Here is a 56,807-nt window from a genome sequence, read left to right as displayed (position 1 = left end):
GCCGGTGCCCAGTAGCGTCACCGTCAATGCTCCATCCGTGGCCGTCGACGGAATCACCCCTTCGGCAAACGCAGATGATGCGACGACCGAGGCGAGCACTACCGCAATACCGACTTTCCTCCAGCCCATCAGAACTGCTCTCCGCGCTCGATGCGATAGCCGCCGGTCTTGTCGATCATCGCGACGAGACGGATGATGCAGCCGTCGCCGCGGTCCCAGTTCCAGGGGAAGAAGGCGAAGGTGCAGCGCTTGCCGGTGACGGCATCCAGATCGCCGCCGACATTCTCAATGCCGAGGATGCCGTTCTTAAACAGGATCTGGTGGACGGGCTCCCACTCGGGAAAATCCTTTTTCCAGTCACCGCCGTTGGTATGTTCGCGCCATTCCGCTTCCAGGTGCGGAAGCAGAGGGCCGTTGCGCTGCGGGCCGATCGCGGTTGCAAGCGGGTGATCGTTTGCCTGCGTGTCATGGCCTACGACCTTGACGCCCTTTTCAACCATCCATTCGCCGGCGGATTTCACGAAGCCGGGGCAATAGGCGAAGTAGTCGCCGTCCTCGTAATCCTTGTGCCAGCCGGTGTTGATGATCAGCACGTCACCCTTGCGGATCGACTTGCCGCAGGCGGCCTCGAGGTCGTCGCCGGTGATGAACTCCCACTTCTTCTTGGGCATGCCGACGACGATGCCGGTGCCGAAGAAATGCGGCAGCGGCACTTCGTCGATGAAGGGCGTGCCCTGCACCACATGCGCCGGAGCGTCGATATGCGTCGTCGCATGCATCGTCGTGGTGATGCGCTGCGACAGCACGCCCGACTTGGCCATGTAGTGGATGCGTTCGATCTTGGTGTCCTGGAAATAGGGCCAGTTCGGGTTCTGGAAGCCGAAGCGGTGGCTCAGATTGTAGAATTCCAGCCCCATGCTGTTGTCGAGGTTGCCCTCGAATTCGATACCGCGAATTTTGACCATCAGAAATCCTCCTCCGTTCGCCCCGATGCGGCGGCACGAAATTGGGGGATGCCAAGAGTCCCCCTCTACTTCGCCCGCATATCGATACAAGTGAACCGCATTGCGGTCAAGGGGAATCTTGTCAGGCAGTCCGTCTGTATCGTATGGTGGTCCATGTCGATCTGTGATGCTCCTTGGCAAACATGGAACGTCACGGCTTTTGATTTCTCCGGAAGGACTGCGCATGACTGTCGAGGACATCGACGCTGACAAGGCAGGGGCTCGCCAGGGTGTGCAGGTGATCGCCCGCGCTGCCGCGGTTTTGAGAACGCTCAAGGAGGCGCCGGGCGGAATGAGCCTTGGGCAGATCGCCGAGAGGGTGGAGCTTCCGCGCTCCACCGTTCAACGCATCGTCCAGGCACTCCAGGAAGAACGCCTGTTGATCATCTCCGGCACGGCAGGGGGCGTGCGTCTCGGCCCGCAGTTGCATGCCCTCGCAGGAGCCGCCCGATACAACATCGTCGAGCAGCTGCGTCCTCTTCTACAAGAATTGATGGAGGAGACGGGCGAAACGGTCGATTTGTCTGTGCTCCGCGGCGGGCGAATGATCTTCCTGGATCAGGTACAGGGGACACATCGGCTGCGTGCCGTGTCGTCCGTCGGCGAGGTGTTCCCACTCACCTCGACAGCCAATGGTCGCTCGTGCCTAGCACTCTTGTCGGATGCGGAGGCGCGTAAGATGGCCGAGAACGAATGGGAACGCCTCGGTCAAAAACCAAGCTGGCCAAAGCTTCTAAAAGTGCTGAACGTCGCACGTGCAACCGGCTTCGCTGAGGACCTTGACGACCACACCGAAGGTATCAGCGCGCTCGGTTTCGCCTTCTCCGATGTCGTCGGTGACTTGCATTCCGTGTCCGTGCCGATCCCCAGCCCACGCTTCGGACAGCAGAAGGCTACAGTAATGGCAGCGCTGCAACGTCTGCGCGCGGACTTGTTGCGGGTGCTTGGAAGCTGATCTGTAGCCTGCGGAGTTTGGCCGTATTTCCGTTAGCGGTCTGTCGGCACTTAGTGATGGTGCAGTATCGGGTTTCAGAAAATCGAACGATGCAGTGACTCGAAGCGGGCTTTCAGTTTGACTGGAGCCAGGAGGCGGTCGAACTCCACGGACTGTCGTGGTCGTGAAAGTCGCCCAGATGCAGCTAGCCTAAAGCCGGATACCGATCGCGCACACCTATCTCGACAAAACGCAGAGGATGGTCCTCGGTCGCATGACAGGCCTTCACCATTTTCTGGCGGGATCTACCGGCCCGGCATCTACGACAACATGAAAATAGCGGTGTAGGTTGTCGTTGAGCGGCTGGGAGTAATCGGCCCTTTCCGCAGCTCGGATCAGTTACCTCGTCGAGTCGGTGGTCCGCATGGCGGCCGCCCGCATGGGCGCGTGTATTCCGCCATCACCCTGTTTCTATGGCCAGTCAACCTCCTTTATCGACCAAACATTGGCCAATATACTCACAGTAAGGAAAGCAATGAAGAATATTATCTCACACCTCCTTGATACAGGGGCGCGGAAATATCGAATGAGCTGGGCATAACCGTTAAAGGGCTTCTCTTTTCTTCCAGTGCGGCTCATATCCTCCCCCTTGGCTCCGGCGACTGTACCGCGATGTGGTGATTTTCCATTTCTTTCGCCACGATACGGTTATCACGCCATTGAGCTATTGAGAACCCAAAGAAGTCAGAACAGGTCCCCGCAGAGTGCGCGGGCGATGTCACGTTGTCTGCAGCTTAACGGTTGAGGGATAGTTCGGCTGACATGAACTCGTCGACTATCAGCTACAAGAACCACCGCTTTCCACCGCAGATCATCGCCCGTGCGGTCTGGCTGTATTACCGGTTCCCTTTGAGCCTGCGGCTGGTTGAGGAAATGCTGTTGGAGCGCGGCATTGTCGTATCTTACGAAACGATCCGGCGATGGGGCCGCAAATTCGGGGCGGCTTATACCAAGCAGTTGCGCAGAAAGAAGCCGTCGCGAAAGGATATCTGGCATTTGGACGAGGTTGTGATTTCCATCGGTGGCCGAAAACATTGGCTTTGGCGTGCCGTTGACCAGGACGGTTACGTTCTCGACGAGATCGTCCAGGCCCGCCGCGATACCAAAGCTGCCAAACGATTGCTGGTTAGACTGCTGAAGAAACAAGGCCTGACGCCGAAGCGCATCGTCACCGACAAACTACGTTCATACGGAGCGGCAAGACGGGACGTGATGCCCGCTGTCGAACATCGATCGCACAAAGGCCTGAACAATCGTGCGGAGAATTCTCACGTGCCACTACGAAAACGAGAACGGATGATGCAGGGATTTCGATCTGTCGGCGCATTGCAACGTTTTATCTCAGTCTTTTCAGCAGTCCGAAATCTTTTCGTCGCGCCGCACCAGAAACGCTCAGCCCTCGCCACCCACATTCATCGGATCCGCGCAATGGCGCAGTGGAAAGCCGTGACCGGCGCAACTGCTTGAGTTCACAGGCAATCGCCTTGTTCGGACGTTGATGAAACAACGTGACATCGCCCGGCGCGGTCCTGCTCGAAGCCAACGACGAATGGCAGCTCCTGAGCCGATACATGCAGGTCGAGGCAATGGCCGAGCTGAACCCACCGACAATCGAGGAGAAAAACACACTTCAGATTACACCCAGAGCCGCCTGATCATGACGGCCCGGAGCCACACCCGAAATTACGCCATCTTGACGGACGCTATCTGAGCATTTCCAGTAAAATCCGCTCGTAGTCCCCGCGCTGAAGCCGTGACATACCGCAGGGTCGAGTGACAGAAGCAACCGCCTTGCCGGCCTCATCCAAGACCCACAGTCTAAAGCTCGTAGTTCCCCAATCAATGGCGACTAGTGCTGCATTGCTCATCCCTTAACGCCCCACTAGTTCAGGCGACAGATAAGCAGGTAGCGAGATCACGATAGAAGGAACAAAGATGATCAGCAGCATGAGTGCACAAAACGCCGTAAAGAACACAATCGTCCATTTCAGCGATCGCGACAGCGGGATTTCGGCGATCACGCACGCCAACATCAAGCTGATGCCATAAGGTGGAGTGATCTTGCCAATTGCCAAAGACATGATGATGAGGACCCCAAGATGCAGAGGGTCGACGCCGACACCAGGCGCGATCTGCGCGAGTACGGGCACAAATATCAACATCGCCGGCGCGGGATCCATGAAGGTTCCAAGGACCAGGAACAAGACCACCGCGAACATCAGGAATGCTACGGGGCTTCCTGCGTAGACCTGGATGAGCTGCCCGGATGCATCCAAGACGCCGTAAAACGACATCAGCCACCCAAACAGAGTTGCGGTGCCCACGCAGATCATGACAACCGAGGTGAGAAGCGCTGTTTCGATGGCGACGTCAAGAAGCAGGCGAAGATTGACGGCTCGATAAAAGAACAATCCCACCAAAACAACATAGATTGAAGCGATCGCGGCGGATTCGGTGGCGGTCATCACGCCCGAAAGAATACCACCAATTATGACCCCTATGACACTTATTGGAACGAGGCCGCGCGCCAGGATCCGTAGTTTTTCTCCGCGGCCGAAACCGGAAGGCGATCCGAGGTCAATTCCGTGTTTATGAGCGTAATAGCAGCATAGCGCTAGCTGTGATAGTCCAACAAGGATGCCCGGGATATAGCCTGCAATAAACAGCGCGCCGATAGAAACATTGGCCGCTGCGCCGTAAATGACCATCAGGATGCTTGGCGGAATGATGGAGCCGATCGACGATGACGCTGCCGTCAACGCAGCGCTGAAACCGCGATCATAACCCTTCTTGTTCATCGCTGGAATGAGAATTGCACCAATTCCGGCGACATCAGCGGTCGATGACCCCGAAACCCCGCCCATCAGCATTGAGGATACCACGTTGATATGCGCAAGGCCGCCCTTGACACGCCCCACAAGCAAGTCGGAAATTTTGACGATATCTTCTGTGATGCCCACGCGGTTCATCATCAGGGCCGCGAACAAGAAGCCCGGAATCGACAATAGAAGGAAACTGTTGATGCCAGAGAAAAGCTTGAGAGGAACCTGGATGAGATCGAGGCTCGGATCGATAGCAATAACAGCGACCGATGCAAACAGTAGCGAAAAAGCTAGAGGAACACCAAGAGTGAAAAGGACGGTAAAACCCGCCAAAAGAATGATCAGAGCCAGATCGCCGCTCATGGTGTGGCCTCTTCAAAGCGACTTTGCAATTCTTCATCGTCTGCAGCCAGAAGACGATCGAGTGCGAAAAACATGATCAACAGCCCGCCGATCAGAATTGAAACGTAGATGTAGATCATCGGTGTACCGGTCGCCGGAGAAGACTTTTGCAACCCCAGACTTACGAAGCCGATTGAGGCCCATGCGATCAGCAAGCCACCGATGAGATTCGAAACGGCCACGAGAAAGCGATGAAGGCGCCGAGGGCGTCCCCGGAGGAGATTGGCGAGAAGATCGACTTCGAAATGTTGGCGTCGACGGACGGCTATGGCACTGCCAATCATGCACGTCCACAAAAAACAAAAGGGAATGAGGTACTGCGCCCAAGGCCAGGATATGCCGAAGAAGTAGCGGTTGACGACCTCGATACCCAGTATCGAAATCAGGATCAGACATAGGATCCCGACTACAACTTCAAGGACTTTCTCAAGCTTGTCGGATAACTTTTTCAATGGAGCCTCCAGGGAGGTGAACCAGCCATCTCCAGATGGCTGGTCACATACGATCAGTTGGCAGCTGCCGCGATCTTGTCGGCCAGATCGCTGACCCCTGTCTCGTCAGCAAATGCCTTGATGATTGCAGAAGATGCGGCAAGCATCGGCGCCTTGTCAGGTGTGGTGTAGGTCACCCCGAAGTCGGCGGCGAGTTTTGCTTTGTTCTCCTCGTCAAGCTTGCCTTCGAGTTCAACGTCCCAATCTGCGACTTCCCTGGCGGCATCGCGGATCGCAGATTGCTGCTCCTGCGAAAGTTTGGCCAGATTGGCGGCATTGCCGACGAGAGGACGTACAGTGATTGCGTGCTCGGTCAGGGCGATATTCTTGGCAATCTCTGCCCATCTGGCCGTAGTAAATGTCGTGAACTCATTCTCGGCACCATCGACCACCCCGGTCTGCATGGCCGTGTAAACCTCGGGGAAGGCAACGACGGATCCGGTCGCACCCAGCGCATTCCACCAGTCAAGGAGCACTTTGACTTCTGCTGTGCGCATCTTCAGTCCCTTGAGGTCCTCCATAGATCGGATCGCTGTCTTCGTGGTGATCATGTTGCGCTGGGCTCCGCCCAGATAGCCAAGCACCTCGATGCCGGCTGCGGACTTGTATTCCTCTGCCATCCGCGCACCGATCTCGCCGCGTGTTACCTTCATCATGTGTTCTTTGCTTGCGAAGATGTAGGGGACTTCCAGCAGGCCGAAACCCTTGGAATATTCTCCCATTACGCCGGGCGTGCTGATGGTGAAGTCTACCGCACCTGTCTTAACCCCGTCGAGCAGTTCGGGATTGGAGCCAAGACTGCCATTGTCAAACACCTTAACTTCGATTGCTCCGCCAGTCTTTTCTGCGACACGTTTGGCAAACTCGATTGCGGACTGGCTGTGCGGGTGTCCGGACGGTGTTGCTACCCCGAATTTTAGCGAAACGTCTGCGGCAAGCGCCGAGGTCGCCAAGCTAAGCGTTGCCATGCTGGCGAGTAGCCATCTGGATAAAGTTCTTGTGTGCATCTTGTGCCTCCTACCTTCATTAAAGCTGTGTGAGCAGCGCTACACCTTGGCTGCAAAAGCGCGAAGAAATCCGCGGTCTGGCTCAACTCCGAGACCTGGTCCCTTGGGAATCCGTATAAATCCTTCAGCAGTGGAGACCTGTTTTTGGATGTTGAGCGGTTCGACGAGGAGCTCATCGCGGAAACGGTTCTCCGTCGTGTCGAACTCAAGCAGCGGTTCGCGAGGGAACAGGCCGCCCGGCAACGGGGGCATTGCCGCCAGCAATTGCAGGTTGGTCGCAACCGCTATCGCAGATCCCCAGACATGATTGATGACGGGCGTAAAATGTGCGTGGCATAATGCGAGTACGCGTAAGTATTCTGTGATCCCGCCAAGGGCGCACACTTCAGGCTGAGCAATATCAAGCCCGCGACTTTCCAACAGAGCCCGCCAGCCCCAACGGTTGAATTCTGCCTCACCGCCCGAGATATTGACCTTCAATCCGGCGCGAAGCTCGCGGTAGCCATCCAGATCCTCGGGGGCAACCGGTTCTTCGAACCAGAAAGCACCAAGCTCATCCAATGCCCGCCCGACATAGAAGGCATCATGGGTGTTGTAGGCGTGATTGGCGTCTGCCATGAAGTCGAAGTCATCGCCCACACCTTTGCGCACCGCTTCAGCCAGCTTGACGTCATCTTTCGCGCCAAGGCCGATCTTCATCTTGGTTGCAGAAAATCCCATCGCCTTGATCCGCTGAGCTTCATCGGCAAAGCGGGTGACATGCTCGGCGACACTTTCGCGCTTGAGCATCATCCCATAGCCATAAGCCCGGACCTTTTCGCGATGAGCACCGCCGATCAGCTTGTGGATCGGCAGGTTTGCGACCTTGCCGGCAATGTCCCACAGCGCGATGTCGACACCGGACAGGGACTGCAGGGGCATGCCTTTCTGACCGTGATCGCGTAGCAGATTGTAGACCTTATGCCAGATCACATCACGGTCGAGAGGATCCATGCCCGTCACAAGCGGCTGAATCACTGTCTGCACGATCGTTCTGTTGGCAAGAGCGACAGCTCCAGGGCCAAAGCACTCACCCCAGCCGGTAATCCCCTCATCCGTCTCCACCTCGACGATGTGAGCGGTTCGCTTAGAATAGTATTGCTGCGAGTAACCCAGTTCCTCTGGCATGTCGCACTGCAATACGTGGCTCGTGATACGTGTGATCTTCATATTGTTATTCACCCAAGGCTGCGGGAAACGCGTTTGACGACGAGGTAATCATTCAGTGCGAGATGCGAGCAATCGTGCCCAATACCTGACTGCCCAATGCCGCCATGCGGGAGATAAATGTCGTATTTGACGCCATTGATATGGATTTCGCCGTAACGCAGTCCCCGCGCCATTTTTTCGGCAAGAGCCAGGTCGCGGGAAAAGATGTAGGAAGACAAACCACCCTCCTCGCCCTCGTTTGCCCAATCGAGAACGGAGCTTCTATCATCGAATGGGATGAGACTGACGACTGGTCCGAAGATCTCCTCGCGGTAAATCTCCATGTCTTTTGTCACGCCCGACAATACAGTCGGCGCAATGAAATGGCCGGAGGGCAGATGGGAGGGTCGATCGCCACCCGCCAGTAGGTTCGCGCCTCTCCCCACAGCGTCATCGATCAGGCTTTTGACGCGTTTCCAAGCGCGCGCATCGATCAGCGGACCGGTCAACACAGGCAGGTTTCTGTCGAATCCAACGACCGCCCCCTTTGCACGCGCAACTACCTTTTCGGTGAACGCATCGAGGACATCGGCCTCGACGAAAACCCTGTTGGGAGCGACGCAGATCTGGCCGGCATTGTTAAACTTGATCAACGTTACAATATCGGCGGCAAGATCCAGATCGGCATCGTTGAAGACCAGCACTGGGGCATTGCCCCCCAGTTCCATCGAGTAGCGCTTGATCGATGTGGCACCGACCTTCATCAGATGTTTGCCGGTATTGGTCGAACCGATCAGTGTTATGAGGGATGGGACGGGGGACGCGGCGAGCGCATCCGATGGCACATAACCTTCGGTGGTGAGAATGTTGACGACGCCCCTGGGAAGTCCGATTTTTTCGCACAGTGCCCCGACCGCATAGGCGGAAACTGGCGTTGCAGCAGACGGACGAATGATGATTGGACAGCCGGCGGCCATTGCGGGCGCGATCTTGTAAGCCAGGTTCAGAAGCGGAAAATTCCAGGCGAGATAGGCTACGGCGACCCCAACCGGTTCGTAGACGAGTTTGTGTTCATGACTGCCGTCGCGATCGATTATGGTCTCATCATGCTTGCGCGCGATTTCTTCCGCATAAAATTGCAAGGAACGCTCGAGTAGGTCAAAATCTTCCTGTGTACCGCCCCAGGGCTTTCCCATTTCATGATGGACGCACGCCCTGAGGAACTCCTCATGCGCAATGATTTCCTCGCGCAGTTTGTGCATCCAGTCCTGCCGTTGAGCGATCGGCGTTGCTGCCCATCCGGCTGCCGCCGACTTCGCCGCCTTAAGCGCACGGTCAACATCCTGCAAACCCGCTGCAGCCACCGTCGCGACAACTTTATCTGTTGCTGGATTGACAACATCGACTTGGCCTTCTCCGTCTACGAGCATCCCGTCGATGTACATTTTGGTTGGGAATTTCATAGCTTCCTCAATCAAACAGAGTTGCAATGTTGGATTTGATCCGGTCGCCGATGTAGAGGGCAAGGGCCTGAATCGTGGAGGTCGGATTGACAGCGCCGGCAGTCACGAAAATCGAACCGTCGACGACGAACAGGTTCTTTACATCGTGACTGCGGCCCCAGGCGTTAACGACCGACCGCCGGGGATCGTTGCCCATGCGGCACGTGCCCATCTGATGCCAGCCCGCGCGCCACCAGACCTGATCCTCGCCCTTCTGCAGGATACGTTTCGCGCCCGCGGCCAGGAGAACCTCTGTGGCCCGTTCCTGTCCGTGCCTGAGCATCGCGCGCGTGTTTTCGCCCAGCTTGTAAGTGATTTTTGGCGCCGGAATGCCATCGCTGTCGGTGAGATTGGTATCGAGTGTTACGCAATTGTGCTCTTCTGGAAGATCTTCGGTCACAACGGTGAGGCCGGCGAGGTAAGGGTAGACCTCGTCCATGATATGACGGTGCTCGGCGCCCCACGGGATCGGCCGGTCGATACCGTAGCCCCCCAGCGCATAGGTCATAGGTGTAGTGGACCGTCCGGCATGCAGGCCGTAGCCGCGGCTGAAACCGCGAGATGAATCGGTTTCATAGAACTCCTGACTGAGGATCGAGCAGGCCATAGGTCCCTCATGTCCCCTCATCGGCTGATTGAAGACGCCCGCGACTCCGGTCAGCGGGTGAAACATCAGGTTCTTGCCAACGAGGCCCGACCGGTTTGCAAGCCCATCCGGAAAGAGCCTTGATTTCGAGTTTAGAAGCAGTCTCGGCGTCCCTACGCCGTTGCAGGCGAGAATCACCAACTCAGCGTTCTGCCGGTGAACGTTGCCGTCCGCGTCGTGATAAAGAACGCCTGTGGCAAAGCCTGTCTCGTCGTCGACCAGTATCTCTCGTACCCGCGAATTCGTGCGTAGCTCAACGCCGGAATTCTCAAGTATCGGCCAGTAGGTGAAATTTGTTCCCCCCTTGGCACCGGCTGCGCAGCCCAGATCGCATGTCCCTGCGTTGACGCATTTCTGGCGCCCGTCATCATCGCGGCTGAGAATGGCAACGTCCGATGGCCACCAATGCCAGCCCAGTTCATTGAACCCACGCGCCAGCGTCTGACCGAGTATGCCCAGTGGAATTGGCGGATGCGGTGGCGAGTATCCGGGATAGGCAGGGTTTCCTGCAAGCCCGGATACGCCCGTGTTGCGGTCGTTCAGATCGTAGAAGGGAGCAAGTGTGTGATAGTTAATCGGCCAGTCCTCAGCCACGCCATCGAGCGTCCTGGCACGGAAATCCGAGGGTCGCATGCGCGGCCAATGTCCGAGGAAATTGATCGTGGAGCCGCCCACGCCGTTCCAGTTGACAGGTGTGATGCAGCTGTCGGCGGAATTGATCGGATAATCCTGCCGCAGCCGTCGAACATTGGGATCGCAGGAAAACTCACCATAACGAGCGAGTTCGTAGTCTTCGCGCCGCGAAGGAAAGTCCTTGTCCCGCAGGTGGTCACCCTGTTCCAGGCAAAGAATGCGCATGCGGGTTTCGAGAAGGGACCAGGCAATTGCCGCGCCGGAAGCGCCCGCGCCAATGATCAGCACATCGACAGGTTCACTGCTCATTCCTGACCTCCCGTCGGATCGCGAAACACCGGTCCACGGGCAAGCACTGGCGCTGTCAGTTCGGCCATCAGTTCTGGCCGCTCCCGGGCAACGATATAGCCGGCGGGATGAACCGGGTGCGCAGCGACGCCCACCTTTGCCCGCATGTCGGCGCGGCTGTAATAGCCCTTGTAGGTCTCTGCCAGCAGCTGCGCGAACGGGCCAGGAAGCTTCGCTTCAAGGTCTCCGACCAGGGCGGGGTCAATTGCCTCGGCGGATAGACCCGCCAGTCCAAGCAGGGTTGTAATTGATGCATCGAGATCATCGTCGCGCGTACAAACTGATTCCAGGTAGTCGGCGACGCCGATCTCCCCTGCCCCCGGAATGCCCCTGGCCACATTTGCCGGGATGAGCTGATCGATAATGGCACGCAAAACAGGCGCTTGTTCCTGATTCCAAGACATATTCAGCGACCTCCCACATTGTTGCGGGACACGGCATCAATAGCGACGGCAAGAAGCAGGATTGCACCAGATACCATCAGCTTGTCGGCGGCACTTGCCCCTGTCAGATCTAGGCCATTACCCAGAGAGCCGATCACCAGGGCGCCGAGGATTGCGTTCCAGACCGACCCCCGCCCGCCAAAGAGTGAGGTTCCACCGATAACAGCTGCGCCAATTGCCTCCAGCAGAAGGGAACCACCTGCAAAAGCGGTATAGGATACCGAAGCGTATCGTGAGGCACCGAAGATACCGCCAATTGCCGCCATAAGACCGACAATCGCAAAGGCCGAAACCCGGATTCGCTTGACCTTCATACCAACCCGACGTGCGCTCTCCGCGTTTCCGCCGACCGCGAATAGGGATCGGCCGTATGGCGTCGAAGTTGTAACCCACCCCAGCAGGCCGGTGATTGCGACGAGAAGAACCAGCAGCAAGGGTATGGAGCGATAGGCATTGAGCGTGAGAATGGCTGCCAGAACGATCACGCCGAAGGCGGCTATTTGGCCCCAAACTGAATAGGGCGTATCCATTTCGAGGCCAAGAGCCTTCCGTCGCGCGTGTTTGCGCAAGACCGCATAGGCAAAAAGCCCAACAACAGCCAATCCCAGCACCAGCCCCCAAAAGTCCGGGATCAGCACGCTTGCGAAGCTGCGGACAAATGGATCGCTGACATTTAGGTTTCCTGTCGGGAGAATCTTCTGCATCAATCCCTGATAGCCAAGCAGGCCGGCAAGCGTGACCACAAAGGACGGTATGCCGACATAGGCAATCAGCATGCCTTGAGCCGCGCCCATTATGGTGCCGACAATCATCACGATGATGCAGGCGAGCCAGCCCGGAACACCGCCAAGCACAAGCACACCCAAAAGTGCCGCACAAACACCTGCAGTCGCGGCTGCGGAGAGGTCGATCTCGCCGAGCAGCAGCACGATGGTGATACCGACCGCTAGAGTGGCGATGACAGCCGATTGCATGAAGAGATTGTAGATGTTGCGCGGGCTCAAGAAGATTGCGCTAAAAGTTTCGGCTTGGCCACTTAAAGTATCGTATAAAGGAAGTGCGAACCCGAAATAGCTCCAGATAGCAAGAAGGGCCAAGAGAACGGGTACGAACGCTCCGAACTGCGTTTCACGAAGAGCGCGGAATCTGTCTAGCAGGGACATTTTTTTCTCAAGCTGCATGGTCTGCCTTCCCGTCCAGGCCGCGGGTCATGGTGACCACAACCTCATCCGGATTTGTTTCGCAGGTCTTGTAGGTCGCGATGTTCCTGCCATGGCGCAGCACCGTGATCCTGTCCGACACTTCAAAAATGTCGCGCATGTTGTGAGAGATGTAGACGACCGCGTGATTGGTCTCGCGAAGGCGCTTGACCAGTTCGAGGACCTGTCTGGTCTGAGCAACACCAAGCGCAGCGGTCGGTTCATCTAGCATCACCACCGTGCTTTGATGCCCCACCGCCCGGGCGATGGCGATTGCCTGTCGTTGACCGCCTGACAACCCCCCGACCTTAGCGCGAACCGATTGAAGTGTTCGAACTTCCAGCCGGTCGATCGCTCGCTTGGCCTTGACTTCCATTTCCAGTTCATCGAGGGGACGTAGCAGGCGTGGCAGAAACCTCCAACCGGGTTTTACCGGCTCTGCCCCTAGCGAAAGGTTCGCAGCAACATCGAGATTCTCGCATAGAGCCAGATCCTGGTACACGATCTGGATCCCGAGCTCGGCCGCCTGGTTCGGTGACGCAATGTTCACGGTCTGACCACCAAGGAGGAATTGACCCTCATCGACACTCTGCGCTCCGGCGAGTACCTTCATCAGAGTCGACTTGCCAGCACCATTGTCGCCAACCAGTGCCATGACCTCACCGCGGGCAACCTCGAAATCGACGCCGCGCAGAGCGTGCACGCCACCGAAGTGCTTGTGGATACCGCGCACCTCGAGATGCGCTGGCGGGGCCGATTGCCCCGCCTTTTGTCCCTTCCCTGTCATTGAATTGCCGCCTATTTGCAGAAGTCGGTCTTCGCCGCTTCGTCCTGGCAGACCATTTCTTTGGTGACAGACGGATCGTTCTCGACAACGTAAGCCACACCTTCGGCACCGACGGCGGAGTAGCTATCCACCGGCACGAACGCAACATCCGCGCCAACACCGTTTTTTACGACCTCGGTCGCCAGATCGTCATAGGCTTCGCCCTTGAGGAGACGTACCGACACCTTGGCAGCCGCAGCCGCCATTTCATGCAAGGGACGCCAGCCACATTGCGTTTGCTTGCCCAAAAGCATCAGCTGCATTGCCTGAACGGTGCAATCGAGACCGGAAACAGGGACCTTGCCGGCCATGTCCTGCTCCTCCATGGACGCAATGGCCGCACCAGCATTTCCATCGTTGGACGAAACAACCCCCTGCACATTGTTGCCGAGTTGGGTCAGCGCCTGGTCCATCGACCGGCGGGCGATTGCCGGATCCCAACCGGGCGTCCAGTTCTCGTAACCAAGTTTGCGGGCGCCGGAAGTGAAGAGTGGCTCAAGGACCGACATCTGACCGGCAGCGATCACCGCTGCATTCGGGTCGGTTGGCGAGCCTTTCAACATGACCAGCGTGTCGCCGTCCTTGGTGTTATCGACGACGTGCTGAGCTTGCGCTGCGCCGGTTGCATGCATGTCCGCCTGAACCCAGAACTTGGTGTTCTTCGAGTTGATCATGCGGTCATAGGCAATGGTCGGCACATTCTCCTCCGCTGCCTTGTCCGCAATGATGGCCGAGCTTTCACCGTCGATCGGAATGACCACAAGCACCTTTGCGCCCTGCGTCAAGGCCTGTTCGGCCTGGCGCTGTTGGGTCGCAGTGTCGTTATTGGCGTTGAAGACCTCAACCTTCACGTCAGGCGCGATCTCCGACATCGTACGGACAAACGCCGCAGCGTCCTGTTGCTCCCAACGCGGGTTCACGTTTTCAGGCAAGAGTAGCGCGACCGTGTCCGCTGCCATGGCAGCGCCAGAGACCGAAGCCCCCAACATCAGCGCGGTTGCCGCAAGAGTGTTTTTTCCGGTGAATTTGAGCATTGGTTCCTCCCTGTTTGCTCAGAAATGCAGACATAGCTTTCCCATCGCGCTGAACGCGGAATGGTCGATAGATTGTGTGATTTGAAGCTGCTCAGACCGCGGGTCGATCAGCCGCGGAGGGCCTTTAGCCGCTCGTGCCAGACATTCTCATGAACTCTCCATCATCCTCTCGGGCAAAGTTTTCCCTCGCCCATGCCCCGCATGCGCGAAACATTGCCAAATGCATGTGCCTATACTCGAACTTTTGGCCCTACGAGGCTCCCAATCGCTCGTTCAAGCGTTGACGCGCATCAACCAGCAACCTTTTCATCAACATCGCCGCATCCTCCGAGCGGCGAGAGGCAATTGCGTCTGCAACTTCCCTGTGAAACGGCAGCGAGTCCGCATTCTCGCGCGCATCGCTGTTGGTCAACCGGATCGACTGCAGCAGAGCCGAAAAGATCACGCCCTCCATCGCCTGCAGAATCTCATTTCCGGATGCCCGCAGGATAGCGCGATGAAACAGCGCGTCGCACACAACGAAGTCCTGCAACGATCCCTTTTCCTCCTCCATGGCAGCCTGTGCACGTAGGATTTCGTCGACGCTTTCTTCGGAACCCTGCAAGGCAGCCCATCTCGCCGCCTCTGGCTCAAGCACGACGCGCATGTCCATCAACTGGCGCAGGAACTCGGGCCGGACAGGAGACGACAGGTGCCAGGCCAGCACGTCATCATCTAGGAGCCCCCAGGATTGCCTGCCCCTAACCCGCGTACCTATGCCCCTGCGCACCTCCAGGAGATTCTTCCCCACAAGTATCTTGACCGCATCGCGAATGACCGAGCGACTAACCTGATATTTTTCGGCAAGCGAAGTTTCGTCTTCGATCAGGTCGCCAGGACGATAGGCCGAGGACACAATGCGGCGGCCAATCTCCTTTGCAACCTGATCCGCAAGACTGTGCGTAAGGCCGGAAGATTGTTTGAGATCATAAAACAACATTTCGTTCATAGGATGACTTAAAACATATGATGTTTAACGAGTCAAGCATGGGGTTTGGGATGGGTGTTCCCCGATCCGGAGCGAAGTGGAAGATTGTAGCAGGGGAGGCACCGCCTGGAAGGAGGCGATCATCGCGGACATGAGTCCAGAGCCTTGCCTGCTTCGTTGCGCCCTTGGCTGTCAATCGGCTTGGGATGTTGACCTTATGGCGCCCAATCTTCCCCCCCTGCAGGTGATCTTAGCTTTGCCAGCGGTTGTTGAAGCGCAAAGACGGCGATGTCACGTTGTTTCATCAACGTCCGAACAAGGCGATTGCCTGTGAACTCAAGCAGTTGCGCCGGTCACGGCTTTCCACTGCGCCATTGCGCGGATCCGATGAATGTGGGTGGCGAGGGCTGAGCGTTTCTGGTGCGGCGCGACGAAAAGATTTCGGACTGCTGAAAAGACTGAGATAAAACGTTGCAATGCGCCGACAGATCGAAATCCCTGCATCATCCGTTCTCGTTTTCGTAGTGGCACGTGAGAATTCTCCGCACGATTGTTCAGGCCTTTGTGCGATCGATGTTCGACAGCGGGCATCACGTCCCGTCTTGCCGCTCCGTATGAACGTAGTTTGTCGGTGACGATGCGCTTCGGCGTCAGGCCTTGTTTCTTCAGCAGTCTAACCAGCAATCGTTTGGCAGCTTTGGTATCGCGGCGGGCCTGGACGATCTCGTCGAGAACGTAACCGTCCTGGTCAACGGCACGCCAAAGCCAATGTTTTCGGCCACCGATGGAAATCACAACCTCGTCCAAATGCCAGATATCCTTTCGCGACGGCTTCTTTCTGCGCAACTGCTTGGTATAAGCCGCCCCGAATTTGCGGCCCCATCGCCGGATCGTTTCGTAAGATACGACAATGCCGCGCTCCAACAGCATTTCCTCAACCAGCCGCAGGCTCAAAGGGAACCGGTAATACAGCCAGACCGCACGGGCGATGATCTGCGGTGGAAAGCGGTGGTTCTTGTAGCTGATAGTCGACGAGTTCATGTCAGCCGAACTATCCCTCAACCGTTAAGCTGCAGACAACGTGACATCGCCCGTCTGGGAGATTGCGGATGGGATTGATTGCGATGAGTGAGCGCGATCTGCAGCGGATCGAGGTTTTGTCGAAAGTGATCGTCGGCCGTCTGACGTTGGTTTCGGCGGCGCATGCGCTTGAGCTGAGCACGCGCCAGGTGCGTCGGCTGCTGGAGCGGATACGGGTTGGCGGCGCGGTTTCGATCCGGCACAAGGCGGTTGGGCGACCATCGAACAACCGGATCAGCGACGGGGTTCGCGATTACGCGGTGACGCTCGTTCGTGAACGCTATGCAGACTTCGGGCCGACCCTGGCGGCAGAGAAGCTGGCTGAGCGCGATGGATTGCAGGTGTCGCGCGAGACGCTGCGCCAATGGATGGCGGATGCCGGACTTTGGCTGTCGCGCAAGCAGCGCCGGACGTTTCATCAGCCCCGGTTGCGGCGCGAGGCCTATGGCGAACTGGTGCAGATCGACGGGTCGGAACATCGCTGGTTTGAGGATCGTTGTGAGCCATGTTCACTGCTGGTGTTTGTCGATGACGCGACGGGCAAGTTGATGCAGTTGCGCTTCGTGCGCTCGGAAAGTGCGTTCAGCTATTTCGAGGCGCTGGAACTCTATCTGAAGGCGCATGGTGCTCCGGTCGCCTTCTATTCCGACAAGCATTCGGTGTTCCGGGTGGCGAAGAAGGATGCCAAGGGCGGTCAGGGCATGACCCAGTTCGGACGGGCGCTTTGCGAGCTAAACATCGAGATTCTTTGCGCAAACTCGAGCCAGGCCAAGGGTCGTGTCGAGCGGATGAACCGGACGCTGCAGGACCGGTTGGTCAAGGAACTGCGCTTGGCGGGCATCTGCGGCATGGATGACGGCAACGCTTTCCTGCCTCGGTTCATGGAACGCTATAACCGCCAGTTTGCCATTGCCCCTGCCCGATCTGATGATCTGCATCGGCCGCTGAATCTTGCCCCGGATCGGCTGTGCGACGTCCTGTGCAAACGTGAGCAGCGTTACGTCGGAGCCCAACTGACGTTCTCCTACGAGCGCCAGCGCATCATGCTCGAGGAGACCGAGGTGACGCGCGGACTGGTCGGGCGCTATGTCGAGACCTACGCCTATGCCGACGGCCGGCTCGATGTGCGCTGGAAGGGACATTCCTTGCCCTATAAGACGTTCGACAAGGACCAGCGGGTGACGCATGCGGCGATCACCGAGAACAAGCGGCTTTCCGATGTGTTGGCCTATATCAAGGAGCGGCAGGATCAGTTGCCGTCGCCGAAGGTCAAGACCAATAGCGAGAAGAATGGCTACACGCCGCGGGGTCGCAAGCCCGGCAAGCGGACGGATTTCATGAACGATCCGGCGATCATCGCTCGACGGCGGCAAGCGCTCTCCAACCTTGATGCCGCTGAATGATCCGCTGGTCGGGCTGTCAAAGCTAAAGCCGATGACCGCCCCTCACCCGCCCCGATCTCACCTTGCAACCCAGACCAGCCGGTCAGATCGGGGCTGGTCGGCATGCCGTGCCGCAGATCAAAGTGACATTTCGACTTTGCACAACTACGGACATTTCAACATTGCCGCCACAATAGTTGTAGACGCAAAGTTAGAATGTTTCCTTTCGTTTCCTTGACCTTGAACCGACTGTTGGTCGGATGGGCCCTGGGCGTTTCACGAGTCAATCGGAAAAACCGAAAGGGGCATCGGTGCGGCGGTAGTTATCGGCGAGGATCTGGCGTCCGATAGGCGGTTCGGAACGGGCCCTGCATGCCGTGCGATGGCAAAGTCTGCAGGTGATACCGATGGGGGTCGGCGCCTCCGGCTTCGGCCCCTGGCGGGCATAGACTAGACGCTCGGCATGCTGTGCTTCGCAGACTAGCGCCACTGCACGCTCGATGGTCGCCGTTCCGAAACTGCCGCCTCCGGCATTGACTGTGCGGGCGATTGAAAAGAACTTCAGACCGTCCGGCAGCTCCAGCCATTGCGTGACGATCTTACGGGGCTGAGTAAAGACCTGATGCACAGTCCAAAGCGGGCAGCCGCCGCCATGGCGGGCGAAGGGGAAGTTGGCACTATTCAGCCGCTTCGACACGTTTCCTGCTGTATCGACCCGGATAAAGAAGAAGGGAACCCGTTCTTGTCCAGGTCTTTGGAGGGTCGTCAGGCGATGGGCGGTCTGTTCGAAGCTCGTGCCGAACTGTCGCGCGAGCGCTTCGATATCGTAATGCCTAGCCTCGACCGCGCGCGCGAATGCGGCATAGGGCATTAGGATGGCAGCCGCGCTATAGCCAGCTAGTGCACGATGGGCCAGGAGACGGGCGTTGTCGCCCTTCAAATTTCCTTCTTCGGTCGCAGCAACGATCTCGGCCTCGAATTCGAGATAGGCGATTTGCTGCGCCATCTGGAAGTTTTGACTTACAAGGTCGAGGGTATCATCAAAAAGCAATTCTTTGCGGTGCAAGTCGAGCCGGCGCTGCGACCCCGTCATCACCTCGCTCGGCAACCGCCGAACGCGGAGGCCATGCCTCTGTTTGAGGTAGTTTGCCAGATCCCCGGTTTCGGCAACCCGAGCAGCGAGCTTTTCGGATGCGGCATCGAGAAGTGGGAAGCAGTTGCGGCGAGCAGACAGAAAGCTGCGGATTTCAGTGACAGCATCATTGAGAGGCAAGCCGCCGTCCACGCCTTTTTCCTGGCGGCGGTCGGCGAGCGCGAACTGCTCTTCGCGAAAAGCCGTGTGTAGCCGCAATAGCGCTTCGGCAAAGGCCGGAAAGCTGTGCGCGACGTCGGCAATTTCCAGAGGTTCGAAATCAATATCGCTGAGGACCGGATCTCGGATGACCGCCTGCATCCGGGCGCTCAAGTCATTGCCGGAATTGTCCGAGAATTCCGAAAAGTCGACTTTGTAAGCTTTTGCCAGCTTGAGAAGCGTTTCAGCAGTAACAGGCCGCTGGTTGCGTTCCATGAGGGCTATATAGGACGGAGAGATTTCGAGGTCCAACGCCATGTTAGCTTGGGTCAGACCGAGGTCGCGTCGCAGCCGGCGCAATCGCGGTCCAAGGTAAACGCCGGATTTCTCCACTGCTCTCCTCCCACATTCGGGACCAATCGGGCCAGAGTTCGATAAGACCCGCCACCCCTTAAAGTCCTTACAACATTACAATTCAACTTTGTAAAGTTTGACAGTTTGACATTGTGGCCTCTCGCATTTGTCCGCTGCTTTGGTACCCCTTTCGCATTGCAACAACGGTTTTGGAGGAACAATGTCGTACCAGACTTTGATTGAGGATGCCGGCCGCCTGATTGGCGCCAATCCAAAATGGACCGGAATGACGGCTGAATCCGTCGCGCGCATGCGGCTGCAGAACCGGTTCCGAACTGGGCTTGACATCGCACGTTACACTGCCGGCATCATGCGCGCCGATATGGCTGCCTACGATGCCGATCCCAGCCAGTACACACAGTCGCTGGGCTGCTGGCATGGCTTCATCGCGCAGCAGAAGGTCATCTCTATCAAGAAGCATTTCGGCTCCACCAAGGGCCGCTATCTCTATCTCTCAGGCTGGATGGTCGCGGCGCTGCGCTCCGAATTCGGTCCGCTGCCGGACCAGTCGATGCACGAGAAGACATCGGTTCCGGCGCTGATCGAAGAACTCTATACCTTCCTGCGCCAGGCGGATGCGCGAGAACTCGGTATGTTGTTCCGCGACCTCGAAAAGGCGCGCGAAGCGGGCGACGCCGTAAAGGAAAAGCAACTTCAGCAAGCGGTCGACAATTATCAGACGCATGTCGTCCCGGTCATCGCCGACATCGATGCGGGCTTCGGCAATGCCGAGGCGACCTATCTTCTCGCCAAGAAGATGATCGAGGCGGGCGCCTGCGCGCTGCAGATCGAAAATCAGGTATCCGACGAGAAGCAGTGCGGCCACCAGGACGGCAAAGTCACGGTCCCGCACGAGGATTTCGTCGCCAAGATCCGCGCGCTCCGCTACGCTTTCCTCGAAATGGGCGTCGATGACGGCATCATCGTCGCTCGCACCGACTCGCTTGGTGCCGGTCTGACAAAGCAGATCGCTTTCAGTGCAAAGGAAGGCGATATCGGCGACCTCTACAATTCCTATCTGGATTGCGAAGATGTCACGGATACGACCAGCCTCAACGGCGATGTCGTCATCAACCGGAACGGCAAGCTCGTCCGCCCGAAGCGCCTGCGCTCCAACCTTTACCAGTTCCGGCCCGGCACCGGCGCGGACCGCTGCGTGCTCGACTGCATCAACGCGCTCGAGAACGGCGCCGATCTCTTATGGATCGAAACTGAGAAGCCGCATATCGAGCAGATCGCCGGCATGGTCGATCGGGTTCGCGAGGTCATTCCGAACGCCAAACTGGTCTACAACAATTCGCCGTCCTTCAACTGGACGCTGAATTTCCGCCAGCAGGTTTTCGATGCCTGGAAAAGAGTAGGCAAGGATGTTTCCGCCTATGACCGCGCAAAGCTGATGAGCGCCGAATATGACGCATCGGAGCTCGCCGCCGAAGCCGACGAGAAGATTCGCACTTTCCAGCAGGATGCCGCCAAGCGTGCGGGTATCTTCCACCACCTAATCACGCTGCCGACCTACCACACGGCCGCACTGTCGACCGACAATCTCGCCAAGGAGTATTTTGGCGAGCAGGGCATGCTCGGCTATGTCGCCGGCGTCCAGCGCAAGGAAATCCGCCAAGGCATCGCCTGCGTCAAGCATCAGAACATGGCCGGATCCGACCTTGGCGACGACCACAAGGAATACTTCGCAGGTGAAGCGGCCCTGAAGGCCGGCGGCGTTCACAACACCATGAACCAGTTCGCCGCTTGACTGGCGAACTGAACCTAGGCGTGGAGGAGGTGTCATCCTCCTCGTCTTTTGGAGGAAACCGATGTCGGACACGATCAATTCCCCGAAGCCTACCCATCCGCAGGTCGCGCGCGCTGTATTCGCCAATGAGGATTTTAACCTCATAAGGACGGCGATCCTATACTATCTCGATTCCATCAAGGATCAGCCGGAGACTGTCAAATATTCCAACCTATATCATCGGCTCGGCCGCGTCACGTAAGACCAAACATCGGACGAGTTCGCGCAAGAACCGAAAAATGAGGCTCAACTGAGAGGGTTGGATGAACAATGTTGTTGTCGCCGTACGAGGCGAGGAAGTAAGTTTGACGGTGCGGTCCGGATCGCTTGGGCCCGACGTCATCGATATCAGCACGCTCTACAAGCAGACGGGCGCTTTCACCTATGATCCCGGCTTCACATCGACAGCGTCCTGCGAATCCAAGATCACTTATATCGACGGTGACGAAGGCGTTCTGCTGCATCGCGGCTATCCGATCGAGCAACTGGCCGAGCACGGCGACTTCCTGGAAACCTGCTATCTGTTGTTGTACGGGGAACTTCCCAGATCTGCGCAGAAGAAAGATTTTGACCATCGCGTCAGCACGCACACGATGGTGCATGAGCAGATGGGAAGTTTCTTCACTGGCTTCCGCCGCGATGCGCACCCTATGGCCGTCATGTGCGGGACAGTCGGCGCGCTGTCGGCCTTCTACCACGATTCCACCGACATCACCGATCCGAACCAGAGGATGGTCGCCTCACTGCGCATGATCGCCAAGATGCCGACGATTGCCGCCATGGCCTACAAATACCATGTCGGCCAGCCCTTCGTATATCCGAAGAACGACCTCGACTACGCGTCAAACTTCCTTCGCATGTGCTTTGCGGTGCCATGTGAGGAATATCAGGTCGATCCGGTTCTGGCCCGCGCCATGGATCGCATCTTTATTCTGCACGCCGACCACGAGCAAAATGCCTCGACCTCCACCGTGCGCCTCGCCGGCTCCTCGGGCGCCAACCCGTTCGCCTGCATCGCAGCTGGCATTGCCTGCCTCTGGGGCCCCGCCCATGGCGGTGCCAACGAGGCGGCGCTCAACATGCTCCAGGAAATCGGCACCGTCGACAAGATCCCGGAATATATCGCCCGCGCCAAGGACAAGAACGACCCGTTCCGCCTGATGGGCTTTGGTCACCGCGTCTACAAGAATTACGACCCGCGCGCCAAGATCATGCAGAAGACGATGCACGAGGTGCTTGAATCGACCGGACGGACTGACGATCCGCTAATGGAGGTGGCGCTCGAGCTCGAAAGGATCGCGCTGAACGACGAATACTTTAAGGAGAAAAAGCTATACCCAAATGTTGATTTTTATTCCGGTATCACGTTGCGCGCGCTTGGCTTTCCCACCGCCATGTTCACCGTGATCTTTGCGCTGGCCCGCACCGTCGGCTGGATCGCCCAATGGGCCGAAATGATCGAGGATCCGCAACAGCGCATCGGCCGCCCGCGCCAGCTCTACACCGGTGCACCAAAGCGCGATTACCTGCTGACATCGAAGCGATAGCGTCGGTACCGCAAAACATGAATATATCGGAAGCCGAGCAAGGTCTGCTCCCGGTGTAAATTGGCACGCCTTAATATCCAGAGGGGCAGCTCCTTAAAGAGCTGAACCGCCATTCTTATAGCCTGCCACCATTTCCCTCAGGCTGCTGGCTAAATCAGGATCTTGACATCGCGCTTTTCCTTCACGAGCGCCTTAAACCCTTTTCAACAATATTATCCAACGTGATGCGTTTTGTAGCGAGCTTCTCCGCTGGGGAAAATCTGTTCCACATGAGATCCATGACTGCAGAAAAAATATCGCGGTAGCAGACCGATTCGCGCACAACCTTTCCCGTGAAGACCATTCCAATGGTTTCGATTATTGCCGGCTTCTCCCAAAGTGAGAAGATGACCGTTTCACCTTCGTATCGAGTAGAGTCGATCGCCTGCTGCAAGACAACGGGAACGTCGGTTACTTCAAAAGCAACGTCGACATCGCCGTGCGTGAGTTCCTTGATGCGTTCGACGACAGCTTCCTTCGTCGGATCGAGAGCTGCCGTGGCACCCAATTCCAATCCTTTGGCAGCGCGTTGCTCCGAGACCTCGACAACATAGATTTCAGCAGCGCATGCTGCCCGAAGCGATTCCGCAACGAGAAGCCCTATCGGGCCGTCACCGAACACAGCCGCCTTACCTCCGGGCTTGATGCTGCTGTTGCGAACGGCTTGTAACGCTACAGCTGAAGGTTCGACAAGCGCACCCTGCTCATCGGAAAGGCCTTCCGGCATCAGGTGGACCATGTGTTCCGCGACGAAGGTATCCACCGCCGGAGAGGCCGTGGAACCCGAGATTGTCACGAAGGTTGTATTTGCCATGGCGGCAGGGTTCGCATTTTCCACATGTCAGAAGCGGCTCGACAATCACCCGATCGCCAACGCGCACCTGTTCTACACCCTCTCCGATCGCCACGACTTCTCCGGAGAACTCGTGCCCCATGACGATCGGCGCGACGTCTTGGCTTAGAGGGTGGGGAGCCGCAACCGGAATGATCTTCGGTCCGGCGACATATTCGTGCAGGTCGCTACCGCAGATTCCAGCTGCAGCGATTTTAATCTTGACCTGCCCAGCCCCTGCCTCAGGTTCCAGGATCTCTTCGACACGGATGTCACGCATATTGTACCAACGCGCAGCTTTCATAACTATTTCATGAAAATCCAGGTGGACTATCTTTCTGTCCGGAACAACCAATTTATAGCGATTGGATCTGCGTGAGCCGCCCATTGACTACGTGGTACTGGCAAGATCAATGGGACTACCGGGCCAACAGATCGAGCGCGCCACCGATATCGTTTCGACTTGAACAAATTGGAACGAGAGGGAGCGGTCATGAGCTTGGTTTGCCTTAACCGACGGCGTTCATGCTGAACCATGCGGCTAGCTCCGCGGCATTCGTCAAACCAGTCGCTTTCATAAGTCGGGCTCGATGGGATTCCACGGTTCGTATCGAAATGCCGATCTCATCGGCGATCTGCGCATTTGTTTTTCCTTGCGCGACCAGGGTCACGATTTGCCGCTGCCTATCTGTCAGACTGAACTCCCGCGGGACGACAGGGCGGGCAAGCGGCTGAAAGCAGTAAATCGCCTGCGCGAACGGATCGGTGGCATGTCGTGTTCGCCCATGAACCTGGCACCAAAAGCGGCGTCCGTCGCTCGCCATCATGATGCGTTCGTCATAGTAAACCTTCCCGCCGGGAAGATGAGCGCCCCACATACGACCAGTGCGGACGAAGTCGGCATGTTTGGGGTACAATCGGGCGAAGCTGCGGTCTATCAATTCGGCACGGCCATAGCCGAACAAAGTAGCAAACTCCTCATTGCAGTCCCGAATGATGCGATGGGTAGCGTACACCATTGGGACTGGCAACTCATGGAGACGAAAACGCAACACGTTCGGGCCGTTCACGGAAGTTCCTAGCGCCTCAAATGCAGTATTTATACTGCTAACCCGTGATCGACATCAAGCATTACCGTGGGGCAGTTCCGCCATCTTCGGTGGGACGGCACTTGTGGAGGAGCGATTGCGTAAAGTTACATCTAGTGCTGCCGAAGCACTGGCCGGCCATCTTGCCGATGGGATGACTGTCATGTCGGGCGGCTTCGGTCTTTGTGGAATTCCGTCCTTTCTGATCGAGGCGGTTCGGCTGTCCGGCGTTCGCAATCTGACATTCATTTCCAACAATGCTGGCGTAGATGGCTTTGGCCTCGGCACCCTGTTGGAGACGCGACAGATCCGGAAGATGATTTCGTCTTATGTGGGCGAGAACAAGCTCTTCGCCGCGCAGTTCCTAGCGGGCGAACTCGAACTGGAATTCAATCCGCAAGGAACGCTGGCCGAGCGCATACGCGCGGGTGGCGCGGGCATTCCCGCCTTCTATACCAAAACAGGGGTCGGCACGATGATCGCCGAAGGTAAGGAAGTGCGCCAGTTCGGTGACGACCATTACGTCATGGAGACCGGGCTCTTCGCTGATATCGCCCTCGTCCACGCCTATAAGGGCGATACTGAAGGCAATCTCGTCTACCGAAAGACGGCCCGCAATTTCAACCCGATGATGGCGACCGCCGCGAAGCTGACGATTGCCGAAGTTGAAAACCTCGTCCCTCCTGGCGAGATCGAGCCGGACCATATCCATACGCCGGGCATCTTCGTGCAGAAGATCGTTCATGTGCCGAATGGCGAAAAGCGGATCGAGCAGCGCACAGTGCGGAAGAGGGAGACGGCCTGATGTCGTGGACACGCGAACAGATGGCGGCGCGCGCCGCACGGGAACTGCAGGACGGATACTACGTCAATCTCGGCATTGGCATTCCGACGCTCGTCGCGAACTACATCCCTGATGGTATGGAGGTGACGCTCCAGAGCGAGAATGGCATGCTCGGCATGGGGCCGTTTCCTTTCGAGGGTGAGGAGGACGCCGACCTTATCAATGCCGGCAAGCAGACCATTACCGAGCTTAAGAAGACCAGCTACTTCTCCTCGTCGGACAGTTTCGCCATGATCCGTGGCGGCCATATTGACCTCTCGATCCTCGGCGCCATGCAGGTTTCCGAAAGCGGCGACCTGGCGAACTGGATGATCCCGGGCAAGATGGTCAAGGGTATGGGTGGCGCGATGGACCTCGTGGCGGGCGTCAAGCGCGTTGTCGTCGTGATGGAGCACGAAGCCAAGGGCGAGCCGAAACTGCTCAAGCAATGCAATCTGCCCCTCACCGGCAAGCGCGTCGCCGACATGGTGATCACCGATCTCGGCGTCTTCACGGTCGCCCGCCAGGGTGAACCGCAGATGACCTTGATCGAACTGGCCGATGGCGTGTCGGTCGACGAAGTGGTGGCGAAAACCGAAGCAAGACTGGCCATCGGTCTTTAACGGCCGACACGCGCCGTTGCCGGAGATGTCCGCCGCCCTTCGGCGGGCATCCCGGCGCAGGCACGCTTCAGCGGCGGCATCGCCGACATCAACGATCCGGCTACCTGAAGCCGGACGGCAACAACGGGAGAAAATAGCATGGCACAGACATCCATCGTCATCGTGTCGGCGGCTCGGACGGCCGTCGGGTCGTTTAACGGGGCGTTTGCGAGCGTCGCGGCGCACGAGCTCGGAGCGGTCGCCGTCAAGGGCGCGCTGGAACGCGCCGGTGTCGCGCCCAAGGAGGTGGACGAGGTGATCCTCGGCCAGGTGCTGCCGGCCGGCGAGGGGCAGAACCCGGCCCGCCAGGCGGCGATGAAGGCCGGCGTGCCGAAGGAGGCGACCGCCTGGGGCGTCAACCAGCTTTGCGGCTCGGGTCTGAGGGCCGTCGCGCTCGGCATGCAGCAGATCGCGCTTGGCGATGCCAGGATCATCGTTGCAGGCGGGCAGGAATCGATGTCGATGGCGCCGCATGCGGCCCATCTTCGCGCCGGCACCAAGATGGGCGACATGAAGATGATCGATACCATGATCAAGGACGGCCTGACCGATGCCTTCTACGGCTATCACATGGGGATCACGGCGGAAAACATCGCCCGAAAGTGGCACCTGAGCCGCGAGGAGCAGGACCGCTTCGCCGTTGCCTCGCAGAACAAGGCGGAGGCGGCCCAGAAGGCCGGTCGCTTCAAGGACGAGATCGTCCCCTTCACCATTGCCGGGCGCAAGGGTGACGTGACCGTGGACAGCGACGAATATATCCGCCACGGCGCGACGATGGAGAGCATGGGCAAGCTGAGGCCGGCCTTCGACAAGGAGGGGACCGTCACGGCCGCCAATGCATCCGGCCTCAATGACGGGGCGGCCGTCGCCGTGCTGATGAGCGAGGCGGAGGCTTTACGCCGCGGCATCCGGCCGCTGGCCCGTATCGTCTCCTGGGCGACGGCGGGCGTCGATCCGCAGGTAATGGGCACGGGGCCGATCCCGTCCTCGCGCAAGGCGCTGGAAAAGGCAGGCTGGTCCGTCGGCGACCTCGATCTGGTCGAGGCCAACGAGGCCTTCGCGGCGCAGGCCTGCGCGGTCAATCGCGACCTCGGCTTCAACCCCGAAATCGTCAACGTCAATGGCGGGGCGATCGCGATCGGCCATCCGATCGGCGCTTCCGGCGCGCGGGTTTTGAACACGCTGCTGTTCGAGATGCAGCGGCGCGGCGCCAGGAAGGGACTGGCAACGCTCTGCATCGGCGGCGGCATGGGTGTCGCGATGTGCTTCGAGGCTCCGTAGAGGGATTGAAGGAAATGGGAGACCACGTCGACCAAAATGACCAACGCTGTCGCAACAGACTATCGGCGGTCACTCTGGATCCACCAAATCGCTCGATGAACTCTGAAATCGAACACGAACGTAAGGTGGCAATTCTCGACCTTGTCGAGAACAGCAATTTCCAATTGGTTGATCGTGAGGGTGGTCCCTATCGCCTTTCGCTATCGGTTGAGAACGTGCGATTGGCGTTTCACGTCTCGAATGAGGATGGGCAGCCAATCGTATCCCACCTGCTGTCGCTGACACCGTTTCGTAAGGTGATGAAGGACTATCAACTCATCTGTGACGTTCATCGCAGTGCACTTCATCGCGGACAGCCATCGCATCAGCTCCAGGCAGTTGATATGGCCCGCCGATCGGTTCACAATGAGGCGTCAGAGCTTCTCATGCAGCGACTGTCGACCAGGCTTATCATCGACTTCGATACCGCTCGCCGTCTGTTCACACTGATTAGCGTCTCTTTCCTGATAAGCGGTCTGCCTTCAAGCTGACCGGATGGTGCGAACGCCCTTTGGCACTTGGGGACAGAAGCCGCTTTAGATAGAAGGAACGTTTAGCGTTCTCGAAGATTGCATTTTCTGCCTTGCTTATACTGTCTAATTTGGCCCACAGGCTTTTACGCCGAGAGTTCCATAAACTGCGTTATGCAACTTTAGATTGAATTATAGGTTCATCTACTCATAAAGGGATCGTATGATCTGTTCCACCTGACGATCTACAAGGAATTTCGAATGCGACACTGGCTGGACAAGCTGACCGATCTCGCCGCCATTCCTGGCGACGAAAGTATCTTGAAGGACGCGCTTGCAACCTTTAGCGAACAAATCGGTTTTGCAGGCTATGCCTATCTGAACATCCAGCCGGGGCGTCCGCTCGCAATCTCGAACTATCGCCAAGAGTGGCAATCTGACTATTTCGAGCGAGGTTATCTTGCGATCGACCCCGTCATTCGACGCGCCAAGTCCCTGAAACGAGCCTTCACCTGGAGCGGCAAACAGGACAACCCACGGCTAACGAAAACGGAACGCTCGTTCTTCGCACATGCGGCAGACTTCGGGATTCGGTCCGGCATCACAGTCCCGATCAAAGCCGCATACGGCTCCATCGCGATGTTTACCCTTGCCTCGGAAAAGCCCGCAATCAACTTGGACCGCGAGATCGACCCTGTCGAGGCTGCATCCGCGGTCGCGCAGCTTCATGCCCGCATCAATCTGGCTGATCCGACCCCAAGTGTCGAAGAGCCGATTGGTCTCGATCCCAAGGGGACCGCCTACCTTAGCTGGATTGCCGTCGGCAAGACGATGGAAGAAGTCGCGGATCTGGAAGGCGTCAAATACAACAGCGTACGCGTCAAGCTTGCCGAGACGAAGAAGCGTTTCGACGTACACACGACGACACATTTGACTGCTCTTGCGATCCGCCGAAAGCTGATCTGACGCTCAGTTCACTGACACTTTTGGGATGTAGCCGAGGATGGTGACCAGCGTGTTCACCACATACATCTGCGCGTGCATCTCCATGCAGGCCTGGATGTACGCAAGGTGCTGAGCGCCGCCCGCCGCCTTACCAGATTTGTAGTTCTCGGGCAGTGCCTGGAAGAGCCGGTCGGCCTCGTCGACCAAGCGCCGATGGGTTCGAACAGCATCCACCGTCAAGCTTTCCAGATCAGCCTTGGGAAGCCCCTGCGTCAGCCCGAACACGGGGCGCATTTCGAGTTTATCTTCCGATGTCGGCAGGTCCGATGTCATTCGATCCGGTCTCCGGCTTGTCCGCGGTGCGCCCCCGCAAACGTTAATCCCTGATCCCAAGCCGGGGGTTGGAAACTGTACCTGGACAGTCCTGCGACCTTTAGCACCGGAGCACCTGGACATACGTCACAGGCCCCCGGCCACAATGGTCAGAGGATTCTGATACCGCAACGGCCGGCATCAACCGCCAGATAGGGGTTTCCACACCCCGGGGCAGCGCGTACTGCCCTATGCGCCCTTATAGAGGTTCGAAGCTGAATTCGCCAGTGCAAACAGGCTCATAATTGCACATGAGGAGAGGTGAATATCCCCGAGCATCAAAGTCAGTCAGCACCAATTCCGGAGAGATCGACACGAATGCCCGCCTTGTTTGGATCGTCGCCGCGGGCCTCGTCTTCGGCAGGATCTCTCACTTCCCCACCGGCAGGAGGATCTGCTGACGGCTCGACAGCATCACGCGCAGGCTCCTCATCGGGTTCAGCCGCCTTCACCTCGCCAGGATCCGGGGCACGAAACACGGCGGTCCCCTCGAAATACCCGGTCTGCCAGGCGATGATCGCATCGTCGAGAACCTCGGGAAGGACTTCGCTCTCGGTGGGATTGCCGTACCATTTCATCACGATCCGATAGACCTTGGCGAAGAGCGCTGTGCCCATACGGATATTTTCACAAGGATCGACCAGATTGGGCTTCAGTTCACCCGCTTCCATGACGCCGAGACCGGCCGGATACTGCGTGATACCGCCTCGAACGACATTGCGGCCGAGATTCTGACGGATCAGCTCCATTGCCTCGTCCGGCGTGCCGGGCTTCGGGACAAGCACCACGCGGTTTCCGGATCTTACTGTGACGGCGATCGGATCCTGTGATCCTGCACGGGCGATGAACAATTCGACGATCGCGGGTTTTAGGCCGGGATCGGCGCATTGCTGGATGAGGGCGGCATCGACCATCTGACGATCGCCGTTATGTGTTGAAGGCCATGACGACGGGCAGCTCAAACAGCTTCGCCCAGGCGGTGACGCTTGCCTTCTGGATCGCAACGATCGAGGTGCCTTCGGTCCACCAGCCGTTACCCGTTGCGACGATGACGCCAGGGGAATGCAGCATCGACTGCAGGACTGGCCAGAGGATGAGTTGCTCGTAGCAGATGAGCGGCGCGATCCTCGTTGTCCCGACCTCTACGACCGGGTTCGCAAACAGGTGCGCTTGGGCGCCGCCGCCCTGCCCTGTCCAACGCAACCATGGCTGCCACATGGAAACCGGAACCGGCATGCGCTCCTTATAGAGGATGCCAGCGGCGCCGGAACCAACCACCACCATGACGTTATCGTAGCCTTTCCCCTTGATGACGTTGGCGCCTGCGACGACGGTAACTTCAAGCTCATTCAGTCCCTCCTGCCAGAGGCGAGCGACCGTCGGCGTCCAGAACCCGAGCGCGCTCTCCGGAAAGGCGACAGCGTGCGCGCCGTTACTTACGGATATGCGCGCTGTGGCGATCAGGCCACGGTGATGCTCGAGCGACCCGTCCCGGCCAAGACTTCGTCCCAGTTCAAGGTCGACGCCCATCCATCCTTCCGGTAGCTTCGGCTCTGTCCACGTTGCGGCGGACCAGAGCCAGAAGCCTCCGAGGCCAATGGCGGCAGCCGGCCGATATCTCGTCGTGATAGTGATCAGGCCGGCTGCAGTCGCGAGCAATCCCCACCATCCCCATCCTGGAAACAGTACGCCGGCCGCGGTCAGCGGATGCGCCCATGCGGTGATGCCGAAGGGCGGCAGCACCATCAGCGCCGCAGCCACCAGATAGCGCACCGCCCTCCCTATTCCCGGATGCCTTGTCCACGCTACCGCATGCACGGCAACGAACGAGGCCGAGGCCGCCGTCCAGAGCAGTAAGCCCGGCCAAAGATCGGATGAATAGAAGTTCGCGACGCCCTGCGGCAGACCGCGCGAGGCGGCCAGAAAATAGCAGGCTGACACGAGCGCCGCGACCCTGCGCGATGGCGACATCGCCCACAGCGCCGGGAAGAGCATCGCAACCGGAAGGGCGAGCACATTGCCGCTCCAGCCGAGTGAGCCGCAAGCGACGGATGCGACGATGAGCAAGGCGGATCGCCAACGATCCGAAATATGATCACGGATCGAAGGTGATGACCGGCCGGGCAAGGCCGAGAAGGCCGATGTCGGGGACCGGCCCGAAGTATCGGGAATCATAGGAGCTCGCGAATGAGGAGTGGAGATAAAGATGTCTTGGCGGCACGATGCCACCTGGATATTGTGTGACCGGCCCGCCCTCCCCGTCCGTCTTCCGGACGACGGATGCGGCAAGGGAACGGCCGTCGATCACGACGTGATCGGTAATTTTGACATGCTGCCCGGGAAGCGCGGCGACCGTCTTGATCAGCGGCGCAAACCCACCGGCGCACAAGCCCCGCCGGAGATATCCTCGCAGTCGCGCTTCCTCGAACGGCGCAGTCGGGGGCGAGCAGATGAAGACGAGATCTCCTGCCTCGACCGGACGATTGAGTTTCTCGATGCGCCAGAGCCCGAGCGGCTCGCTCGGCGTCAGGTTCAGCCGATAGCCACCGACGACCGCAGCCGTGATGAGGCCCGCGATAGCAACCATTGACGTGCTCAACAGCATGATCGCACCGCGCCGCTTCATTGCTTCACAACCGGAGTCTGGCGTTGCGCGAGACGCAATTCCTCGACCTGCCGCAAGGTCTCGGTCGTACGCTCATGGGCGGCGAACTGCTGGGCCGTGCGCATGACCGGCCAGGCTTCCTTGAGACGTTCTTTCTCCTGTGGCTGCATTCCCTCGGAGAGCTTGTCGAAGAGTTTGCCCGATGGCTCACGTGCGGCATTGGTCAGCAGGGTACGTTCGCCAAACCGTTGGGCCACAGCCTTGTTGAACTCGTCAATCTCCAGCTTCGTCTCGCGATTGCTCAGCGCATATGCAAGTGCGGCCGGCAGATCATTCCTGTCGATCGCGTCGCGTACGCGCTCCAGCACGGCGCGCGCGGCCGGAGACAGCGCCGGTATGTCGATCGAGACACGCTGGCGCAGCGTGTTCTCTTCATTTTCATGCCGTTGCACCGCGCTCTCGCGCATCTGCAGATAGCGTTCCAGGTCGCGTTTCAATGCGGGCACATTGACCTCGGCGACGCGGCGCGCCTCGCGATCCGTCTTGCTGGCAAGAATGCCGGTCTTGCCCTTGAGCGGCCCGATCGACATCGGCTCGGTCTCAAGCTTCTGCAGCACCTGTCGCGCCGTGTCCCTGTCGGCCAACACGGCATCAAAGTTCATCGCCCGAAACGCCGTTCCGGGATCGGCGAAGACGTGAGCGAAGCGGATCGAAACCTCCTCCCATTGCTTCTTCTGCGCCAGATTGGCGTCGAGTTTTTGCTCAACCGTGTCTGCAATGGAGTTCTCGAACCGGGTGATGCCGGCGACCATGGGTTTCGGCTCCTTAGCTGATTGGGTTGGCGGGGATTGCCGCAGGCCGAAACGTTCACCGAGCTGGCGAAGGCGGTTGGTGAGATCGGTGAGCTTGCTTTTCTGGCGCAGCGTCCAGTCGAGCCGGTCGCGCAGGAGCGTCCGCGCCACCTGCATGATATGCAGCCCACGGTTTTCGGCGAAGCTAAGCGCCTCGCGGTAAAGCGTGCCGCGCTCGTAATCGAGCGTTGTTTGCTTGGCGTTTCGCCGGGACAGGATCTTGGTGACCCCACCGTTCATTTCGAAGGAGCGGCGCCCGAAATAGACCTGAAGGTCCTCTCGATGGCGCGTCATCGCGACATAGGTCAGGTGGCGATCCAGAGAGAGTGAGGCCAGCACTTTCACCCGGTCGACAGTGGCGCCCTGGCTCTTGTGGATCGTGGTGGAATAACCGTGATCGACATCATTGTAGAACCGCTGCTCGACCGTCACCTGCCGGCGCTGATCGCCCTCGCCCACGACCGCGACGATGCGGCTGGGCGCGGCCTCGATCACGCGGCCGATCATCCCGTTCTTGACGCCGAGCGAACCCTCGTTCTTCAGGAAAACGACCTGATCGCCGGCGTCGAACTGGCGAATGCCGTCGGCGGTCCTGAAGTCGTGTCCCTCTCCGACGATACCGCGCTCGACCAGTTTTGCACGCGCCATCATATTCAGCATGCGGACGTCGCGGCGCAGATGCGCCAGCATCAGCATCGACTTCGTGGGATTGTAGTCGTGGTTCCAGGCCGAGATGAGACTCTCGACGGCTTCCGATTTCAGGTTTTCTCCAACGACGTGGCCGCGCGTGCGATAGGCCAGCAACCCCTGTTCTATGTTGCCGCGCGCGAGATCGAGCGAGGCATGCCGCATCCACTCCTCGCGCTGGCGGTAGATCGTCTCGAGCTCGGCATAGCCGATACGATCGACGATAGCGCGGAAGGCAGCACCTGCCTCGATCGGCTGCAGTTGCTCGGGATCGCCGACCAGCACGATCTTCGCGCCCGCCCGGACAACAGCATCGACAAAGCCCGCCATCTGTTTCGAGGCGACCATGCCGGCCTCGTCCATGACAAACACGGTCCTGGCGTCGAGCGTGTCACGGCCCTGTTGCCAGCGCAGCTCCCAGGAAGCGAGTGTGCGGGAGACGATACCCGCCTCCTTCTCCAGTCCCTCGGCCGCCTTGCCGGCAAGGGCACCACCGACCACGCGATATCCGGCGAGCTCCCAGGTCTCGCGCGCAGCCTTCATCATCGTGGTCTTGCCTGCGCCGGCGCGTCCGACCACGGCTGCTATCCGCGCGGAACCGGCAATCCGTTCGATCGCCGCCTTCTGCTCGTCGGACAGGCGCGCATGTCGCGCGAAGGTCGCCGCCAGCACCTTGTCATCGACGTCATGGGTTTCACGGCCCGACAGCCACATCGCCTGCCGCGTCATCGTCGCTTCGAGCCGGATCATCTCCCGTGTCGAATAGCGCGCCGGCACCTTCGCGCCGGTGGCTAAGTCGATCGTGTCGCGCTGGAGGCGGAGAACTTCGGGATTCAGGATGATACTTATCATCAGCTGCTGGAAAACAGCCGGGTCATCGACATAACGATGCAGAACTTTCGCGACATCGCGTTCATCGAAGACGCTCTTCTCCCGCGTGATCAGGTCGAGCACAATCCCGGGCTTGCGAAGAATGCGACGCGCATTCTCGCTGCGGCGTTTCTCATTCAGCTCGAGCCGTTCCAGCTCCGGCCGAACGCCCTGCTTCTCCGCCTTGCGCTCGATCGCCTTTGCCCCGACGCCGAGATGGATGGTCGGCTCCAGATCGATGCCCTGCTTCTCGTAAGATCGACCATCGACGCGCAGCGAGATCCCGTTCAGCGCCAGATGATGGTTGAGACGCTCGAACCAGGCGTCACGAAAGGCATTGAAGTCATACGTCCCGCCGGTCCATAGCTCGTAGACGATCTTGCCCGCCTTGTTTCGCAATGGTTGTCCGTCTTCGCCTGTTACCGCGACCTTCTTGGCGCCGAAGCCGTCCTCGGTCAGCGGACGCAGGGTCGTCATCAGATGGATGTGCGGATTGCCGGGATTGTTGTGATAGACCCAGTCCGTGACCATGCCCTTCGAGAGGATGTGCTGCTCCACGAAATCCTGCACCAGCGAGATGTTCTGCTCGGGCGTCAGTTCCAGCGGCAGGGCAATGGTCAGGTCCTTGGCGAGCTGGGCGTCGGAGCGCTTCTCGAAGGCCTCAACCTTGTTCCAGAAGGCTTCCAAGGCGCCGGCGATCGAGCGGTCGGCGACCAGCATCCGTGCCCATTTCGGCGCATCGGCGGGAAGCAGGAACTCCTCGTGCACGAGCCCCTGTTTGCGGGTGTAGTCGATGGTGCGGGCCTCGCGCCCGTATTCCATTCTGGCGCAGTGCCGGTAGGCCGCCGACAGCACAGCACTGCGGCCGTCTCCGCGGCTGACGATGCTGACGGAGAAGTGGGCGATGGCCACGGCGGTGAGTCTCCTGGTTCGAACCTCGTTCGTCGGGAGCGGTCAGCCAACTTGGCCCTTTGCGGGGCCTCAACGCAAGGCGTCGCGTTAGCGACGTATAATTGCGCCCTTGGAACCGCTACTTCGGAACTGCCGGGATCATCCTCCAAAGTGTCGGCCTTGCCGACGTGCAAATCTGCACATTTCCTCCAAGGGGCATCCGGGAGAATCTGGGCATCGCAAGTGCCACGCCCAGACTTCATAGGAGCAACCGGAATGAAGAAACCGTCGTCCAAGATCAGGGAAGAAATTGCCAGGCTGCAGGACCAGCTCAAACAGGCAGAGACCCGTGAGGCCGAGCGCATTGGCAGGATTGCGTTGAAAGTCGGTCTTGGCGAGATCGAGATCGAGGAAAGCGAGCTCCAGGCGGCTTTCCAGAAGATTGCCGAAATGTTTCGCGCAGCAAAGGCAAGATCGGCTGGAAAGAAGCAAGCCGGCGGGAGCAGGACCGGCGGCGAAACATCCGCGTCGCTCGCGTCTGGCGCGGATGCGGGCGACGCTGGCGAGGCTTGAGCGGATGGCGAAATCCATGACGTCAGACGCGCGCAAAAAGGACACACGGGAAAAGATCGAGCTTGGGGGCCTGATCGTGAAGGCCGGGCTGCGCTACGAGAAACGGGCGCTGCTGCTCGGGCTGCTGATCGAAGCGCGCCAGCGGATCAAGGGCAATGAGGCGGAACGCTCGCGCCTGATCGCGATCGGGGCAGAGGCATTCGGCCATGACGGCGAATAGATTCCTGCTTCTCACACTGCCGATGGTGATCATGCTCGCCGCAATGTTCGCGACAACAGGGGTGGAACATCGGCTGGCAGCACTCGGAACATCGGCACAGGCGAAGCTGATGCTAGGCCGAGCCGGTCTCGCATTGCCCTATGTCGTCGCGGCCGCCATCGGCGTCATGGCGCTGTTTGCCACGAACGGAACGGCCAATATCAAGGCGGCCGGTCTAAGCGTGCTTGCAGGTAGCAGCATCGCGATCACTGTCACCATCGTCCGCGAGGCATTCCGTCTGACCGGCTTTGCCAACAGTGTCCCGGCAGGACAGTCGGTTCTCCCCTATATCGATCCGGCGACCATGCTGGGTGCGGGCACCGCCTTCATCAGCGGCATATTCGCGCTGCGCGTTACACTCAGGGGCAACGCCGCCTTCGCGACCAGGTCGCCGAAGCGGATCAGCGGCAAGCGCGCCGTCCATGGCGAGGCCGACTGGATGAAACTGCCCGACGCAGCAAAACTATTTCCCCACGCTGGTGGCATTGTCATTGGCGAGCGATACCGTGTCGACCGCGACAGTGTCGCGGCCATGCCATTCCGCGCTGATGAAGAGCAAAGCTGGGGTGTCGGCGGAAAGTCATCGCTGCTGTGCTTCGACGGTTCCTTCGGTTCGTCGCACGGGATCGTCTTCGCCGGTTCCGGCGGTTTTAAGACAACGTCGGTGACGATCCCAACCGCGCTCAAATGGGGCGGCGGACTTGTCGTTCTGGACCCGTCGAGCGAAATCGCGCCGATGGTCATCGATCACCGGCGCAAGGCCGGCCGCAACGTGATCGTGCTCGACCCCGCCACGCCCGCGTTCGGCTTCAACGCGCTCGACTGGATCGGCCGCCACGGCAACACGAAGGAAGAGGACATCGTCGCGGTGGCGACGTGGATCATGACCGACAATGCGCGGGCCGCGTCCACCCGCGACGACTTCTTTCGCGCATCCGCCATGCAGCTCCTGACGGCGCTGATCGCCGATGTCTGCCTGTCCGGGCATACGGGCGAGAAAGACCAGACGCTGCGGCGCGTCAGGTCAAATCTCTCGGAGCCGGAACCGAAGCTGCGCGAGCGCCTGACGGCATTTACGAAGGTTCAGACTCCAACTTCGTGAAGGAAAATGTGGCCGTTTTCGTCAATATGACGCCAGAGACCCTTTCCGGCGTCTACGCCAATGCGGTCAAGGAAACGCACTGGCTCTCGTACCCGAATTACGCCGCCCTCGTGTCTGGCGACAGTTTCTCCACCGACGATCTTGCGGAAGGCAGCACGGACCTGTTCATTGCACTCGATCTCAAGGTGCTGGAGGCGCACCCCGGACTGGCACGCGTGGTCATCGGCACGCTGCTCAACGCCATCTATAACCGCAATGACAAGGTGAAGGGACGCACGCTGTTCCTGCTCGACGAGGTCGCGCGCCTCGGCTATCTGCGCATTCTCGAAACGGCCCGCGACGCCGGCCGCAAATACGGCATCACCCTCACAATGATCTTCCAGTCGATCGGCCAGATGCGCGAAGCCTATGGCGGGCGCGATGCCAGCTCGAAATGGTTCGAGTCGGCGTCGTGGATATCGTTCGCGGCGATCAACGATCCGGAGACGGCCGAGTATCTGTCGAAACGGTGCGGCGACACGACGATCGAGGTCGATCAGACGAGCCGCACCAGCCAGTCTTACGGATCGTCGCGATCGCGCTCGAAGCAACTCAGCCGCCGGCCGCTGATCCTGCCCTACGAGGTCATGCGCATGCGCGGCGACGAACAGATCGTCTTCACGGCGGGCAACCCGCCGCTGCGCTGCGGGCGCGCGATCTGGTTCCGGCGCGCCGACATGAGGGCTTGCGTGAAGGAGAACAGGTTTCAACCGGAGAAAAAAGCATGACGGCCCCGCGCGGCATCGTCATCAGCGCAGCATTTGCGGCGGCCGTTCTCAGCGCGCTGTGGATCGCCAGTGACGATCGGTTCGGGCGGCCAGCAGAGTTTCCCCGTGCCGACAGGTCGCGCGAGAAATTCAAGATCACGCCACCGCCGCGGATCGACATGCTCGAAGCGACGTTCAAGATCTGCGACTGCCCTATCCGGGGCACCTGCGTCGTCGACGGCGACACGTTCTGGTTCAAGGGGGACAAGATCAGGATCGCCGATATCGACGCGCCGGAGATCTCGTCGCCGTTGTGCGAGGACGAAAAACATGTCGGCGAGATCGCTCGTGACCGGCCGCTCGCGCTCTTGAACGACGGCGGGTTTTCGCTCCAGCCCGGACGGCGCGACGTCGATCGGTATGGACGCAAGCTGCGCACCGTCACGCGCGCCGACCGATCGCTCGACGGACAGCTTGTCGAGGAAGGACGTGCCCGGCGCAGGAGCGAGACCGACTGCGATTGGTGCGCGCAGGATTGAGGCAGCGCAGCGTGTCCGGCGACGAGCCCGCGGAAGCAGAAAGCGGATAGGGAAGGATCGTCACCACGGGACGGAACCGTCCGTTGGAGATTGGCGCCTCGCACCGTCCGCCCGCCCCGTGCGGCCCGCCCGAAGCGTCATCAAAAAAATGAATCGACCGGTCTTGGACGATTCTGGAAACTCATTGGACGGCGATTCCCGATTGAGGGATTCTCTCGTCATGATCGCACAGCCCTATCAACTCTATGTCGAGCGAATCGATCCGTCGATGAATATGGCGCGCTTCTACGCCATGATGATCGAGCCGACGCTCTTCGGCGAGATCTGCCTGACGCGCCGCTGGGGCCGGATCGGCGCCCAGGGCCAAACGATGAAACACAGCTTCGCCTGCGAGGAAGAAGCTGTGGGCCTGTTCCTCGAACTGCTGCGCGAAAAGCGCGGTCGCGGCTATCATCCGAAGGGAAGGAACACGACCTCGTAGCCGCGCCCGAGGCGAATTACCCGTCCGGCCACCAGCCGTAAACACACAGTTCCCGCGCCTCAAAATTGATGCGGTCGTGCCGACGGTGCAGCACCGCGAGAGGATCGTTACGCGACGCGCCGAAACCGCGCAGCGGGTTCGGGGAGCGAAGCGTTAGACCCGCGCCAGAAGGGTCTCGCCCGGATCACATCAGCTACGCCATGAATCCCGGATCAGCCGTTCTCAGGCAGTAACCGACGCCAGGAATGCGTGCTCCCATCGCAACCCTCGAAACGTGTGGGTTCGGTCCGCCAGTCACAACGGTTCTGAACCCTTCCGGCCAGGCAATTTCCAACCTGAAAACGCACCCTGAAGGCGCCGCTATAAATAGTCATAGAGAGCAACGCATCGCTCTCTACTTCACCGCCGAAGCAACTCGGCCTATACTTGTACATTCGATGAGGTTACATCATGGCTACGACTGTCGGTTTCAATCGCAAGATCGCCAATGCCCGCGACTTCGAGCGCGCGGCGCTGCGCGACGTGAAGGATATGGTCTTCCCCTTCACCACCCTCGCCGGCGTGCGTTCGGGCAGCCTTTCGGCCCAGTACCTGGAGGCGTCGACCAAGGGCGATCCGACGAAGCTCGGGGTGTTCTTCGACACCGGCTCGTTCATCGACATCGCCTACCTCGCGATCGACGGCATCTACGGATACGGCGGCTACATCGTCACCGAGAACCTGGAATCGATCACGATCACGGATCGGGTGACCGAAGGCTTCTATGAGCTCGACGTGGTCATCGCTGGCGAGACGCTGACGCTGGCTTACGATGCGACGCAGAACGCCTATGCGCCGGTTTCCACGGCGGCTGTCTCCGACGCCGCGCTCGCGGCCTTCGGGGCGCGCAAGGCGGCCTGACCGCTGGCCTTCAGGCCAGACCGCCGCAATGCCCCTGCCGGGTTGCAAGGACCCGGCAGGGCTTCCGCCGCAACGCTTCCGGGCGGCCACACTGGCGCCAATTTCAGTCTGAAAGTGAAGATTGTCGGAAGCGTTACCATATCATCAGGGACAACATCTATTCGGAGTCGAGGAACGCATGGCGCCTAAAGTCAAGACTGCCTCTGCTGCAAGCTCCGCCGAGTTCCCGCTCTGGCGCCGCGACAACCTCTTCTTCCTGAACATCATCAGGAACGAATTCAACCTGACGACCGGCGCTGAGGTGGCGGATTTCCTGCGCTCCAACGAACCGGCGGTCTGCCGCGTCCGCAAGGGCGAGGCTGACATTGCCGGTCTCGCTCCCGCCGTTCTGGGGGAGCTATTCCCGGGCATCTCGGGAATTCCGTTCGAGGCGCAGCTGATGGAGTACAATCTGCGCCGGCTCCACGCCGAGAAAACGGCCTGTCTAAAGAGCGGGAACGAGCCGTCGGAGGCCCTTTGCGAGAACCTGCGCAAGACGATCGCCGACGGCTGGAAACTGCTTTCCCGCTTACGCCAACGCTACAACGAGCTGCGCGCCGCCAAGACGGCGGAAAAAATCCTGGAGCGCAAGATCGACCGGGCCGCTATGCGCTCTCTCGAAGGTCAGCTCTATCTCTACGATGGCAACTACAAAGACGCCGCCTCGGCGTTCGCGAAAGGTCTCTCCCACCTCGGCCTCGCCGACCTAGCCGAACTCGGCCCGCGTGTGCTGTTCACCCGTATGTCGATCAATTTGTGGTTCTCACACGAGATGCTCCCCGCGGGCGACGTCGAGAAGGAAGATGTGTCCTTGAGCCTCACGGAACCGGAGTTCGTGCGGATCGTCTGCGACGTTGTTTTCGTCACCGGTGACACGCGGCTTCTCATCAACGTGAGCGAAGCTTACGCCGTTAACGCGTTGAGCGGTCCCGCCTCCGAGCTGCTGTGCGATACCGCCGAGATGCTCGGTATCCCGGCCCCCGAGCTGCCGCAGCATCAGCCCGTGGGCTATCAGACTGCGCTCGGCGAAATCCCCGCTTTCGCGGCCGCGCTCGCCCGCGCGCAAGCGGTCGAGGCCCGTCGGCGCGACGAGCGGGAGAAGAAATTGGCCGCCCGCTGCGACGTCAACGGTAAGCCGCTCGGCTCCCTGCCCGACGACGCGACCGTCCATCTGCCCCGTTTCTAATCAAAGGAAAGGCCCCTGCCATGTTCCGCGCATTTCTTGTTATCGCAGCTCTCGCCGGCACGATTGTCCAGTCGCATGTGCCGACCAGGATGCCCACCCAGGCCGGTACATACCTCGTGTCCTCGATGCCTGGTCACGTCACAAACCTGACGGCATGAGCGACCGTCTCGACCGCAGAATTGCCGCAGGCAGGCTCGATGCCTGGATGCGGCTTCCTTGAGCGGCGAAGGCCCCGCCAGGCGGCGGGGCCGGTAGCCGGTGAGGATCCCTTTCCCCGGTAGCATGCGGCTATGCCTCCGGCGCGTCGGATTGAAGGCCGATCAAATCTATCTCAGCTATTTTCTGAAACTCGCCGAGATATTCCAGGCGATGATGCGTAAGCCAACGGCTGATCCGACCGTTCGCGAGCAGCTTGGCGGCATATCCGCGCGCTATGGTGAGGTGCAGATTGTCGATGCCATAGGCTTCCTCGACGCTTTTCACTTGCGTCTGCAGTGCGGCCAGCTCCCGTTCCATACGGGCTATCTGCTGGCCTGATGGCGTGCCTGCAGCCGCGCCCGTCACCTTTTTGGCCGTTACCAGTTGGCTGTCAGGCGTGGCAGCGCGGATCGCTCGGGCGAACATGACGGTAAAATTGTGCTGACCTATCATCAAATCCGCCGCTTCGATCTGCCGAACGGCGGGCATTTGTCGCAAGACATCGAACACCTTCATCGAACAGGGCGTATCCTTCAGCATCTCGGCCGCTTCGGGACTGATGCCTTCCAGCAGCCGAAAGCGGCGAATGACCGACTCGACCTGAAGGCCCAACGCGTCGGTTATGTCGGCAGAGGAAACGCCTTCTCACTCTAACCGCTTTGGTCTTGGCTATTTACGGAGCGTGGCTGGCTTCGACCTGCCTTCTCCTCGGATGCACCATGCTGTTGCATTTTATGCGGTTCTTCCGATTGCAGAGCGCTGATTACGCGACGACCGAAGTAGAGCAAGTTCTCCGAGATGATACCCGAGGGCGACCGTCGCGGCTGAGTTCAACGCCTTGTAGTTTCGGTAACGCCCTCGGAGGTATTGCAGCCTGGGGTCTTGAAATTCTGCCATTTGGCAGTATATTCACTGTCAGATGGAGGCTATCATGGTCGTAGCACACGCAGTTCGTGACAATGGAATTCCGCAGTCGCCCGTCAACCTTGGCGACGAGAGCGCACGTGAGCGGCTGACCTTAGCAGCTGTATCCGGAGTTGTTCGGTTGGCCGAGATTTGGCGCCTCACCAGCGTGGAGGTATGCGCTTTATTGGGTGATGTCTCGGAACGAACCTGGTTCCGAATGAAAAAGGGAGAATGGAGCGGAAGCCTGTCTCAGGATACTCTCACAAGGATCAGCGCCTTGGTCGGGATTTTCAAAGGCTTGCGACTGCTTTTCTCTGAACCCCTTGCCGACGAATGGGTGAAGCTTCCAAACAAGGGACCGCTTTTCGACGGGCGACGGCCAATTGACGTGATGATTGAGGGTGGCATCCCGAAGCTTCTGCTCGTAAGGCGTCATATTGATGCGTTGCGAGGTGGCCTTTGATCGAGCCCATCCGCGCCGACATTTTTCAACGAGACACTGTCCGTCTTATATCCACCGCTCGGCTCAAGGGACCAATATTGCTGGCTCTTGCTCCGAACCAAGGTGCATTGGATGATCTGGCTGAATTAGAGGGTGCGACCAGCGGCCGCCTTCAAGGGCAGGAAGGCGGCTTGTTGGATCTTGATCCCAAGGAGCTCGTCTTCGGCAGGCCGGGCCACACTTTCATCAACGCGGCGTTCACGTACACTCGCCCGGGCGGAAACCGGTTCAATGATGATGAACGTGGCGCGTGGTACTGCGCCCTCCAAACTGAGACTGCCCTGGCTGAAGTATCCTTTCACCTGACCCGGGAACTTGAGGCGATCAACCGTTTTGAGAACGTAACAGACTACGCGGAATTGATCGCCGACTTCGTGGGTCAATTTCATGACCTTCGGGGCGCGGATTTTGCAACTGACCCTAGCCTGAGCGTCGACCCCGCGGTCGCCTACCCCGCAGGGCAAGCTCTTGCCAAGTGGCTTCGCAAGGAAAAAGACAGCCCCGGGCTGATCTATCCTTCCGTGAGATCGACGGGAGGCACTTGCCTCGTGGCTTTTCACCCCTCGCTCGTTCAAAATCTGCGGCAAGGAGCAATATGGCGACTCGAGTGGCAGGGAGAGCCCAAACCGGAGATAACGAGGCTCTAATCTAGGCGCCTAGCCCTAAAACCCTGGCAACGTTTAAAACCAGCTTCTCATTTAAAAGCTGGCGGATTTCAGATGATGCATCCGATCTATCTCGATGGTTTCGCCAGCCTGCCGCTTGCGCCAGAAGCGCGCGAGGCGATGCTCGCTGTTTGGACGCAACCCGGTAACGCTGGCTCACCCAACATCTCGGGTGAAACGGCAGCGCGCACGATCGCCAATGGTCGCGAATTCGTGGCTGATCTAATCGGCGCATCGTCGCACGAGATCACCTTCACCTCGGGCGCCACGGAAGCGAACAACCTCGCAATCATCGGTGCGGTTCGAGCGGCACGGAACCTAGATCCGGACCGGAACCGCATCTTGGTCTCGGCAGTCGAACATAAAGCTGTCCTGGAACCTGCATATGCTTTGCGGCGCGAAGGCTTCGAGGTTGCCATAGCACCAGTTGATAATCGCGGTCGCTTGGACCTTGTCGAATACGCCAAACTTGTTGGCCCGGACCTTCTGTTCGTATCAGTGATGATGGTCAACAACGAAACCGGCGTCATTCAGCCGGTCAAAGAAGCTGCCGCCATGGCGCATGAGAGCGGCGCGCTTTTCCATAGCGATGCTGCGCAGGCCGTCGGAAAGATCGATGTCGACGTCATTGAACTTGATGTCGATTACCTGACCCTTTCGGCGCATAAATGCTATGGTCCAATGGGCATAGGCGCCTTGTATGTTGCCGCATCCGCGCCAAAGCCGGTTCCATTGACTTTGGGTGGCGGCCAGCAAAGCGGCCTGAGGCCGGGAACCGAACCGGTCGCACTGATTGCGGGTTTTGGCGCGGCAGCTCGGGTTGCAAAACATCGGCTTCCGTCCGACGGGGAGCATTGCTCTGGGTTGATCGATCGGTTGCTCGAGACGATTGAACAACGGCAGCTTCGTTTCCGGCGAGTCAGCGGCGATGCGCCAACGGTTCCAGGCACTGCGTCTATCCAGCTCTTCGGCGTCGATGCGGACGAGCTCTGCGCCCGCATCGCGCGCAACGTGTCGCTTTCAACGGGCTCAGCATGCACCGCAGGGCAAATCAAGACATCACATGTTCTTGAATCTATTGGACTTTCTGAAATTGACGCGCGCGGCGTTGTTCGGATTTTCTGTAATCGCTACCAGAATTCTGAAGAGATACTGAGCGCTGCCAACTACATTGTTGAAGCTGCTGCACTGTCTCGCCTTGAAACTGGAGAGGTTCACCAGTAAGGTCCCGTTCATGGGACGCGCTACGATAAAGATCGATTCGAGAGGGCAGTTTACGGGACACGAAACGTTCCCGCTCCGACTGCTGTGGTTAAAGAAAGCCTTCGATGCAATCGGCGGCGGAGCCGATTCGAGAACATTTCAGGAACAAGATGCAATAACTCGTTTCGGCGTCGGGCGCAATATGGCGGTGTCGATGCGCTATTGGGCGCTCGCTTCGGGCTTCTTCGCCGAAGTTGATCGCATGATTGCACCAACTAGGCTTGGTCACGCCATTCTCAGCGACGATGGTCTCGATCCTTACCTCGAGCAATCGTCGACGATTTGGCTCGCTCATTGGCATATCGCCAGTACGCCGGCGATGACAACAACTGCCTACTACGCGTTCAATTTGCTCAATGCGATCGAGTTTGATCCGGCGATGTTGCTCGACCAGCTCATGGTCTTGGTTGAGAGCAACGGATGGCGGGCAACGCGCGGAACACTGAAGCGCGATATCGACGTTTTCTTGCGCAGCTATGTGCGGCGCGCGGACACTCTCAATGAGGACGCGGCTGAGCCTCTGTTAGCCGAGCTTGCATTGATCCGGGAAGCTCGGCTTGGCGGCTGGTACGAGTTTGTTCGCGGTCCGAAGCCTGGCCTCCATGACGCCATTTTCGCTTACGCGCTTGGTCAGTTCTGGGAACGATCCGGGGGAGCAACGACATTCACGGCTGAACAGATTTGTTATGGAGCAGGCTCGCCAGGACGCGTTTTCAAACTCGACGAAGACAGCGTGGTTTCCCGGCTGATGCGGCTTGACGATCTGACGGCAGGTGCTTGGCAATGGGTCGACACGGCCGGTCTTCGCCAGATCCAGCGCACGTCCGAGTTCGATCCGACGACGGTTCTTTCTCTCGCCTACCCACGCAAACCCGACCGTCAGATCGCAGCATGAGCAAGCTTTCCAGTATTGTATCCATTGATCGCCGTTTCGCGCGATCGGCCCGGCTCGATGCGGACCTAAACGGCACGCCGCGTTTTGCAGGCAAGCGTCGCAAAGTCTCTGCGTACCCTTGGTGAGAGCCAGCGGGACCATCATCAAGGCGCTTACACTTGGACCGGTCCTTACGGCGGCGGCAGACAACTAACACATCAAACATCGCAACCGAACCTATTTGTCACCTCCCTAGAAACGTCTGCTGACCAAGCTTGTAACACGCTTCCTCGCCTAGAAGCGGTCCTGCTTCCATAGCAGAAAGTCATCTCTCTCGAGCAATGTCGCCGGTCGAGGTGATCAGACGATCCCCCACGCCCGAAACCTCCCCCTCCCCGTCATCTCGCGTAGTCCCAACTCTTCGACGATCCTGAGCGCAGTCCGCGGCGTCACCTTGAGCGTCTCGGCGACCATGCCGGCCGAGACCAGCGGCCGCGCGATGACGAATTCGATCAGACCAGGCAGATTGGAAGATGAGCGCCGGCCGACCAGCCGCCGCTCCAGCATCTGTTTTGCGAGGGCAAGCCGATCGTGCTCCTTCAGCCCACGTTCGGCCGCAGCAATGATCCCATTGACGATCGCCAACAGGCGGGTATCGCGAGTGCGATGCCGGCGGCGCTCGACGGGGATGGATTTGAGGCCGAGATTGACGGCGGCCAAATGCGCCGCGGTCGTGAGACCGGCTTCCCGCAGCGTTTCGGCGGCGAGCAGCCGACCGAGCCAGGGCGCGTGCTGCAACACCTGCAGATAGTTCCAGGCATCGAGGGCGATGATCTCCTGCAATACCGGCGGCAGACCTTTGGTCTCGGCCAGCACGACACGCCATTCCTCCATCCGTTCGTCCTCATCCCAGTCCAGGTCATAGACCAGCGGATCTTTTTCGCGAGTGCCGGCGCGTCCGAGCGTCTTTGCTTGCTCGATGGCTGCCTCGGATCGGGCGAGCACCGCATCGATGGCGGCAAACTCCGCGTCGAAGACACCGGCGCCGTCATCATCATCCCCCTCCCCGTCTTCGACAGCGTCCGCTTCCAGCGCGTTGCTTTTGTTCTCGGCGCTGCCATCGCCTCCAGATGATGGTGAAACGACGTTGCGCCCGCGCAACGAGCGGAGACTGTCGGGGCTCAGCGCCCAACCGGTCGGCTGGGCGGCGATACGCCGGCGGGTTTTCAGGACGTCGCGGGCGATGGTGAGTTCGTGCGTCGGCGTGCGGATATCATGGCCGGCGTCGTGCAGCACCAGATCCTCGAGGTGGACGAGCTCGCCGTCGATCCACAGCGACGCGCAGGCGTCGGCGAAATGCGTCCGTTCGAGAAAGCCAGCGCCGACCGGTGAGCGGGCAACCCGCTCGTCGAGGCGCGTCAACAGGGAAGCCGCGTCCGAAATCGGCCGCATCAGTGTCTGGAGAGGCAACTTTGACAGATCATAAGGCATTGAATTCATGGTAAATGATTTGCTAAACGGACGCTATAAGATAGTTAGTGTCCGTCACTAGCTGATATCACCAAGATGACGCCTAACTTCCGATAAGTTGCCAATATCGAATTGAACAGAACCCCACGCCAATGCATTGCTCCGGTCGTAAAATCGCCGGTTTGCAGGCTTTTCGCTGTTCCAACGGCGTCCAAGAGACGTTTACAAATGATCGTTTGTCATCACCGTCAGCGTTTGAACAACGGTCATGCGGTGGGACGTGAACGATGCAACCGATCAGGCGAGCGGAAAGCTGTCCGCAGGTGCATTTACATGAAAAAGCCCGGTGCGGGAGGAGATGCACCGGGCTTCGATTCTGACTGACAACTTGGGAGGAGGAACGTCGTCAGTCGCCCGAAGCTGCTGGGAGGAGGAGAGCAGCTCCGATATTTTGGATGTATGTTGCGATGCAGCATTCTTCAAGGAGGCATCGTACATATTTTTCTCCCGAGACCTCATTCGCTGGAATCGCGCTCCGGGGGCGGAAGCGCGGCGGCGAGTGCCGTGATCAGACCGACCACCTTCCTGCGCATAGTTTTCGAGCTGATGCGTGCGAACGCCAGATTCAAATCTCGCCCCTCGTTGGTCTCGATGAAGCCGACCAGCTCCGGCGCGGCGGCCGTTGCCGCCTGGCCAGGGTCGACCGTCGAGCCCGGAAAGAAATAGGCCGGCGGAACACCAAAGGTCTCCGCGATCATTGCCAGACGGCTTGAGCTGACCCGGTTGGTGCCCTTCTCGTATTTCTGAATCTGCTGAAAGGTGACGCCGAGCCGGTCGGCCAGGGTATTCTGGCTCATATCGGCCAGCCGGCGCTGCGCCTTGATCTTGCCGCCGACTTCGACGTCGATCGGATCGGGAATCTTCGCCATTCAATTTCCCCCGATCGTCTCGATGATGTCGTAGGTCTTGATGATGGCGCCGACGCCATTGTTGAGCAGCGCGAGGAACGCATCCCTTGTCACCGGCACGGTCTCGATCCGCTCCAGCCGCATTGGCGGCCAGTCGTGGCCCGGCTCGTCGGCAACTGCATCGCGCAGTTCGGCGACCGCGGCGCGGGCGGTCTCAGCATTACCAAAAAACGCATCGCCAATACCATCGTCGCACCAGCGCGCTTGCACCGGCTGAAGCTCGGGCGAATAGGTATACAGTGTGAAGGAGGGTTCTGCTGACACTCGGTTTCCTCCAAGAGCTTGCGGTACGCCCCCGCTCTGCTCTTTGACCCCTGGTGATCGGGGAGTTGGAAAACCGTGTACACACGATCCCCACGGCCTTTAGTTCGGAGAACCTGTTGCATACGCCGCAGGCTCCCCGACCATAAGGTCAAGGAGATAGTGCCGTTACAGGTCGGCACTCGTACCCGTGTACAAGGGTTTCCACGCCCTAAAGCAGCGCGTCACTGCTTCACCCGTGAGTCTAGGCGATCACGCGGCGCGGCGCAAACATTCAGACGCAAGAATGCCGAATGAATTCAGTCCCAAGATAAGATTCTGAAGATGGTTCCCCCGATACCCGCCAAGCGATATGGCTGGAATTCATCACGAGGGAAACTGACAGCGGGTTGTGCTGCGCCGATGGAGAGTAAACGCCATGGATGAGACCACCGACACAATGACGATCTCCAACCGGAGCGATTTTGCCCTCTGGGCCATCGAGAGGGCGAAGGCGATTGTCACCGAGGAGGGCGGTAACCTTGCGATCGCCACCCGAGACCAAAGCGACGATGAGATCGCCGCCTCGGCCAATGCGCTTGGCCAGGCCATCGTCAACGCCCTGCTGGAAGTCTTCGACGGCTTGATGGAGGAATAGGAACGCGCCTACCGTTCGGCTCCTTCCCGGTCGTTGCCGCGCTGGCGCTCCTGTTCCGCCTGCCGAAGGATCTGTTGGCGCTGCTCGTCCTGGGCAGCCTTCGACGCACCGGCCTGCTCCCGCGCCGCGCGGGACGCGCGACCGGCGGCAATTGCCTGCTGCTGGGCGGCAATCGCGGGATCGACAGTTGCCGGCGGTGGCCGGTCCTGGGCGCGCGCCTCATCGACGCGGGCCGCCGGCGGCGTATCCCCTGACCCCGCTGTGTCGTTGACCGAGCGCATCTGCTGCATCTGGATGTCACGACGCTGCTCTTCGAACAGCGCGGAGATTTCCTTGCGCATCTCCTCGACGGCCTGACGCTCGGCGCTGCTGTCGACCATCGTCTCCAGGCGGTCCATGGATTTGTTCGCCCGCGAGACGCGCTCGTCGAACTGTTCCAACGATAGAGGCATGGCCTTTTCCTTCTGCTGTTGAATGGTTGCGATCAGGCTTTTGAATTCCGCCAATGGTTCATCTGGCGGCGCAACGGACTGCTCGGCCAACGCATCGAATTTCCTCTGCAGCCAGGGCGACGGCGCACCATGCTTCGCGGAGCCCGCCGCCTCGATGACGACAGAGGCGCGCAATCCATGGCCCAGCAACCGCGCCTGGAAATCACGCACGACGGACTGCATCTCGGGACCGGGGCCAGCCTCGTCGTTCTGCTTCGCCAGCTCGCGCTCGATCTTGCTGGCGCTCGCGGTCGTGGGCGCCAGGATCTGGAAGGACTTGCCCTCGGCCGAAATCAACTTGGCCTCGACGCCGACGGCCCCCTCGACAATCACCGCCATCGTCTCGCACTGAATGGCCTGTTCGACGTCCAACCGGAGCAGAACGAAGCCACTGGCCCGAGCAGCGGCATGCGGTGCTTGAGCGGAGGCCGCGGCTGCGAACCGGTTGGCCGCCGCGATCACGGAAGGCTCCGCGCCTGCCCGCTGCAGGGCGATCGCGGTCGCCTGCCATTTCGGGGCAAGCGCGAGGTTGCCGTTGGTGAGCGAGACACGGTCCACGACACCGGCGCGCTTGCGCTCGACGCGATTGGTGACGGCCGGGGTCTTGAGGTAGCGAGCGTCTTGTCTGCCGCGTTCATAGGCGCCGGCCTGCGCCTGGCTATAAGGCCGCGTGGCCGCCACATCCGCGCGCCGGGTGGCGACCATGGCGATACCCCGTTCCCGCGCCTTGGCCGCGAAACGTTCGCGCCATTCGTACAGCTCCGGTTTGGTGAGCCGCAACGCCTTGCCGACATCGTCGCGCGCCGAGATCATCGCATGAATATGAACATGGCCGGTTTCCGGGTGATGCGCCGTGATCCAGCGATGGCCGGCGACCTGCTCGCTTAGGAAATCCCGGACGGCGCGCGTCATCGCCTCCGCATCGGTCCCGGCCCGCGCCGAGAAGATAATGTGGAAAGCGTTGCGCGGTTCGACGGTGCGAATATGCGAAGACCAGGAGCGCCAGATGCCGTCGGCCCTGTCCTTGACACTGGAGCCCCCCTTGACCAGATCGCCTTCGCTAGTGGTGATGGCCTTCTCCGTGCGCAGGAACTTTTCGAGGAAGTAGCGGCCGGATTTCTCCGAGACGGCCGCGCCGAGAACGCGGACCTCGGCCGAGACACCGGCGTCGGCCAGGCGGCGAGCAAAGGCCGCCTCCGCATTTTCGACGGCGCGCGCTGGCCCCTCGCCTTTCTCGCGGGCCTTCAGCGCGCCGGCGATCCGCTTGGCCGGCAGATCGGTCACCGCGAAAACAGAAACCTGTCCGTCGGCATGCCGGGAATACAGGAACGGTTTTGAGCTGAAGGCAGCGTTCAGGGCGTCGTGAAGGGCCGCATCATCGACTTCATCGGCAAGCTTCATGGAGAAGGTGGCCAGCGCGTTGACCGCATAAGTCTCGCGGAAATCAGCAGCCCATTCGGCCAGAGCCGCCGCCCGGTCCTCCCGGCTGGAAATCGCAACACCATCCTGATCATAAATCGAAATGTCGACTTTGCCGTTCTCGCCGTTTTCGTTTTCGACCTCGCGCGTGCCGAGATAGGTCATCAGGCCGGCAGCCGACGCCCGGCTTGAGACCGTCGACGTCACCTTGACCACGACCGGCTGGGCGCCGGCGGCAATTGCTCCCCGACTCGCTGTTTCTGCCGAAGCCCGACCCGTCGCCGCCTGTGGCGGGGCGGTCGGCCTAGCGGCGCGCGGCGCGGTCGCGGCGGAACCCCCGCCCCCTCCCCCGCCGGCCGACGCCCGCGGCTCGTCCTCGTCTTCGCGATTGCCGCCTCCATCCAGCGTACCGACCAGCGCAATGACGCCCTGTTGCGATGAAGCCGGCGCCTGCAGGATGGATGCGATGGTCGGCTCGCTCGAAGGAATAGAAGCCCCGGCCGCCGCTTTCTTTGCGATCCCTGTGGGAACAAAGCGTCGTGCCGGTTCCCTGTCCGACAGAGCGATGCCACTGGCGCGCCGGCGACGCTGTTCCTCTTCCTCGTCTATCAGCAAAGCCGCGCGGCGAGCGGAAAAAGCCTCGATCTCACTAAGCAGTCCGGACCAGTCATGCGCCACGGCCAGCTCCCCTCCGCTCCTTGCGGCTGATCCGCAGCATCAGATCGACGTCGGCGCGCAGCCGGAACACGCCATCGAGGAGGGTGCGCAGGGCCGCGTCGAGATGCGGTTCGTAACCGACGCGACCCTCGTTCATCGCCCGGACCGCCTGGTTGAGGTTGATGCCGATGCGCCGCAGCTCCTCGTTCGTCCCCCGCAGGGCGTCGGCCTCGGCTGGCCCGACCGGGAGCGGAAGGCCCGCCTGTTCGCGAAATAGCAGCCGGATGACGTCGCTGGCGGTGCGCCCTTCCTCGCACAGCGCGGCGAGCGCATCGCGCTCCTCTGGCTGAAGTCGGACCCTGACCACCTCGCTCCGCATCGTTTCCTTCCCGCTTGCCAGGTTGCCGGAGGCGACCCGGAGCGCCAGAGGCGCGAACCACTGCCCTGCCGGAGGCGGGGCGGCGTCGAGTTTGTACCACAAACTTGACTATCCTGCCACAGATAACTAAACTATATTTTATTCCTCAAAACAGCTTCAAACGGACAAGCGCTCTCGATCCCCCGGCCACGACGAGGCTTCACCGCCGATGCGCGTCACATTAACAATTGCCCGTTGTTCGTGCTCCAATTAACCGCGGCATCGCGGTTAATTGGCAATTACTCATTGACAACGGTTAGTTACCAACGGGCAATTGCTCATTATCAACGGTCAATTGATGATTGTCCGTTCACCGTTGCCCGTTGTCAGTGGGCAGTCATCAACCGTCAGTCATCAATGGGCAATGAACAACGGGCAGTGATTTCGTTGCGGAAAGGAGGCACAGGAGTTAATTATAATTTACTTCAACGAAGGAGCCACAATGATCGTCACCATCGCCAACCCGAAAGGCGGAACCGGGAAAACTACGCTCGTCCGGGCGTTGTCAGGAACGGCCGCCCATGCCGGCAACGACGTCTTCCTCATCGACGCCGACAGCCGGGCGAACACGATGCGCTGGGTCACGATGTCAAAGCAGATGAACGTCTGGCCGGACCGGCTGGAGGCGGAAAGCTGCCTCGACCCAAACCGAATCTACAAGATGGCGCTGGAACGCCAATTCGAAGGAAAGATCGTCTTTATCGATATTGAGGGAACGACGAACGAAAACCTGTTCGCCGGTCTCTACTGCGCCGACATCGTTCTGATCCCGTTGCAGACGACCCAGGACGATGTCGTTGCCGGCATGCAGCTCGCGCTCAACCATATTCCAGTCGTAGAGGAAGACCAGAAGCGCAAGCTGCCGGCGATGATCGTGATCAACCAGCACGATCTCGTGACCGGCCGCGCCAAGGCCCATGAACCGCTGCGCGAAATCCTGCGGGAGAGCGGCGTTGCCCTTTCGTCGCAGCCGATCGCCCGGCGCGCCGCCTATCAGTCGATCGGCGCCGCCGGCACGCTTCAGACCGCCGCGAAATCCGATCCGAAGGCAATCGCCGAAATGGAAACGCTCCTCGGCGAGCTGCTCACCCTCTACAGGTCGACCGCGAAGGAGGCTCTGCTATGAGCGAAGGATCGGACAGCAAGAACCTCGTGCTCGGGCTGATCTCGACCGGCCGCGACCGGCCATCCGTGCGCGAAAAGCCGGCGGCCTACCCTCCCCCGGCGACGACTGGCGATGATGGCGGCGCATCGCCACTAGCGGCGGGCGGCCGGACTCAGTTCCGCGACCTGGTCGCCAAGGGCGAAAGCCGCGATCCAATCGCCGGCAAGCGCTTCCGCGATACCGAGAAAGTCACGACCGGCATCCATATCCGTGTTGAGGTCCACAAGAAGCTGAAGATCCTCGCCGCAATCGAGCGACGCAAGTTCAACAGCTACATCGAGGAGGCGATCGACGACTATCTCGTGAAGATCTCCGATCGGATTCCCGACATTTCGTGATCCTGACGGGAAGCAGGCGATCATGCGCGCCGCTTCTCGTCTGCGCCATTCGCTCGCAGCGCCGCCATCAGCATCGGCCCAAGGCCAAATTCGCCGCGCGCCGCCTTGCGGGTGAGATCGCGCAGATAGCCGCCGGGCGACGTGATATGTTCGGCCCGCTCCAGGATGCAGGCAACAGCGATCGCGGCGCTTTCCGGCCCCATCACCGCGCACGCCTCCTCATAGGCCGATGGACTGACCCCCAGCACAGATCGGACCAGAACAGCCGTCGCCATCAGCTCACGCCAGGTTTCAAGCCGGCCGCCGACCGCGTAATCGGCAATCTGCGGGCACGCCCTTAGCACCAACGATAGCGGGAATGCCTTCAGTGGTTCTGCAATTCGTTTCGGTTTCTGGCTCGACATTTCGCCCTGCTCTTTTTCAGAGCTAGGTTCAAGTTCATGGAAGGATTCGGATTTTGAATTCTGTATGTGACATCCGTCATGGCGGTCATTGACGTCCGTTTTTTGTGCTTTTACCTGAATTTCCAAGCGGTTGATGATTTCCTCACGCAAAAGCTCCATTTCTTCGAGCACAGCATCGACGTCTTCGCGGCGAGGAGAGCGCGGAAGGCGGGCCATCAGGCCGATGAACATGGTCTCGATCGTCGCCCAATCGCCATTTGCGCCCTCTTCCATCGCGGCTGAGATCAGCTTGCGGACGTCGCGCCGGCAAAGCGACAGAGCTTCCTTGGCGCGCTTGAATCGAAGGCGCTCCGCGGCGACCTGGTGCGCGAGGTTCGCAAGCTCGGCAGCGCGAGCAAGCAGGGGCGCCAGACTGAAGCCATAGGCGGCCTCAATCTCCCCCCCCCTGCCCCGATGTGCGTAGCGCTTGCCGTTCGGGCTGTCGCGACGTTCGATCAGTCCGGCGTCCACCAGCGCGGCAAGATGCCGGCGCAAGGTTGTGCCGGCAATACCGTGGGCGCGCATGGACAACTGGCTGTTCGAAGGGAACACGACGAGGCCGCCACTTTCATCGCAAAGCTCATCGCTCGGATAAAAGCTCAGCAGCGCCTGCAGCACTGTTAACGAACGATCCTGCAAGCCGAAGACGTCCTTCGCCTCGCCGACGTCGTTAAAGACTTTCCACTTGTTGACCGCCTTGCTCGGACCGCGATCGGCTGTTTCGAGCTGGCCCTTCACCAAGGCGAGTGTCATCGGCCGCCCGTGGGGCGTCGTTACACGTCCTATCTGCATTTCCTTCACCTTTCAAATGGCAAAAGAAATCCGCTCACCAAAACGGTGCCAAAGACTCTTGACTGTGATTCGTGGAAATGCGATTCTCGATCTTGCTACAGAATACGAGGAAGGCTTCCACGGGTTACCGATTGGGGGCCTTTTTCTTTTGCGGTTCGATCCTCTCCATCCAATCCTACGTCAAAACACCAAAACCTATCAGCTCTCCATCGAAGCCTGATACTCGCGATGAAGCTGCTCAAGTTTGCCGATCACATAATCGCCGAAAGCCGGCGACGCCTTCTCGTCGAAAGTGACATTGAGAGCCTTGGAAGATCGCTGCACCGTCGCAAGCTTCTGCCCACTTTCTGACTTGATCGTCTCCGGTTTGGTCCCCTTGCGTTTTGCGGTGAGCGCATCCATCACCTGCGCGAAGCGGTCATCGGTGTCAGCCGCACGGAATTCTCGGCTCTGAAGAAGAGCGTCAAGGGCCTTCGGCTTGCTTGCTGCGAGCTTCTCAGCCAATCCCATCCAGCGCGGCCGCCCGGCTTTCGGGGCCGGGCCGATTGCCTCGATGATCGGCCTGGGTACGGAATGAGCTACACTCATAAGCTTCGAGAGCTGCGTTTTCTCCATCCCCAACGCAGACATGATCACCTGGCGGTCGAAGCCTCGTTCTTCTAGGGCGACAGCAAACAGGCCACGCTCGATATAGCTAAGGTCGGTTCGTGATGCGTTTTCCTGACCTTGCGCAACAACCAACTCTTCGTCGGAAAGGTTTTGGACGACCGCCTTGACGGGGCGTCCCAGCGTCGTCGCAACACGCACACGCCTATGGCCAAACACAATCTGGTATCGGTCAGCCTTTTCAGGATGCGGCCGCAACAAGACCGGGCTCCTCTGACCAGACTGGCGGATCGCTTCAAGCAGTTCCTTGAACCCCTCACCGTCATCCGGGAGACGATCTGCCACAAATGAGCTGTCGATCTTATCTGGGGAAATATCGACGACCGCTGCTCCTTCTGCGATCAGAGCACGCGCCTGATCGGCGGCACTCACGATATTGCCGAGCGATCGGCCCATCGCGCCAACCGCACCGGATCGGATGTGCTGAAGTTTCTTCTCCGGAGCCATTTCCGCTTCCTGCTCGTCGACTTCGGAGTTGCCATGTGGCAACTCGCTGTCTCTCCTGGAAAGCATGGCTTTGAGCGTATCCTTGCGGCTCATGTCACCCTCCCCCAAGCCTGCTTCATTAGGCTCTCGATTTCCCCATTGACGGCGTCGAGCGACTCGATCGCTCTGTCATATGTCGTCTTGGCAAAATTCTCGCGGCCGACCTCATAGAGGGACTGCTTCGACAAACCAGCGTCGGAAATCGCCGTCGATTTCAACATCGTGTTGGTTAGCACCCTTTCGCGGAACAGCGACCGCATGAAACCGACCATCTGCGCCTGGGGACCATCAGACGGTTCGTAGCGCGTAACGACATAGCGGATGAAGTCGTAGTCGAGATCACCGCCGGCGTCCTGTACCACACCGAGGAGGTCAGATGTCATGAGGAGGAACTGGCACATCGACATGACGTCCAGCATCTGCGGATGGGCAGTGATCAACAATCCCGTGGATGCGCAAAGCGCGCCGAGTGTCAGAAAGCCGAGTTGGGGCGGGCAATCGAGCACCATCACATCGTATCGGTCCTCCACCGAACCAAGCGCCGATGCAACGCGCCCAAAAAAGGGCTCCGCGGAACGCTCTGCAAGCGCTCGTGGAGTATCGTGCTCGTACTCCATAAGCTCCAGATTACCCGGAACGAGATCAAGCCCGGTGAAGTAGGTGGGCTTGATAATCTCCGCGAGGGGGCGCCGTTTTTCGTCGTAACGGATTGCGGCGTACATGGTCTCATTCGCCTCGACGTCATACTCGGGCTGATATCCATGCAGGGCAGTCATGGAGGCTTGCGGATCGAGGTCGACAGCCAGAACCCGATATCCTTGAAGCGCGAGATATTGGGCGAGATGAGCAGCAGTGGTCGTTTTACCGCTCCCGCCCTTGAAATTGACGACGGCCAT

Annotated in this window: 55 protein-coding genes and 4 pseudogenes (1 of these 59 running past the window's edge); 26 read left to right on the top strand and 33 right to left on the bottom strand. The window is 59.4% G+C overall.

The genetic code is table 11. The features are described 5' to 3' along the window. Together K0P03_RS33780 and K0P03_RS33775 are read right to left on the bottom strand one after the other, a co-directional pair. Positions 1-129: the 5' portion of an MBL fold metallo-hydrolase gene (locus tag K0P03_RS33780; protein WP_272792048.1), read on the bottom strand. It extends 855 nt beyond the left edge of the window; the window shows 129 of its 984 coding nt (coding positions 1-129); its start codon is at positions 127-129; its stop codon lies off the left edge, out of view. After that, the gene (locus tag K0P03_RS33775) at positions 129-965 is read right to left on the bottom strand and encodes a cyclase family protein (protein WP_272792047.1); all 837 of its coding nucleotides are present in this window, start codon (positions 963-965) and stop codon (positions 129-131) included. Before K0P03_RS33775 ends, K0P03_RS33780 begins: the two co-directional genes overlap by 1 nt. A gap of 223 nt (positions 966-1,188) precedes the next feature. Between K0P03_RS33775 and K0P03_RS33770 the strand changes: the two genes are divergently transcribed. The 3 genes and pseudogenes from K0P03_RS33770 to K0P03_RS33760 form a co-directional block, all read left to right on the top strand. Continuing rightward, the gene (locus tag K0P03_RS33770) at positions 1,189-1,959 is read left to right on the top strand and encodes an IclR family transcriptional regulator (RefSeq protein ID WP_272792046.1); all 771 of its coding nucleotides are present in this window, start codon (positions 1,189-1,191) and stop codon (positions 1,957-1,959) included. Positions 1,960-2,713: 754 nt separating this feature from the next. Next, positions 2,714-3,465: pseudogene (locus tag K0P03_RS33765) on the top strand (IS6 family transposase). A 53-nt stretch (positions 3,466-3,518) separates the two neighbouring features. Continuing rightward, a pseudogene (locus tag K0P03_RS33760) lies at positions 3,519-3,653 on the top strand (IS256 family transposase); the annotation flags it as partial. A gap of 48 nt (positions 3,654-3,701) precedes the next feature. Here K0P03_RS33760 and K0P03_RS35745 read toward each other — a convergent pair. From K0P03_RS35745 to K0P03_RS33700, 13 genes and pseudogenes are all read right to left on the bottom strand, one after another. Beyond that, the gene (locus K0P03_RS35745; RefSeq protein ID WP_367182576.1) at positions 3,702-3,866 is read right to left on the bottom strand and encodes a 2-dehydro-3-deoxygalactonokinase; all 165 of its coding nucleotides are present in this window, start codon (positions 3,864-3,866) and stop codon (positions 3,702-3,704) included. Between the two features lie 3 nt (positions 3,867-3,869). Then, positions 3,870-5,183, bottom strand: a complete 1,314-nt coding sequence (locus K0P03_RS33755; RefSeq protein WP_272792045.1) for a TRAP transporter large permease — start codon at positions 5,181-5,183, stop codon at positions 3,870-3,872. Continuing rightward, positions 5,180-5,674 carry a TRAP transporter small permease gene (locus tag K0P03_RS33750; protein ID WP_272792044.1) on the bottom strand — a complete coding sequence of 165 codons (495 nt, stop codon included), beginning with the start codon at positions 5,672-5,674 and terminating at the stop codon, positions 5,180-5,182. Before K0P03_RS33750 ends, K0P03_RS33755 begins: the two co-directional genes overlap by 4 nt. 53 nt (positions 5,675-5,727) lie before the next feature. Then, the gene (locus tag K0P03_RS33745) at positions 5,728-6,720 is read right to left on the bottom strand and encodes a TRAP transporter substrate-binding protein (RefSeq protein WP_272792043.1); all 993 of its coding nucleotides are present in this window, start codon (positions 6,718-6,720) and stop codon (positions 5,728-5,730) included. Between the two features lie 39 nt (positions 6,721-6,759). Then, positions 6,760-7,929 (bottom strand): mandelate racemase/muconate lactonizing enzyme family protein, encoded by a 1,170-nt coding sequence (locus tag K0P03_RS33740; protein ID WP_272792042.1) that lies wholly within the window; start codon positions 7,927-7,929, stop codon positions 6,760-6,762. Positions 7,930-7,937: 8 nt separating this feature from the next. Then, the gene (locus K0P03_RS33735; protein WP_272792041.1) at positions 7,938-9,371 is read right to left on the bottom strand and encodes an aldehyde dehydrogenase family protein; all 1,434 of its coding nucleotides are present in this window, start codon (positions 9,369-9,371) and stop codon (positions 7,938-7,940) included. A 7-nt stretch (positions 9,372-9,378) separates the two neighbouring features. Then, positions 9,379-10,998, bottom strand: coding sequence for a GMC family oxidoreductase (locus tag K0P03_RS33730; protein WP_272792040.1), 1,620 nt, complete (start codon positions 10,996-10,998; stop codon positions 9,379-9,381). Then, on the bottom strand, positions 10,995-11,441 hold the full coding sequence (locus K0P03_RS33725; RefSeq protein WP_272792039.1) for a hypothetical protein: 447 nt from the start codon (positions 11,439-11,441) through the stop codon (positions 10,995-10,997). Before K0P03_RS33725 ends, K0P03_RS33730 begins: the two co-directional genes overlap by 4 nt. A gap of 2 nt (positions 11,442-11,443) precedes the next feature. After that, positions 11,444-12,661 (bottom strand): sugar ABC transporter permease, encoded by a 1,218-nt coding sequence (locus K0P03_RS33720; protein ID WP_272792038.1) that lies wholly within the window; start codon positions 12,659-12,661, stop codon positions 11,444-11,446. Next, positions 12,651-13,466, bottom strand: a complete 816-nt coding sequence (locus K0P03_RS33715; protein WP_272792037.1) for an ATP-binding cassette domain-containing protein — start codon at positions 13,464-13,466, stop codon at positions 12,651-12,653. The genes K0P03_RS33720 and K0P03_RS33715 overlap by 11 nt, the downstream gene beginning before the upstream one ends. Positions 13,467-13,477: 11 nt before the next feature. Next, entirely contained in the window at positions 13,478-14,539 is a 1,062-nt protein-coding gene (locus K0P03_RS33710) for an ABC transporter substrate-binding protein (protein ID WP_272792036.1), read from the bottom strand. A gap of 250 nt (positions 14,540-14,789) precedes the next feature. Continuing rightward, positions 14,790-15,527, bottom strand: coding sequence for a FadR/GntR family transcriptional regulator (locus K0P03_RS33705; protein WP_272792035.1), 738 nt, complete (start codon positions 15,525-15,527; stop codon positions 14,790-14,792). A 315-nt stretch (positions 15,528-15,842) separates the two neighbouring features. Further along, a pseudogene (locus K0P03_RS33700) lies at positions 15,843-16,594 on the bottom strand (IS6 family transposase). A 21-nt stretch (positions 16,595-16,615) separates the two neighbouring features. On the opposite strand from K0P03_RS33700, the gene K0P03_RS33695 reads away from it, so the two are divergent. Beyond that, the gene (locus K0P03_RS33695) at positions 16,616-17,989 is read left to right on the top strand and encodes an ISNCY family transposase (protein WP_272792034.1); all 1,374 of its coding nucleotides are present in this window, start codon (positions 16,616-16,618) and stop codon (positions 17,987-17,989) included. A gap of 262 nt (positions 17,990-18,251) precedes the next feature. Here the strand turns inward: K0P03_RS33695 and K0P03_RS33690 are convergent, their stop codons facing one another. Next, the gene (locus K0P03_RS33690; RefSeq protein ID WP_272792033.1) at positions 18,252-19,652 is read right to left on the bottom strand and encodes a helix-turn-helix domain-containing protein; all 1,401 of its coding nucleotides are present in this window, start codon (positions 19,650-19,652) and stop codon (positions 18,252-18,254) included. A gap of 181 nt (positions 19,653-19,833) precedes the next feature. Here K0P03_RS33690 and K0P03_RS33685 point away from each other — a divergent pair, with 181 nt between their 5' ends. The 3 genes from K0P03_RS33685 (at position 19,834) to gltA (ending at position 23,012) form a co-directional block, all read left to right on the top strand. Beyond that, the gene (locus K0P03_RS33685) at positions 19,834-21,426 is read left to right on the top strand and encodes an isocitrate lyase (protein WP_272792032.1); all 1,593 of its coding nucleotides are present in this window, start codon (positions 19,834-19,836) and stop codon (positions 21,424-21,426) included. A 61-nt stretch (positions 21,427-21,487) separates the two neighbouring features. After that, positions 21,488-21,667, top strand: a complete 180-nt coding sequence (locus tag K0P03_RS33680; protein ID WP_272792031.1) for a hypothetical protein — start codon at positions 21,488-21,490, stop codon at positions 21,665-21,667. Between the two features lie 61 nt (positions 21,668-21,728). Further along, positions 21,729-23,012 (top strand): citrate synthase, encoded by a 1,284-nt coding sequence (gltA, locus tag K0P03_RS33675; protein WP_272792030.1) that lies wholly within the window; start codon positions 21,729-21,731, stop codon positions 23,010-23,012. Positions 23,013-23,193: 181 nt separating this feature from the next. Here the strand turns inward: gltA and K0P03_RS33670 are convergent, their stop codons facing one another. The 3 genes from K0P03_RS33670 to K0P03_RS33660 all read right to left on the bottom strand — a co-directional run bounded on the left by K0P03_RS33670 (position 23,194) and on the right by K0P03_RS33660 (position 24,953). Further along, positions 23,194-23,790, bottom strand: a complete 597-nt coding sequence (locus tag K0P03_RS33670; RefSeq protein WP_272792029.1) for a zinc-binding dehydrogenase — start codon at positions 23,788-23,790, stop codon at positions 23,194-23,196. Further along, positions 23,756-24,187, bottom strand: coding sequence for an alcohol dehydrogenase catalytic domain-containing protein (locus K0P03_RS33665; protein ID WP_272792028.1), 432 nt, complete (start codon positions 24,185-24,187; stop codon positions 23,756-23,758). Before K0P03_RS33665 ends, K0P03_RS33670 begins: the two co-directional genes overlap by 35 nt. A 205-nt stretch (positions 24,188-24,392) precedes the next feature. Beyond that, on the bottom strand, positions 24,393-24,953 hold the full coding sequence (locus tag K0P03_RS33660; protein WP_272792027.1) for a helix-turn-helix transcriptional regulator: 561 nt from the start codon (positions 24,951-24,953) through the stop codon (positions 24,393-24,395). A 115-nt stretch (positions 24,954-25,068) separates the two neighbouring features. Between K0P03_RS33660 and K0P03_RS33655 the strand changes: the two genes are divergently transcribed. The 5 genes from K0P03_RS33655 to traR all read left to right on the top strand — a co-directional run bounded on the left by K0P03_RS33655 (position 25,069) and on the right by traR (position 29,212). Beyond that, positions 25,069-25,776, top strand: a complete 708-nt coding sequence (locus tag K0P03_RS33655; RefSeq protein WP_272792114.1) for a CoA transferase subunit A — start codon at positions 25,069-25,071, stop codon at positions 25,774-25,776. Beyond that, positions 25,776-26,417 (top strand): 3-oxoacid CoA-transferase subunit B, encoded by a 642-nt coding sequence (locus K0P03_RS33650; RefSeq protein ID WP_272792026.1) that lies wholly within the window; start codon positions 25,776-25,778, stop codon positions 26,415-26,417. Before K0P03_RS33655 ends, K0P03_RS33650 begins: the two co-directional genes overlap by 1 nt. Positions 26,418-26,555: 138 nt before the next feature. Further along, entirely contained in the window at positions 26,556-27,737 is a 1,182-nt protein-coding gene (locus K0P03_RS33645; protein ID WP_272792025.1) for an acetyl-CoA C-acetyltransferase, read from the top strand. Between the two features lie 14 nt (positions 27,738-27,751). Then, on the top strand, positions 27,752-28,267 hold the full coding sequence (locus tag K0P03_RS33640; protein ID WP_272792024.1) for a UPF0262 family protein: 516 nt from the start codon (positions 27,752-27,754) through the stop codon (positions 28,265-28,267). A 240-nt stretch (positions 28,268-28,507) separates the two neighbouring features. Next, positions 28,508-29,212, top strand: coding sequence for an autoinducer-binding transcriptional regulator TraR (gene traR, locus K0P03_RS33635; protein WP_272792023.1), 705 nt, complete (start codon positions 28,508-28,510; stop codon positions 29,210-29,212). Between the two features lie 3 nt (positions 29,213-29,215). Here the strand turns inward: traR and K0P03_RS33630 are convergent, their stop codons facing one another. The 5 genes from K0P03_RS33630 to traA form a co-directional block, all read right to left on the bottom strand. Next, positions 29,216-29,524 (bottom strand): transcriptional repressor TraM, encoded by a 309-nt coding sequence (locus K0P03_RS33630; RefSeq protein ID WP_272792022.1) that lies wholly within the window; start codon positions 29,522-29,524, stop codon positions 29,216-29,218. Between the two features lie 323 nt (positions 29,525-29,847). After that, the gene (locus K0P03_RS33625) at positions 29,848-30,477 is read right to left on the bottom strand and encodes a TraH family protein (RefSeq protein WP_272792021.1); all 630 of its coding nucleotides are present in this window, start codon (positions 30,475-30,477) and stop codon (positions 29,848-29,850) included. A gap of 13 nt (positions 30,478-30,490) precedes the next feature. After that, a complete protein-coding gene (locus K0P03_RS33620; protein ID WP_272792020.1) occupies positions 30,491-31,738 on the bottom strand; it encodes a conjugal transfer protein TraB in 1,248 nt (415 codons plus the stop codon). Continuing rightward, the gene (gene traF / locus K0P03_RS33615; protein WP_443020640.1) at positions 31,659-32,189 is read right to left on the bottom strand and encodes a conjugative transfer signal peptidase TraF; all 531 of its coding nucleotides are present in this window, start codon (positions 32,187-32,189) and stop codon (positions 31,659-31,661) included. Before traF ends, K0P03_RS33620 begins: the two co-directional genes overlap by 80 nt. Beyond that, complete coding sequence (traA, locus tag K0P03_RS33610; RefSeq protein ID WP_272792018.1) at positions 32,186-35,488, bottom strand: Ti-type conjugative transfer relaxase TraA; 3,303 nt, start codon at positions 35,486-35,488, stop codon at positions 32,186-32,188. The genes traF and traA overlap by 4 nt, the downstream gene beginning before the upstream one ends. 255 nt (positions 35,489-35,743) lie before the next feature. On the opposite strand from traA, the gene traC reads away from it, so the two are divergent. The 7 genes and pseudogenes from traC (at position 35,744) to K0P03_RS33575 (ending at position 41,292) form a co-directional block, all read left to right on the top strand. Beyond that, on the top strand, positions 35,744-36,040 hold the full coding sequence (traC, locus tag K0P03_RS33605; RefSeq protein WP_272792017.1) for a conjugal transfer protein TraC: 297 nt from the start codon (positions 35,744-35,746) through the stop codon (positions 36,038-36,040). Positions 36,041-36,044: 4 nt separating this feature from the next. Beyond that, complete coding sequence (gene traD / locus K0P03_RS33600; RefSeq protein WP_272792016.1) at positions 36,045-36,260, top strand: type IV conjugative transfer system coupling protein TraD; 216 nt, start codon at positions 36,045-36,047, stop codon at positions 36,258-36,260. Beyond that, positions 36,247-38,168 (top strand): annotated as a pseudogene (gene traG / locus K0P03_RS33595) (Ti-type conjugative transfer system protein TraG). Before traD ends, traG begins: the two are co-directional and overlap by 14 nt. Next, positions 38,165-38,686: a thermonuclease family protein gene (locus K0P03_RS33590; protein ID WP_272792015.1), complete on the top strand. Its 522-nt coding sequence runs from the start codon at positions 38,165-38,167 to the stop codon at positions 38,684-38,686. The pseudogene traG and the gene K0P03_RS33590 overlap by 4 nt, the downstream one beginning before the upstream one ends. A gap of 220 nt (positions 38,687-38,906) precedes the next feature. After that, on the top strand, positions 38,907-39,167 hold the full coding sequence (locus K0P03_RS33585) for a WGR domain-containing protein (RefSeq protein ID WP_272792014.1): 261 nt from the start codon (positions 38,907-38,909) through the stop codon (positions 39,165-39,167). A gap of 450 nt (positions 39,168-39,617) precedes the next feature. After that, on the top strand, positions 39,618-40,067 hold the full coding sequence (locus K0P03_RS33580; RefSeq protein ID WP_272792013.1) for a hypothetical protein: 450 nt from the start codon (positions 39,618-39,620) through the stop codon (positions 40,065-40,067). A gap of 178 nt (positions 40,068-40,245) precedes the next feature. Further along, positions 40,246-41,292 (top strand): hypothetical protein, encoded by a 1,047-nt coding sequence (locus K0P03_RS33575; RefSeq protein WP_272792012.1) that lies wholly within the window; start codon positions 40,246-40,248, stop codon positions 41,290-41,292. Between the two features lie 288 nt (positions 41,293-41,580). Here the strand turns inward: K0P03_RS33575 and K0P03_RS33570 are convergent, their stop codons facing one another. Next, positions 41,581-42,102 (bottom strand): plasmid partitioning protein RepB C-terminal domain-containing protein, encoded by a 522-nt coding sequence (locus K0P03_RS33570; protein ID WP_272792011.1) that lies wholly within the window; start codon positions 42,100-42,102, stop codon positions 41,581-41,583. A 319-nt stretch (positions 42,103-42,421) separates the two neighbouring features. Between K0P03_RS33570 and K0P03_RS33565 the strand changes: the two genes are divergently transcribed. From K0P03_RS33565 to K0P03_RS33550, 4 genes are all read left to right on the top strand, one after another. Then, positions 42,422-42,859, top strand: coding sequence for an MbcA/ParS/Xre antitoxin family protein (locus K0P03_RS33565; protein WP_272792010.1), 438 nt, complete (start codon positions 42,422-42,424; stop codon positions 42,857-42,859). Further along, entirely contained in the window at positions 42,856-43,545 is a 690-nt protein-coding gene (locus K0P03_RS33560; protein ID WP_272792009.1) for an RES family NAD+ phosphorylase, read from the top strand. Before K0P03_RS33565 ends, K0P03_RS33560 begins: the two co-directional genes overlap by 4 nt. A 72-nt stretch (positions 43,546-43,617) precedes the next feature. Then, positions 43,618-44,787 carry a cysteine desulfurase family protein gene (locus K0P03_RS33555; RefSeq protein WP_272792008.1) on the top strand — a complete coding sequence of 390 codons (1,170 nt, stop codon included), beginning with the start codon at positions 43,618-43,620 and terminating at the stop codon, positions 44,785-44,787. Positions 44,788-44,797: 10 nt separating this feature from the next. Beyond that, positions 44,798-45,721: a DUF4007 family protein gene (locus K0P03_RS33550; RefSeq protein ID WP_272792007.1), complete on the top strand. Its 924-nt coding sequence runs from the start codon at positions 44,798-44,800 to the stop codon at positions 45,719-45,721. Between the two features lie 339 nt (positions 45,722-46,060). On the opposite strand, the gene K0P03_RS33545 is transcribed toward K0P03_RS33550, so the two are convergent. The 3 genes from K0P03_RS33545 to K0P03_RS33535 all read right to left on the bottom strand — a co-directional run bounded on the left by K0P03_RS33545 (position 46,061) and on the right by K0P03_RS33535 (position 48,402). Beyond that, a complete protein-coding gene (locus K0P03_RS33545) occupies positions 46,061-47,200 on the bottom strand; it encodes an RHE_PE00001 family protein (protein ID WP_272792006.1) in 1,140 nt (379 codons plus the stop codon). Between the two features lie 485 nt (positions 47,201-47,685). Next, a complete protein-coding gene (locus K0P03_RS33540; RefSeq protein WP_272792005.1) occupies positions 47,686-48,099 on the bottom strand; it encodes a helix-turn-helix domain-containing protein in 414 nt (137 codons plus the stop codon). Continuing rightward, positions 48,100-48,402, bottom strand: coding sequence for a hypothetical protein (locus tag K0P03_RS33535; protein ID WP_272792004.1), 303 nt, complete (start codon positions 48,400-48,402; stop codon positions 48,100-48,102). It lies immediately after the preceding gene. Positions 48,403-48,817: 415 nt separating this feature from the next. Between K0P03_RS33535 and K0P03_RS33530 the strand changes: the two genes are divergently transcribed. Continuing rightward, entirely contained in the window at positions 48,818-49,036 is a 219-nt protein-coding gene (locus tag K0P03_RS33530) for a hypothetical protein (protein ID WP_272792003.1), read from the top strand. A gap of 8 nt (positions 49,037-49,044) precedes the next feature. On the opposite strand, the gene K0P03_RS33525 is transcribed toward K0P03_RS33530, so the two are convergent. Further along, positions 49,045-51,624, bottom strand: coding sequence for a relaxase/mobilization nuclease domain-containing protein (locus K0P03_RS33525; protein ID WP_272792002.1), 2,580 nt, complete (start codon positions 51,622-51,624; stop codon positions 49,045-49,047). Then, positions 51,614-52,084 (bottom strand): hypothetical protein, encoded by a 471-nt coding sequence (locus tag K0P03_RS33520; protein ID WP_272792001.1) that lies wholly within the window; start codon positions 52,082-52,084, stop codon positions 51,614-51,616. The genes K0P03_RS33525 and K0P03_RS33520 overlap by 11 nt, the downstream gene beginning before the upstream one ends. Before the next feature lie 379 nt (positions 52,085-52,463). On the opposite strand from K0P03_RS33520, the gene K0P03_RS33515 reads away from it, so the two are divergent. Further along, the gene (locus tag K0P03_RS33515; RefSeq protein WP_272792000.1) at positions 52,464-53,147 is read left to right on the top strand and encodes a ParA family protein; all 684 of its coding nucleotides are present in this window, start codon (positions 52,464-52,466) and stop codon (positions 53,145-53,147) included. Continuing rightward, positions 53,144-53,524, top strand: coding sequence for a hypothetical protein (locus tag K0P03_RS33510; protein ID WP_272791999.1), 381 nt, complete (start codon positions 53,144-53,146; stop codon positions 53,522-53,524). The genes K0P03_RS33515 and K0P03_RS33510 overlap by 4 nt, the downstream gene beginning before the upstream one ends. Positions 53,525-53,544: 20 nt before the next feature. Here the strand turns inward: K0P03_RS33510 and repC are convergent, their stop codons facing one another. The 3 genes from repC to repA all read right to left on the bottom strand — a co-directional run. Continuing rightward, on the bottom strand, positions 53,545-54,759 hold the full coding sequence (gene repC / locus K0P03_RS33505) for a plasmid replication protein RepC (RefSeq protein ID WP_272791998.1): 1,215 nt from the start codon (positions 54,757-54,759) through the stop codon (positions 53,545-53,547). Positions 54,760-54,957: 198 nt separating this feature from the next. Beyond that, entirely contained in the window at positions 54,958-55,965 is a 1,008-nt protein-coding gene (repB, locus tag K0P03_RS33500) for a plasmid partitioning protein RepB (RefSeq protein ID WP_272791997.1), read from the bottom strand. Next, positions 55,962-56,807: plasmid partitioning protein RepA (gene repA, locus K0P03_RS33495; protein WP_272791996.1), on the bottom strand; the 846-nt coding region annotated here is incomplete at its 5' end. The genes repA and repB, both read right to left, overlap by 4 nt.

It is taken from the genome of Shinella sp. HY16 (assembly GCF_028534175.1).
Lineage (GTDB): Bacteria > Pseudomonadota > Alphaproteobacteria > Rhizobiales > Rhizobiaceae > Shinella.
This window is presented reverse-complemented; position numbering and strand designations above follow the sequence as displayed.

What these genes read in the sequence shown, in the direction of transcription:
- K0P03_RS33775 (WP_272792047.1), bottom strand. Translation starts at nt 965, where the DNA reads ATGGTCAAAATTCGCGGTATCGAATTCGAGGGCAACCTCGACAACAGC.
- K0P03_RS33770 (WP_272792046.1), top strand. Translation starts at nt 1,189, where the DNA reads ATGACTGTCGAGGACATCGACGCTGACAAGGCAGGGGCTCGCCAGGGT.
- K0P03_RS35745 (WP_367182576.1), bottom strand. Translation starts at nt 3,866, where the DNA reads ATGAGCAATGCAGCACTAGTCGCCATTGATTGGGGAACTACGAGCTTT.
- K0P03_RS33755 (WP_272792045.1), bottom strand. Translation starts at nt 5,183, where the DNA reads ATGAGCGGCGATCTGGCTCTGATCATTCTTTTGGCGGGTTTTACCGTC.
- K0P03_RS33745 (WP_272792043.1), bottom strand. Translation starts at nt 6,720, where the DNA reads ATGCACACAAGAACTTTATCCAGATGGCTACTCGCCAGCATGGCAACG.
- K0P03_RS33740 (WP_272792042.1), bottom strand. Translation starts at nt 7,929, where the DNA reads ATGAAGATCACACGTATCACGAGCCACGTATTGCAGTGCGACATGCCA.
- K0P03_RS33735 (WP_272792041.1), bottom strand. Translation starts at nt 9,371, where the DNA reads ATGAAATTCCCAACCAAAATGTACATCGACGGGATGCTCGTAGACGGA.
- K0P03_RS33730 (WP_272792040.1), bottom strand. Translation starts at nt 10,998, where the DNA reads ATGAGCAGTGAACCTGTCGATGTGCTGATCATTGGCGCGGGCGCTTCC.
- K0P03_RS33725 (WP_272792039.1), bottom strand. Translation starts at nt 11,441, where the DNA reads ATGTCTTGGAATCAGGAACAAGCGCCTGTTTTGCGTGCCATTATCGAT.
- K0P03_RS33720 (WP_272792038.1), bottom strand. Translation starts at nt 12,661, where the DNA reads ATGCAGCTTGAGAAAAAAATGTCCCTGCTAGACAGATTCCGCGCTCTT.
- K0P03_RS33715 (WP_272792037.1), bottom strand. Translation starts at nt 13,466, where the DNA reads ATGACAGGGAAGGGACAAAAGGCGGGGCAATCGGCCCCGCCAGCGCAT.
- K0P03_RS33710 (WP_272792036.1), bottom strand. Translation starts at nt 14,539, where the DNA reads ATGCTCAAATTCACCGGAAAAAACACTCTTGCGGCAACCGCGCTGATG.
- K0P03_RS33705 (WP_272792035.1), bottom strand. Translation starts at nt 15,527, where the DNA reads ATGAACGAAATGTTGTTTTATGATCTCAAACAATCTTCCGGCCTTACG.
- K0P03_RS33695 (WP_272792034.1), top strand. Translation starts at nt 16,616, where the DNA reads ATGGGATTGATTGCGATGAGTGAGCGCGATCTGCAGCGGATCGAGGTT.
- K0P03_RS33685 (WP_272792032.1), top strand. Translation starts at nt 19,834, where the DNA reads ATGTCGTACCAGACTTTGATTGAGGATGCCGGCCGCCTGATTGGCGCC.
- K0P03_RS33680 (WP_272792031.1), top strand. Translation starts at nt 21,488, where the DNA reads ATGTCGGACACGATCAATTCCCCGAAGCCTACCCATCCGCAGGTCGCG.
- gltA (WP_272792030.1), top strand. Translation starts at nt 21,729, where the DNA reads ATGAACAATGTTGTTGTCGCCGTACGAGGCGAGGAAGTAAGTTTGACG.
- K0P03_RS33670 (WP_272792029.1), bottom strand. Translation starts at nt 23,790, where the DNA reads ATGGTCCACCTGATGCCGGAAGGCCTTTCCGATGAGCAGGGTGCGCTT.
- K0P03_RS33665 (WP_272792028.1), bottom strand. Translation starts at nt 24,187, where the DNA reads ATGAAAGCTGCGCGTTGGTACAATATGCGTGACATCCGTGTCGAAGAG.
- K0P03_RS33650 (WP_272792026.1), top strand. Translation starts at nt 25,776, where the DNA reads ATGTCGTGGACACGCGAACAGATGGCGGCGCGCGCCGCACGGGAACTG.
- K0P03_RS33645 (WP_272792025.1), top strand. Translation starts at nt 26,556, where the DNA reads ATGGCACAGACATCCATCGTCATCGTGTCGGCGGCTCGGACGGCCGTC.
- K0P03_RS33640 (WP_272792024.1), top strand. Translation starts at nt 27,752, where the DNA reads ATGGGAGACCACGTCGACCAAAATGACCAACGCTGTCGCAACAGACTA.
- traR (WP_272792023.1), top strand. Translation starts at nt 28,508, where the DNA reads ATGCGACACTGGCTGGACAAGCTGACCGATCTCGCCGCCATTCCTGGC.
- K0P03_RS33630 (WP_272792022.1), bottom strand. Translation starts at nt 29,524, where the DNA reads ATGACATCGGACCTGCCGACATCGGAAGATAAACTCGAAATGCGCCCC.
- K0P03_RS33625 (WP_272792021.1), bottom strand. Translation starts at nt 30,477, where the DNA reads ATGGTCGATGCCGCCCTCATCCAGCAATGCGCCGATCCCGGCCTAAAA.
- K0P03_RS33620 (WP_272792020.1), bottom strand. Translation starts at nt 31,738, where the DNA reads ATGATTCCCGATACTTCGGGCCGGTCCCCGACATCGGCCTTCTCGGCC.
- traF (WP_443020640.1), bottom strand. Translation starts at nt 32,189, where the DNA reads ATGAAGCGGCGCGGTGCGATCATGCTGTTGAGCACGTCAATGGTTGCT.
- traC (WP_272792017.1), top strand. Translation starts at nt 35,744, where the DNA reads ATGAAGAAACCGTCGTCCAAGATCAGGGAAGAAATTGCCAGGCTGCAG.
- traD (WP_272792016.1), top strand. Translation starts at nt 36,045, where the DNA reads ATGGCGAAATCCATGACGTCAGACGCGCGCAAAAAGGACACACGGGAA.
- K0P03_RS33590 (WP_272792015.1), top strand. Translation starts at nt 38,165, where the DNA reads ATGACGGCCCCGCGCGGCATCGTCATCAGCGCAGCATTTGCGGCGGCC.
- K0P03_RS33585 (WP_272792014.1), top strand. Translation starts at nt 38,907, where the DNA reads ATGATCGCACAGCCCTATCAACTCTATGTCGAGCGAATCGATCCGTCG.
- K0P03_RS33580 (WP_272792013.1), top strand. Translation starts at nt 39,618, where the DNA reads ATGGCTACGACTGTCGGTTTCAATCGCAAGATCGCCAATGCCCGCGAC.
- K0P03_RS33575 (WP_272792012.1), top strand. Translation starts at nt 40,246, where the DNA reads ATGGCGCCTAAAGTCAAGACTGCCTCTGCTGCAAGCTCCGCCGAGTTC.
- K0P03_RS33565 (WP_272792010.1), top strand. Translation starts at nt 42,422, where the DNA reads ATGGTCGTAGCACACGCAGTTCGTGACAATGGAATTCCGCAGTCGCCC.
- K0P03_RS33555 (WP_272792008.1), top strand. Translation starts at nt 43,618, where the DNA reads ATGATGCATCCGATCTATCTCGATGGTTTCGCCAGCCTGCCGCTTGCG.
- K0P03_RS33550 (WP_272792007.1), top strand. Translation starts at nt 44,798, where the DNA reads ATGGGACGCGCTACGATAAAGATCGATTCGAGAGGGCAGTTTACGGGA.
- K0P03_RS33545 (WP_272792006.1), bottom strand. Translation starts at nt 47,200, where the DNA reads ATGAATTCAATGCCTTATGATCTGTCAAAGTTGCCTCTCCAGACACTG.
- K0P03_RS33540 (WP_272792005.1), bottom strand. Translation starts at nt 48,099, where the DNA reads ATGGCGAAGATTCCCGATCCGATCGACGTCGAAGTCGGCGGCAAGATC.
- K0P03_RS33530 (WP_272792003.1), top strand. Translation starts at nt 48,818, where the DNA reads ATGGATGAGACCACCGACACAATGACGATCTCCAACCGGAGCGATTTT.
- K0P03_RS33515 (WP_272792000.1), top strand. Translation starts at nt 52,464, where the DNA reads ATGATCGTCACCATCGCCAACCCGAAAGGCGGAACCGGGAAAACTACG.
- K0P03_RS33510 (WP_272791999.1), top strand. Translation starts at nt 53,144, where the DNA reads ATGAGCGAAGGATCGGACAGCAAGAACCTCGTGCTCGGGCTGATCTCG.
- repC (WP_272791998.1), bottom strand. Translation starts at nt 54,759, where the DNA reads ATGCAGATAGGACGTGTAACGACGCCCCACGGGCGGCCGATGACACTC.
- repB (WP_272791997.1), bottom strand. Translation starts at nt 55,965, where the DNA reads ATGAGCCGCAAGGATACGCTCAAAGCCATGCTTTCCAGGAGAGACAGC.